This window comes from Saliphagus sp. GCM10025334, from assembly GCF_042663485.1.
Classification (GTDB): domain Archaea; phylum Halobacteriota; class Halobacteria; order Halobacteriales; family Natrialbaceae; genus Natronosalvus.
In genome coordinates this window covers 665,446-719,516 of the sequence record NZ_JBHTAF010000003.1, presented here as the reverse complement: position 1 = coordinate 719,516, position 54,071 = coordinate 665,446, and the positions used below count along the sequence as shown (strand labels likewise).

Below are 54,071 nucleotides of genomic sequence, written 5' to 3'. Positions count from 1 at the left end.
ACCAATTTGGCGAAGAACGAGGGCCCAGACCGTTCGTCGAACGCGCCGCCGAGGTCGGCCTCGAGGGCTTCGTCGTCCCCGACCTGCCCGCCGAGGAGGCCGACCCGCTGCGCGACGCGTGCGACGAGTTCGGTCTCGACCTGATCTTCATCGTCGCGCCCACCACCCGCGGCGAGCGCCTCGAGCGCATGCGCGAGCGCGTTTCGGGGTACGTCTACGTTCAGGCGCGACTCGGGACGACCGGCGCGCGAGAGGACGTTTCCGATCAAACCAACGCGAGCCTCGAGCGACTGGCCGACTGGGACGTCCCGAAGGCGGTCGGCTTCGGTATCAAGACCGGCGAGCATGCTGAACGCATCGTCGCCTCGGGGGCCGACGGGGTCATCGTCGGGAGCGCCCTGGTCGACATCGTCGCCGAGGGCCACGAGAACGACGAACCGACCGCCGAGACCGCGGCCCGCCTCGAGGCGAAGGCGCGCGAACTCGCCAAGGGCGCCACCCGCGGCGCGAACCCGGAAAACGTACCGCAACCAGAACAGCCATAACCACCAGTTTGCTACACATTCGCAATATGACTTCGACAGCCGGACTCGACGCACGACTCGACCGTATCGGAACAGACGGGCGGTACGTCATTGTTCCGATGGACCACGGGATCACCCTCGGCCCCGTCACGGGCCTGAAAGACATCGAATCGACCATCGACGCGGTTACGCGGGGCGGCGCCGACGCCGTCTTGACCCAGCGCGGTATCGCCCCGCGCGTTCACTCGAGCAAGAACGACGCGGGCTACGTCGTCCACCTCAACGCATCGACGACCATCGGACCGGACGAAAACGACAAGCGCCTCACGGGGACCGTCGAGGACGCGATCAGGGCCGGTGCCGACGCCGTCTCCTTTCACATCAACGTCGGTTCGACCCACGAACCCGGCCAGCTCGAGGACCTCTCGAAACTGACCAGCGCGGCCGATCGCTTCGGCATCCCGGTCCTCGCGATGGCCTACGCGCGCGGTCCCGACGTCGCGGGCGACGACCCCGAGGCGCTCGGTCATGCCGTCCGTCTCGCCGAGGAAGTCGGCGCCGACGTCGTGAAAACCGGCTACAGCGGCGACGCCGACAGTTTCGAACACGTCGTCGAGGCCACCCGGCTCCCGGTCGTCATCGCCGGCGGCTCCCGCGGCACCGACCGCCAGACCCTCGAGATGGTCCGCGGAGCCGTGGACGCCGGCGGTGCGGGCGTCTCGATGGGCCGGTCGATCTTCCAGCACGAGGACCCCGAGGGAATCGCCCGTGCCGTCGCCGCCGTCGTCCACGACGACCGGGGCGTCGACGAGGCGCTCGAGGTCGGCGGACTGGCGCTCGAGGTCTGAGTAGACGACGAGGCGCTCGGGGTCTGGGCGGCCCGTACGGGTCGCGGCGAACGTATTCGGGTCGTATCGCCTCTTCGACCGATGGGATTAAAGGCTCCTTCTTCGAATTTCCACGCGAATGGTTCGGGATCCGCTCACCTCAGACGCTGCCCCCTCGGCCGAGGACGTCTGTGCCGCCCTGGACGATCCCGATAGCCGTGAAATCATCCGCCACCTCGACGAACCCATGACAGCCGCAGAACTCAACGCCCGCTGTGACATCCCACAGTCGACGCTGTATCGAAAACTCGAGTCGCTGACTGAGGCGACCTTGCTCGAAGAGTCGACCGAGATTCGACGCGACGGCCACCACGCGAGCAAGTACGGGGTCGCATTCTCCGAAATCACGCTCGCACTCGAGGACGACAACACCCTGAGCGCCAGAATCGAGCGCCCGCCGCGGACGGCCGACGAACGTCTGGCCGACCTCTGGTCGGAAGTCCGCGAGGAACTCTAGTAATGAGTCCGCACGCACCCGGCGACGTGACCGTGATGATCGCACTGACGATCGTCAAGACGCTGATCCTGGTCGTCGGCGGGACGATCACGTTCCTGACGCTCAAGGCCTACCGGCGAACCAGACGGCGGGAACTCGGTCTGCTCGCGGTCGGGTTCGGCGTCGTAACGCTCGGGTTCGTCCTCGCTGGCGTGCTCTTCGAGGTACTCGAGGTGGCGCTGGCCGTGGGCGTTTTGATCGAGAGTCTGCTCGTGCTCGGGGGCTTTCTGGTGATCGCGTACTCGTTGTACGTTGATTGAGCGGGCGGCGCTGTCGTCGATAGAGGGCGGAGCTTACGCCGGTTGAGCGGGGGACGCTGTACATCGGTTGAGCGGGCGGCACTGGGTGGAGAGCAGCGGGGTGGCGACCGTTGGCTCACACGCAGCGCCGCCGGGTGAAACGCGGATTTCACCTTGGGCCAATTATATGGGATCGCTAACACATTCTCGGTCCATGCATCGACGAACGATGATCGCTGCGCTCGGCACGGCAGTCACGATCGCCGGCTGTCTCGACGAGTCGCCGGCGGGCAGTAGTGACGGGGATATCGACGATTCGACGGAGAACGGCACCGATACGGGCGACGAAAACGAGACCGATCCGAGTTCCGGCTCCGACCCCGGTCAGAACTCCCGAACGATCGACGCGAAATCCGTCGCCGCCGCCTTCGACGGTCAGGTGGAACGGCCGGAGTGTACGAGGGAATCGGAGACCGTCGAACTCGAGCGCGGCGACGAGACGCGCGAGTACGAAACCGCGGCCACGATTCCGTATCCCGGACCGCCAGAGTCGTTCGACGACGATGCAATTTTCGAGTACGTCGCGGACTTCGAAGAAGCCTACATCACGCACGACGTGCTGTGCGATTCAAGCTCGGGATATATCTTCGACGTCGCCACCAGCGTGCGGGAACAGCACCTCCTCGGGTGGGACGATGAGATTACGGTGATGTTTTGCCAGCGGACCGCGGGTGCTACCCACGGTGCTGACGAGGACGGCGGCGAGTGGCAGGCTGATATAGGGTACAGTGGAGCCGCCTACGCCGTCGACGAAACGGGTGCGGCCAGGGTTCGCGCTGAGACCCACGACGTCGAGACGTACGAGGCCGATGGGTCCAGTCCGCTCGAGGAAGGGGATTTGGTCGCCGTCTTCGAGTGACGACGCGGCGGCTCCCACTTCCTGGATACACTTCAAAAACTATAGTATAGGTGCTTCGCACGTCTCGAGCATAGCGGACGCTCGGGCCGTCGGTCGATCCTCGGAAGCAACGTATCGGAGAAGAGATGGTGAGAACGGATACCAAAACGACTCGAGTCCTATCGACTATCGGCCGCCGGCGTAGAGAATTGGGCCGACCAGCACCAACACGACGCCGATCAGGCGGAAGACGACCATGTTGTCGGTCAGGCTCGTCGGTACCAGCAGGAACAGCGCACCCAGTGCGGCGAGGTTAATGCCCATGATCTTCATCGACTTCAGCGGGAGCGTCCCGAGGATCGCGAGCACGAGCAACCCGATGAGGGCGTGGCCCATGTGGATGGGGCGCAGCAGGTTGTCGATCGTCTGGAGAGGTACCTCGATCATTCGTACACGTATCTCCCCACGATTCGGCCTTTAATACTTCGATTGTGTCCCCAGGGCTGCCTCGAGGCACTCGATGGGCGTCTGTGGTCGGGCGTGGTCCCGTCCACGGCCTGCCAGCTGGGTGCGACAGGAGGCACCGGGGGCGACGACCCGCTCACCCGGGCTCTCCTCGACCTGGTCGTACAGAATCTGCCCGATGGCCGTACTCATCGAGGCGTGCTCGGCCTCGTAGCCGAAACTGCCGGCCATCCCGCAACAGCCCGAATCGAGCGGGTCGACGCGGTAGCCCGCCCGCCGGAGGACCCCGACGGCGTGGTGGTCCTTCCGGGTTGCCTTCTGGTGGCAGTGGCCGTGGTAGGTCAGCGTCTCGTCTCCCGGCGCAAACGAGAGGGCCTCGTCCAGGTCGAACGCGTCGAGGTACTCACAGACCCCGTAGGTCGCCTGCGAGAGCGGACGGGCGTCCTCGCCGAGGAGGTCGAGGTAATCCGACTGGAACATGACGGCATCGGAAGGCTCGAGGACGACCACGTCCCAGCCGTCCTCGATCGCTGGTTCGAGCGTCTCCACGTTCTCTCGGGCGGTCGCTCTCGCCTGCTCGAGGAAGCCCTTCGAGAACGCGGGACGGCCCGTATCGCCGAGGTCGTCCGGCACCGTGACGTGGACGCCGGCGGCCTCGAGGACGCGCACGGCGGCTTTCCCCGCCTGGGGGTTGTTGTAGTTGGTGAACGTGTCCGGGTAGACGATCGCCTTCCGCGTCGCTCCCGACAGCGGCCGCAGGGTGCCGCCACGGTCCTGGAACCAGTTGGTGAACGTTCGCCGGTGGAACCGGGGCAGGGGTTTGTCGGCGTTGATGCCGGCGACGGCCTCCATTACCCGCCGTGCACCCGGTATCTTCGGTCCGAGGTTCGACAGCGGAGCCAGCCGGGAACCCCACCGGGAGAGGGCGTGAACGTTCGCGAACAGGCGATCGCGCAGGCTCGCGCCGTGTCGCTGGTGGTGCTCGTGGGTCACCTCGGCTTTGAGCTTGGCCATGTCGACCTCGCTGGGACAGTCAATCGCACAGCCCTTGCAGCCGATACAGAGGTCCAGCACCTCGTCGAGGAACTCGTCGGTGAAGGCCTCGCCGGGCTCGAGGTCGCCGGTCATCGCCTGTCGGAGGGCGTTCGCCCGCCCGCGCGTGCTCGTAATTTCCTCGCGGCTGGCCCGGTAGGTCGGACACATCACGCCGCCGGTCGTCGACTGGTCGCCCCGACAGCCGCCACAGCCGTGACAGAGTTCGACCATGCCCTGGAAGCCGTTGTCGACGTCCCACTCAAGTTCGGGGTCGAAGTCGGCGTCGAAGGCGTAGTCGGGGCCGAAACGGTGGTGCTCGGTCATCGCCGTGGGGTCGTCCTCGCGGAAGACGACCTGGCCGGGGTTCAGGAGCCAGTCGGGGTCGAACGCCGTCTTCAGCCGTTGGAAGGTTTCCCAGAGTTCGTCGCCGTACAGTTTGTGGTTCCACTGCGTGCGTGCGCGCCCGTCGCCGTGCTCGCCCGAGACCGACCCGTCGTACTCGACGACAAGTTCCGTCGCGGCATCGGCGATCGATTCCATATTCTCGAGCCCCGATTCCGTCTTGGTGTTCACGAGCGGCCGGATGTGGAGGACGCCGGGGCCGGCGTGGGCGTAGAAACTCGCGTAGGTGTCGTGGGCTTCCAGCACCTCCTGGAAGTCGGCGACGAACGCGGCGAGGTGCTCGGGCGGGATGGCGGTGTCCTCGATGAACGCGACGTGCTTCTCGTCGGTCGTTCGCGAGAGCAAGATTGGGAGGCCGGACTTGCGGAGTTTCCAGACCTTCGCCCGGGTGACCTCGTCGTAGGCCTCGAGGGCGTCGAACGCGCGAACGTCGGCTTCCAGGACGGGCCGTTCGTCGGCGGGGTCGGCGTCGACGGCCGTCGCGACGGTCGGACAGCGATCGGCGAGGAGGTTCGCTACCTTCCGTTTCCCGTCGGTAGCGTCCTCGGCGTAAAACTCCACGAGGAGGACCGCCCCGGTCCCCTCCGGAAGCATCTCGGTCACCTCGACGAACTCCGCGGTCCCGCGCGCGAGGTCGATCAGCACGTCGTCGACCAGTTCGACCGCGGCGGGGTCGTGTTCGACGATGGGTGCCACGTCCGCCACCGCCTCGAGCACACTGTCGTAGGCCAGCAGGGCCATGCTCTTGGTCTCGGGAATCGGCTCGAGGGCGACGGTCGCCTCGGTGACGATGGCGAGCGTTCCCTCGCTGCCACAGAGGAGTTTCGCGAGGTTGATCGTGCCGCCGTCGGCGTCGGCTTCGCCGGCCTCTCGAATCGCTCCGTGGGCGTCCTCGAGCAGCCAGTCCAGGTTGTACCCCGAGACGTTTCGTTTGAGATCGGGGTACCGATCCGCGATCAAATCTCCCTCGTCCTCGAGAATCCGCTCGACTTCGGCGTAGATTCGCGACTCGAGGTCGTCGCCGTCGGCGAGGTCGGGGAGGTCCGCGAGGGCGACCTCGCCGAAGCGGGTGACGGTGCCGTCGGCGAGGACGACTTCCACCTCCTCGACGTAGGCGTCGGTCTTGCCGTACTGCAGGGAGTGTGCCCCCGTCGAGTTGTTGCCGATGGCGCCCCCGAGGGCACTCTTGTCGCCCCAGGCGGGGTCGGGCGCGAACTTCAGGTCGTGCGGGGCGACGGCCTCGTTGAGGCGCCCGAGGGTAATTCCGGGCTGGGCCGTCGCGCGCCGGGCGTCGGGGTCGATCTCGAGGAGGGCGTCCATGTCGGTCGTGAAGTCGAGGACGACGGCCTCGTTGACGCTCTGGCCGGCGAGGCTGGTGCCGCCGCCGCGCGGGAGGACGGGAATCTCGCGGCGAGCGCAGTAGTCCATCACGCCGGCGACGTCGGCCGTTGAGGTCGGGAAGACGACGGCGATTGGCGTCATCTCGTAGATGCTCGCGTCGGTCGCGTAGAGGGAACGGGAGTACGAGTCGGCGCGAACGTCGCCCTCGACGACCCGCGCGATGTCCTCGACAAGCGCGGGGCGGTCGACGTCGTCGCTCCGGTAGTCGTAGGTCGCTCGAGAGTCGGCGGCGGGGTCGACGCCGCGCTCGGTAGCCATACCCCTCTGTTGGCCGTCGATCGTATAAAGCGTCGGGCATGCGGCGAGTTGTTGTGTCGTTGTCGCCGCAGCGGCTGCTCCACCTCCGCCGAACCACCGTCAACTCGCATCGTTCAGAGCACGCCCGTCTCGAGTCGGAGCGTTTCTATACCGCTCTCGTCCACATCGAGTATGCAAGACGTCTGCATCGTCGGCGGCGGCGTCGCCGGCCTCTCGGCGGCCATCTACACCGCCCGCAACGGACTGGACACCCTCGTGATCGACGGGGGCGAATCGATCCTGGCGCGCAACGCCAGCCTCGAGAACTACCCTGGGTTCCCCGACGGCGTCGACGCCCGCCGGTACCTCGCGCTCGTTCGCGAACATGCCGGAAACGCTGGCGCCGAGTTCGAACTCGGGTACGTCACGAGTGTCGAGCAACGCGATTCCCAGACACCTGAAGCGGGATTCGTCCTCGAGACCGAGGGCGGCGAACCGCTCGAGGCGCGCCGGGTAATCGCCGCCTCCTGGCCCGAGAGCGAGTACCTCACGCCCCTCGACGTCGGTCGCGAACAGCGTGGCAGCAAGCACGTGGTCAGCGTCGACGAGGCGGGTCGGACGGCCGTCGACGGCGTCTACGCGGCCGGACGGCTCGCGGGCGAACCCCACCAGGCGATCGTCGCCGCCGGCCACGGCGCGAAGGTCGCCCTCGCGGCGATCCACGACTCCGGAGTTCCCTTCTACCACGACTGGGTCGCCCCCGAGGGCTACTTCACGGGCCGCGACCGGGACGTGCCGCCGGCCTGCGAGGAGATCGACGAGGCGGAGCGACGCGAACGAGACGAACGGGCGAGAGAACGGATGCTCGAGGCGTTCGCGGAGCCACTCGAGGCCGAGCCGACGATGCACCCGAGCGTCGCTCGCGACTGAGTCGTCCGCGCACCGTAACGACCGTCGGCCCTCGTCGGCGCCCGACGACGATCCATACGCATTTTACACCTCCCGCCGAAGTCCAACCGAGAATGCTCGAGGGAGTCAACGTCGCGCTCGGGGTGTCGGGGTCGATCGCGGCCGTCAAGACGGTCGAACTCGCCCACGAGTTGCGCCGGCAGGGGGCGAGCGTCCGCGCGGTGATGACCGACAGCGCCCGGGGGATCGTCCACCCGTGGGCGCTCGAATTCGCGACCGACCGCGAGGTCGTCACCGAAATCACGGGCGGGGTCGAACACGTCGAACTCTGTGGGAACGACGGCTGGGCGGACGTCCTCTTGCTCGCGCCGGCGACGGCCAACACCGTGGGCAAGATCGCCGGTGCCGTCGACGACACCCCGGTCACGACCTGCGCAACGACGGCCCTCGGCGCCGGCATCCCCGTCGTCGTCGCCCCGGCCATGCACGAACCGATGTACGATCACCCCGGCGTCCTCGAGGCCATCGAGCGCGTCGAGTCCTGGGGCGTCGACTTCGTCGACCCGCGCCTCGAGGAGGGGAAGGCCAAGATCGCCACCGAAGAAGCCATCGTCTGTGCGGTGGCCCGCGCGACCGGCGACGATCCGCTCGAGGGCCGCCGGGTCGTCGTCACCAGCGGCGCGACCAGCGAACCGATCGACCCCGTTCGCGTGCTGACGAACCGCTCCTCGGGGAAGATGGGCCGGGCGGTCGCCCGCGCGTGTTACGCCCTCGGAGCCGACGTGACGCTGATCCACGACGGCGACGACGTCCCCTACGCCGACGTCCGGGCCGTCGAGAGCGCCGCGGAGATGCTCGAGGCGACGCTCGAGGCCTGCGATAAGGCGGACGCCCTCGTCTCGGCTGCTGCCGTCGGCGACTACACCGTCGAGGCCAGCGACGTGAAACTCCGCTCCGGCCAGGAACTGACCCTCGACCTCGAGGCGACGCCGAAACTCATCGATCGGGTACGCGAGACACGTCCCGACCTGCCTATCGTCGCGTTCAAGGCCGAGACGAGCGGCGAGGACGAGGCGATGATCGACGCCGCGCGGGAGGTACTAGAGCGCGTCGACGCGGCCTTCGTCGTCGCCAACGACGCGAGCGTCATGGGTGGCGACCGGACTCGAGCGCTTCTCGTTCACGCCGAGGACGTCGCGCAGTTTTCGGGTGTGAAGAGTGATCTGGCGGACGAAATCGCTCGATCGCTGGCCGTCGTCGTCGGCTGAGAGATGGGACCATTTCGGACAGTGCCATCTTCCGCCGTTCTACTGATATTTTCAACCGAAAAACCTGTCGTCGAAAGCGACCGTCACGAGAATTATATACGTGGCGTTCATGCCGTCAATCGATGACGATCTCTCCCCCCAAGGCTGGTGTCGCGAGGTGACGATGAAGATGGACCGACCCGGCCGGCCGAGCCCGCTCTCGAAGGGCGAAATTTTCGAAGTCCTCCGCAACCAGCGACGGCGCTACGTCCTTCAGTTTTTGAAACAGGACGACCGACCAGTCGAACTCGGCGACCTCGCCCAGCAGGTCGCCGCCTGGGAGTACGAGACGACCCTCGAGGGCGTCACCCCAGAGCAACGAAAGCGCGTCTACACGACGCTCCAGCAGACGCACCTCCCAAAGATGGATACCGCCGGCATCCTTCGATTCGACTCCGACGACGGGGTCATCGAGCCGACCGATCGAACCAGCGATCTCAACGTCTACCTCGAGATCGTCCCCGGCAGCGAGTTCGCCTGGCGCGAACTGTACCTCTCGCTGGGCGCGATTGGCTGTGCGCTCGTGGCTGCGCTCTGGCTCGGAATCTACCCGCTCACCCTGTTCTCGGAACTCGCCTGGGCGGGGCTCCTCTCGGTGACGATCACCGCTACGGCGGCCGCTCACATCTACTACGAACGGAACATGCGCGTCGGCCACGGCGACGAGCCCCCGGAGCTGAGTTACGGACGGTAGCGGAGGAATCGGCGGTCTGTGGCTGTCCCGGGTACGATGTCCGTTTCGAGGGTGACTCGAGCCGCGGCGCGTATCGTCACCTTTTACTCGATATCTCCCTCATCCACGACATGGATCAGTTGAAACGGTCGCTCCTCGAGGCCCCCATCATCGAGAAGAACGGCTACCACTACTTCGTCCACCCCATCAGCGACGGTGTCCCCAAACTCGAGCCCTCCCTCCTCCGCGAAATCGTCATCCGCATCACGCGCAAGGCCGACCTCGAGGACGTCGATCGGATCGTCACCCCGGCAGCGATGGGCATCCACATCTCGACGGCCGTCTCGCTCATGACCGACATCCCGCTGACGGTCATCCGAAAGCGCGAATACGGCCTCGAAGGCGAGGTCTCGATCTCCCAGAAGACCGGCTACTCGGAAAACGAGATGTTCATCAACGACGTCTACGAGGGCGAGCGCGTACTCGTCCTGGACGACGTCCTCTCGACCGGTGGCACCCTCGCCGCGGTTCTGGGTGCGCTCGACGAAATCGGGGCCGAGGTCGTCGACACCGTCGCCGTCATCAAGAAAGAAGGCGGCGAGAACAAGGTCGCGGACGCGGGTTACGACGTGAAGACGCTGATCAACGTCGACGTCGTCGACGGCGAGGTCGTCATCGTGGACGAAGACGGCGACGACTGAGGCCGAACTCGAGTGCCGAGTTGAGGTAACGAGTAACGAATACCTGAACCGACCACCAGCCGTCGCGGCCGCTCACATCGTCTGCCGCGCCCCAATCACTTCTCGATTCAACGTCGAACGTACGCCCGTCCCGACCTTGAGCAAGAGCCGATTTCACGTTTCTCACGACTCACATTGCCGACATCTCGATTCGCATCACTCGAGAAACCGGTTGAAAGACTGTTGGATAACCGTTGGAAAACTATTGGAAACACGCTGGTAACCGCCGGGAAATCGCTAGAAAATCCGTTCCGAACCGGCGTCAGTCGCTCGAGCGAGCCGGCGTTTCGACGGCGGTTTCCGTCTCCGCGAGGTGGCAGGCTGCCCGGTGGTCGGACGCGACGTGAACCTCTGCCGGCGTCTCCTGGCGACAGACGGTCTCGAACTCCTCGCGAAGGAGTGACGCTGCATCCTCGAGGTTCCCATCGTAGACCGACTGTACTGATCGGTCGAAGACGTCTTCGGCCCGCTCGTCGGGGAGCGGGACCGGAATCGAGAACTCCGAACGAAGTCTCGATTCGAACGGCTCGAACGGGACTTCGGTCGGCTCGTCGTAGGTTTCATCTTCCGTGACGACGCTCTCGCGGATCGATTCGGCGTCGAGCGACCCGTCCTGGACGCGATACTTGTAGTCCATGACGTGTCGCCAGGTCTCCTGTTCGAAGTCGTAGCCGTCGGGCTGGATCACTTCGGGACAGCGGGTGTGGAACCGGCATCCCTTCGGTGGGTTCGACGGACTCGGGACGTCTCCTGACAGCGAGACCTCGTCGCGGCTCAGGTGCGGATCGGGGACCGGAATCGAGGAGATCAACGCCCGCGTGTAGGGGTGCTGTGGATCGTTGAAGATCTCCTCGGTCGGCCCCTCCTCGACGATCTGGCCGAGGTACATCACGCCGACGCGATCACAGATCTCCCGGATGACGCCGAGGTTGTGGCTGATGATCAGGATTCCCAGACCGAACTCCGTCTGAAGTTCTTCCATGATAGAGAGGATCTCCGCCTGGATCGAGACGTCCAGCGCCGACACCGGCTCGTCGGCGACAAGGAGGTCGGGATTGACCGACAGCGCCCGAGCGAGCGCGATTCGCTGCTTCTGCCCACCGCTGAACTCGTGGGGGTATCGATCCGCGTCCGACGCCTGTAGCCCGACCCTGACGAGGAGCTGTTCGACGATCCGTCGTCGCCGCTGTCGGTCGTCCATCCCGTTGACGAGCAACGGTTCGGCCACCGATTCGCCGATCGACATCCGTGGATCGAAACTCGAGTCCGGATCCTGGAAGATCATCTGGGCACGCCGACGGAAGCGCTTCATGCCGCTCTTTCCGAACTCGGTGACGTCTTCTCCGTCGAAGAGGATCTGTCCGCCTGTCGCCTCCTCGAGCTGGAGGATGGTGGTCGCGGCCGTCGACTTGCCACACCCGGACTCGCCGACCAGACCGACCGTCTGTCCGCGCTCGACGGTGATGTCGATTCCGTCGACGGCGCGGACGCGCCCGACCTCGCGCTTGAGAATCCCCTTCGTGATCGGGTAGTGTTTCTCGAGGTCGCGTACCTCGAGGAGCGGGTTCGGTCCTGGAGTGTTCATCGAAGATCACCCCCGGTGCCCGAAACCGGCCGTGAACGCGTCGCGTTTGTATCGTTCTGGGGCCGCTCTTCGAGGACGACAGACTCGTCGTAGCCGTCGTGATAGTAGAGACAGGAGACGGTGTGCTCACCCGTCGTCGCGGGAACGAGGTCCGGCTGATCCCCGACGGTACAGTCGTCGATCGCGTAGGGGCATCGATCGGCGAACCGACAGCCGTCAGGCGGGTTCAAGACGCTCGGAAGCGTCCCGCCGATCGGTTCGATCGTCCCGCTGCTGCCCGGGAGGCACTTGAGCAGGGCCCGCGTGTAGGGGTGGGCCGGGTTGTCGAAGAGATCGTAGACGTCGGCCCGTTCCATGACTTTCCCGGCGTACATGACGATGACGCGGTCGGCGACCTCGGCGACGACGCCGAGGTCGTGCGTGACGAAGATGATCGACATGCCGAACTCCTCCTGGAGGTCCATCAGCAAGTCGAGAATCTGCGATTCGATGGTGACGTCGAGCGCCGTCGTCGGCTCGTCGGCGATCAGGAGGTCAGGTTCGCACGCGAGTGCCATCGCGATGATCACACGTTGTTTCATCCCCCCACTGAACTCGTGGGGATAGTCGTCGATGCGGGAGGCTGCTTCCGGAATGCCGACCTCGTCGAGCAGTTCGATCGACCGTTCGCGAGCGGCTGCCTTCGAGAGGTCCTGGTGAGTGTTGATCGCCTCGCGTATTTGGGCGCCAACGGTGTACACTGGATTGAGTGCACTCTGTGGGTTCTGGAAGATGTGGCTGATCCGCCCGCCTCGAATCTGGCGAATCTCTTTGTCCGACATCGCCGTCACGTCCTGGCCGTCGAAGACGATCTCCCCGCTGGCGATCTCTCCTGGCGGCATCTTGAGGATTCGAGTGATCGATTCGGTGGTCACGGACTTGCCGCTCCCGCTTTCACCGACGATACAGACTGTTTCGCCGCGTTCGACGTCGAAGCTGACGCCGTCGACGGCGTGAACTGTGCCTTCGTCCGTGTGAAACACCGTGTGCAGGTCGCGAACGGAGAGTAGTGGGTCGTCAGTCATTGTTCTGTCTCGTGTCGTGGGTCGAGTGCGTCTCGAAGCGCGTCACCGAGGAAGTTGAACGACAGCACGGTGAAGAACAGGAAAATCCCTGGAATCGTCGCGATCCACCACGCGTCGCCGAGGTTCCCTCGGCCTGCGGCGATGATCCGACCCCACGACCAGACGTCTGGATCGCCGAACCCGAGGAACGCGATGACCGCCTCGGTCAGGATCATGCCGGGGATCAGCAGTGTCGCGGCCGTGATGATCGTGTTCGAGACGTTCGGGAGGATGTGTCGCCGGATGATGTACGCCCGGCTCGCGCCAGCCGCCTCCGCCGCGCTGATGTACTCCTCCTCGCTTCGCTGGAGCGCCTCGCTCCTGATCAGCCGGGCCGTCCCGCCCCAGCCGGTAAACGCGAGGATGATGATGAGCAAGAACAGGCTCCCGCCGTAGATGTAGATCAGCAGGATGATCAGGAAGAACGTCGGAAACGTCATCAGCAGGTCGACGAATCGCATCAGCAAGGCGTCGGCCCAGCCACCCATAAAGGCCGCCGTGGCACCGACAATGGCCGCCAGCACGACGCTGAAAAGCGTCGCGATGAGTCCAACCTGGAAGCTCACCTCGGCCCCGGCGACGACGATCTCGAGGATGTCCTCGCCGGTCCGGTGGGTGCCGAAGGGGTGGGCCCAGGTGCCCCCGAAGAACACCGGGGGCGCGAGCAGGTTCCCCCAGTCGGGCTCGGGTTGACCGATGATACGCGGACCGAGGGCGCCGACGAGGAAGATGCCCGTGAGGAAGTACAGACTCAAGACGGCGGCCGTATTCTGCCTGAATTTCTTCCAGTAGTACATCGTCATCCGCTTGTTCTCCCACAGCGGTGCCCCGACGAACCAGAACACGGCGACGAGCGTCATCAGAAACAGCCAGTCGACGTTGTTCGGGTTGAGCGAGAGATCGAACAGCCCCAGGTCTGCGTCGACGATCGGGAGCCGTTCCGGGATGAATACGTAATCGTACAGCCAGAGGAGTCCGACCAGCAGGAGCGATCCGTACGTTCCAATCGTTCGACGGTCCAGCTTGAACCGCCCTTGGTCGTACTCCTCCCAGTCGATGGACGTGACCTCGAGTGCGTCGGATGTGGTCGTATCAGTTGCCATCAGTTTCTCGCCTCGTAGCTAATTCGTGGATCGAGCACGGTGTACAGGATGTCCTGGAGCAGGTTCGCGAGAATCGCCAGGATCACCGGAACCAGCGTCGTCGCCAGGACCAGCGGCGTATCCATTCGAATCAAGGCGTTGTAGCTGACCAGCCCCAATCCGGGGATGCCGAAGATCACCTCGACGATGTACGCCGTCGAGAAGATGATCCCGACGAAGTCGGCCACCAGGATGGTGATCAACACCGGCGTGGCCGGACGGAAGATGTGGTGGTACATGATCCGCCACTCGCTGACCCCCTTCGCCCGCGCGCTCTTGACCCACTCGGCGTTGACGTACTCGAGCGTCTCCGCCCGCGCGTATCGCATCTCGGAGGCGACCGCCGCCGTCGTGAGGACGAAGATGGGCATGATGAGATACTTCACGTGATCGAGCGACCAGAACGCCACACTGCTGTCGTAGCTGGTTGGCAACCACTGTAACATCACTCCGACGACGAGGATGAGCATGATCGACAGCCAGAAGTTCGGGACGCTGATGCCGAAGAACGCGAAGAACGTTGCGGCGTAGTCCGACTTGGTGTACTGGTGCGTCGAGGAGTAGATCCCGACGGTGAAACCGACTACGACGGCGATGATCGTCGAGGGGACAACGACGAGCGCCGAGTACACCCAGGAGTTGCCAATGACCTCCATGACGTCCGTGTCGTAGGTGTAAGAATCACCCCAGTCGAGCGTGTACATCGAGACCATGAAATCGACGTACTGTTCACTCAGCGGTCGATCCTCCCCCCGCGTTTGTTCGTAGGTTTCGATCGCGTCCTCCGGATTGTCTCCCTCCTGGGCGGCTTCCCAGGCGACCGTACTCGTCGCCGGGTTCGGCGAGGCCGTGAGAAAGCCGAACGTGACGCTCATGATTATAAACGACGCCAGAAGCGCCCAGGCCAGTCGACGACCGATGTACCACGTCATACTCATCTCGACCACCCCCCCGAGCGGTATCCGAGCGTGCCGCGGCGATTGTTTGCTCTAACGTACATGATCGATATTTGCATTAATTGAATGGTGTGATATGTGTCCTTCGATGTGTATGTTCACGATCAAAAAAGGATAGCCGATGCGCAGAAACCCCGCCCGGCGGCAAACCGGGCGAACGGTATCGATACCGTCGATGGTGAAGTGAGTGGCTATCCGTTAGTGGTCCCGCAGCTCAGTTGTGCGGGTCGTCGGTCATCCACCAGGAGTTACTCTTGTACCCCCAGGACGGGGACGGATCCTCGGTGAAGACGACCTCGTCCTGGTAGCCGTAGATGTCGTCCTGGAAGTGCATGAAGTTGACCGGGAGGTCGCGGCTCAGGATGCCGAACACTTCGGCGAAGATCTCCTGTTGTTCGGCCTCGTCGGTTGCCGTCGCTCCTTCCTGGATCATCGACCCAAGGTCCTCCTCGGGGACGTAGCCGTAGAAGTTGGTTCCGGAGCTGGCCGTCCAGAAGGCGGCGATCGATCCCGGAGACCGTGGGTACGTGTTGAACCCGATTCCCCACATCAGATCCCACTCTCGGGCGCTCGACAGTGCCTGCGGATCCTCCGCCTCGGGGTCGTTGAAGATCCCCTGTGGCTCGCCATCCTCGGCGACCATCGCGTACTGCTCGAGCATCGTGTTGAACGGCACGCCGTTCGAGTCGACGTCGATGCCGAGGCCTCCGAGCGCGTCCGCGATGTATCGCGCGGAGTCCTCGGTAAGCGGCGACCCGTTCGTGTAGACGAACGACAGGACGACCTGATTGCCGTCGGGGTCGAGGAGCGCGTCGCCATCGTAGCTGTATCCGTCGCTCAGGTTCTCCTCGAGCAGCGACCGGGCCTCGTCCACGTCGTAGGTATCGCCGGCGCCGACGGGGTCCACCTGGCTGTCGTCGTAGAAGTCGGAGTACTCCGGTTGGAACGTCTGTGCAGGAATCGCGAATCCGCGGTAGATGTCGTTAGCGACCGTCTCTTTGTCGATGGCCATCGAGAGGGCGCGTCGAACTTCGCGCTTTCGCAGTTCCTCCCAGCCGTTTGCGCGCTGGTTGAACGCGAGGATACTACAGTACGGCGTCGCGGATTCCACGAGGGTGTAGTCGTCCTGGCCCTGGTAGTTCTCGACCTGGTCGGCTGGAATGCCGACCGTCGAGAGGCCGCCCGTCTCGAACTCCGCGAGTCGCGTGCTCTCCTCTTCGAGGATGTTGATCGTGTATTGCTCGAAGTACGGCGCGTCCTCCCAGTCCTCGTCGTCGCCGCGTTTGTAGTAGTCCTCGTTACGGACGGCGACGAAACGGTCCTCGACGGCTCGTTCTTCGAACGTGTACGGACCGAGGTTCCCCGTGTACGTCAGCTGCTGGACGGCATCGGAACCGTTGAGTTCCTCGCCGGCCTCCTCGTTTCCGTCCTGGTAGTCCTGGAAGTACGGTTCGACGAGCCCCTTCGGCAGGATGTACGTTCCCCAGAACGTCGGCTGCCGAACGAACAGCGGATCCGCCGCCGCAATCTCGACTTCGAGGGTCGTGTCGTCGACCGCGGTGACGCTCTCGACGTCGTCCCAGTTCGACTGGTTGACGTGGGCGGCCCAGTTGTCCTCGTGCTGGGCCACGTTCTCGATGTGGAATACCCAGTCCTCGGTCGTCATCTGGCCGTAGTCGTCGCCCCACTCGAGGTTGTCGCGGAGGTGGAACGTCCACGTCTTGTTGTCCTCGGTTTCGTAGTCTTCGAACCAGTAGCCGTAGAACTCGTCGTTTTCGTCGAGGCCGTAGGGGCCGTCGAGCAGCGGCGCGAGTCGAGCCGACGACGTCGTGTCGTTGATTCGAAGCGGGTTCAGATCCTGAGCTTCGGAGGCTGAGGCCGTGATCCAGTCGGGCTGGATCTCCCGTTCGCTCACGTCGGCCTGGTCGCTGATGTCGTCGCTGACGTCGTCATCGTCGCCGTTGCCGTTGCCGTTGCCGTTCCCGCTAGTGTTCCCGTTGCCGTTACCATTATCGTCACCGCTCATACAGCCTGCAAGTCCAGCAGCACCAGCAGCACCTGCGAGCAGTAGCACCTCCCGGCGATGGGCGCCGGGTGCCTTCAAGTCTTTATGAGGCATAGTAAGAGTACAGATACTAATTACATAAATAGATTCCGACTGTTTTCTTCATTGACTATTTCTCTATCATGGACGCAGCAATTTCCCAAATAATTGGGTGAACGTCCATTCCTCATGAATATTGCTTTTGATACATGTTGGAAACTGACGTGGTACTGGGTTTCAATCAACCGGCGAACGTTGCCCGTTTGCGAGTTCTGGATCGCACCGATGAATCGATTTCTGCTTCTCCAGGCTCGGGGTCGCTGTCCGCCGTATTGTCGTCCCCAGATCCTCTATATCTGCACGGCTACCGGCTCAGGCCACGACGGTTTCGCCCGGAATTGGGGCACTCGAGGTCGCTATTTGAACGAAGCGGGACGTAGACGACGCGAAAGATTGCTCGCACCGCTCTCGCGGTCATCGCTCGTTCGCTTACTCGTTACTGTCATTCACGAACAGTATCGCGTCGAAGTAGCAGGAGGTAGATTCGAACCACGGTCACGGCAAAGCCGCTCTCTGCCTCAAATCCACTCGTCGTCTTTTCAGGGACACGGCCACCTCGCTACGCTCGTCGGGTTGTGTCCCTGAAAAGTAGCGGGAGGTAGATTTGAACTACCGATCTGCGGGTTATGAGCCCGCCGGAATCTCCTGGCTATCCCATCCCGCTGGCTCATGATAACCCGGTACGGTAGTTAAGGGTTGTGATTCGGGTGCCGTGTGTGGGTTTCTATCGCTCGACTCGAGCCGAAGAGTCTACTCCGATCTTTCGAGGTCGCCGCGGCTTCGGGGTCACAATGGTATACCATTACGCGCGGATGAATGAGAACTCGTCAGATCGATAGCGAAACTCACGGCGTGTATCTGTGGCCACACAAGCGAAGCGGTGACGGAGTGGGTGCATCTCTATCGCTGTCACTCGAGCTCAACTGCTCAGACGAACAGGTCACCCTTCGGCTCGAGAACTGTAATCTCGCTCGCGTCCGCGCGGACGACCTCGAGCCAGTGGGGGGTGAAGTTGCGGCGCTGGAAGTCTTCGTACTCGCCTTCCTCGCCCACAGTGCACCAGAGCTGGACCCGGTCGGGTCCGTGCCACTCGCCGTTACGACTGATGCCGAAACATACCAGTTCCTCCCCGTCGTGCTCGACGACCGCGCCCTTTCGAATGCCGGGGTCCCCGTGGATGATGAGCCGCTTCATGCCCGGCGGTTCGCACGATGGGGAATTAAGCGCTTCGAAGCACCCCCTGTCTCTTATCCCGTCTCGGACGGTGTCGGTTCGCCACGAGACGAACGCGGAGTCGACGGCGAACCAAACGGGTTTTAAACGGGGCTCTCTTAGCCCACTCCAAGTGAGTTAACATGCAGATGCCACGCCGTTTCAATACGTACTGCCCGTACTGCAAATCCCACCATCAGCACGAGGTCGAGAAGGTCCGAACCGGCCGTCAGACCGGCATGAAGCAGGTGGCCGACCGACAGCGTGCCCGTCAGCTCTCGACCATCGGGAACTCCGGGAAGTTCTCGAAGGTGCCCAGCGGTGACAAGCCGACGAAGAAGACCGACCTCAAGTACCGATGCAGCGAGTGCGGCAAGGCCCACCTCCGCGAGGGATGGCGTGCCGGCCGACTCGAGTTCCAGGAGTGATTTCGATGGCAGGAAGCTACTACCGCGTCCGTTGCAGTGACTGTGAGAACGAACAGATCGTCTTCGGCAAGGCGTCCTCGGAGGTCGCCTGCGCCGTCTGTGGGACCACGCTCGCCGTCCCCACTGGCGGGAAGGCCGAAATCGATCACGAAGTCCTCGAGACCGTCGAGTCACGATGAAGTACAGCGGCTGGCCCGAACCGGGCGAACTCGTCGTCGGCAAGATCGACGAGATCGAGGACTTCGGCGTCTTCGTCGACCTCGAGGAGTACCAGGACAAGCGCGGCCTGATCCACATCTCGGAGGTCGCCAGCGGCTGGATCAAGAACGTCCGCGATCACGTTCGCGAGGGCCAGATCGCCGTCTGCAAGGTCCTCGACGTCGACGAGTCCCACGAGCAAATCGACCTCTCGCTCAAGGACGTCAACGACCACCAGCGCTCCGATAAGATCCAGGAGTGGAAGAACGAGCAGAAGGCCGACAACTGGATGGAGATCGCCTTCGGCGAGGACATCGCCGACGAGGAGTATATCTCCATCGCCAACGAACTCCTGGGCGCGTACGGCACGCTCTACGACGGGTTCAAGCAGGCGGCTATCCACGGCGACGAGGCCCTCGAGGACACCGATCTCGACGACGACGAACGCGACGCCATCGTGGAGACGGCCCGCGAGAACGTCTCGGTGCCGTACGTCAACGTCACGGGCTACGTCGACCTCGAGAATCCCTCACCGAGCGGCGTCGACGGGATTCGGTCCGCACTCGAGGCCGCCGAGGGGAACGGCGAGATTCCCGAGGGCGTCGAACTCGACGTGACCTACGTCGGAGCGCCCGAGTACCGAATCAAGGTTCGTGCGCCGAACTACAAGACCGCCGAGAGCGTCCTCGAGGCCAGCGCGGAGCGGGCGATCGGCGCGATCGAAACCGAGGGTGGCGAAGGCGAGTACCACCGCGAGCGCCGAACCGACGACGAGTAACCGTTCGCGTTTCCGTTTCCACTTCAGCTTCAATTTCCGCTTCCGCTTTTCAACGATGAAATCCGACATCCACATCTGTTCGGCGTGGGAAGACGTTCACGACCGGCCGGTCTACACCCTCTCAGATTCCTGCCCCGAGTGCGGTGCCGACGCCGTCAACAGCGCCCCGGCGCCGTTCGATCCCGAGGACCGACACGGCGAGTACCGACGTGCTCTTAAACGTCGCGTCCGCTGATACGGTATGGACGAACTCGATATCGAGGCGGTCGCCGAGGCATCACTCGACGAACCGGTGTTGATCGAGGGACTTCCCGGCGTCGGCCACGTCGGGAAACTCGTCGCCGACCATCTGCTCGAGGAACTCGAGGCCGAGAGCACCCTCGTCCGCCGGATCTACTCTCAGGAGTTCCCGCCACAGGTGACGGTCGAAGACGGCGTCACCAGTCTGACCTGCGCGGAGGTCCACGCGGTTACGCCCGAGGAAGGCCAGGACGTGCTCGTCCTGACGGGCGACCACCAGGCCCAGACCAACGCGGGCCACTACGTCCTCACGGACGCGTTTCTCGACGTCGCCGAGGAGTTCGACGCCACGGAATTGTACGCCCTCGGCGGCGTGCCGACGGGCGAACTCATCGACGAGTACGCCGTCCTCGGTGCGGTCACCGACGAGTCGCTGATCGAACCGCTCGAGGACGTCGGCGTCGAGTTCCGCGAGGACGAACCGGCGGGCGGCATCGTCGGCGTCTCCGGGCTGTTACTCGGCCTCGGGGAACGCCGCGGATTCGAGGCAATCTGTCTCATGGGCGAGACCAGCGGCTACCTCGTCGACCCCAAGAGCGCTCGTGCCGTCCTCGAGGTGCTCGAGGCGCGACTCGGGTTCGACGTCGACTACGACCCCCTGGACGAGCGCGCCGACGAGATGGAGGAGGTCATCGGCAAGATCCAGGAGATGGAACAGCAACAGCAGGCGATGGACGTCCCGAACGACGACGACCTGCGGTACTTCGGCTGAGGCCCTGTGGCCTGGTCTCTCTCCGTCGGCCCCGGCCTGGCGACGGAGTCGTCCCCGTCACGTCTGATTCGGTGACGCCGCCCGCTTCCGCCACACGCGAGCGAGCGGTTCTTTATCCTCCGGCGACTACGGTTGCCCGTGCCAACGAGCGTCCTCGAGGTGATCCCCCCGGCGGTTCTGTGGGGGCTCGTCCTCGGCGGGATTTTCACCGGGGTCGCCGCGACGCTCTTCGTCGTCGGCGAGCGACTGTTCCCGAGTCGCGTCGCCACCAGCGAGAACACGTACTCGAGCGAGCGACGACGCCGCGGCGAGATTCGGACGTATCTGCAGGCGATCGACGAACGCTACCTCGAGGAGTGGGAACTCGAGGACGCAGCGGAGACGGTGGCGTTCTATTTGCCCGACCGTGACGTCGCCGTCACCTTCGACGCGGAGGCGTTCGTTCGACTCCAGGCGCACACCGACACGCACCTCATCCTGGCCGAACACGAGATGCCTGGCGTCCACCTGGCTGATCGACTCCCGTTCGAGGTGCCGTCCCTCGAGCACGAGCGCGAGTACGGGACGATGACCGTTGAGGACCGCCTGAAGCGGGCCTACGAGGCCCTCGGCGTCTCGACGACGGCGGACGCGGAGGCGATCCGCGAGGCCTACCGCGAGCGAGTCAAGGCCGTCCACCCCGACCACGGTGGTGACGAAGAATCGTTCCAGCAAGTACAGGAGGCGTACGCGACAGTGCGAGAACACGCCGATTAGCGTCCGGCTCCGGTTTCGGTTTCGGCGCCACTGACGACTTTCATCACCCCTCGAGCACTTCGTAGGTCACGTCGCCGTCTCTGAGCACGTCGGTGACGCGGCCCACGGCGTCGGTGGTGGCGACCACGGCGGTGTCGAGGCCGTGTTCGGCCGCGTCGGCGGCGACGGCCCCGACGGCGAATGTGGTCGCCGGTTCGACATCGGCCTCATGGAGGGCGACGATGGCCTCGACCCCCGTCGCCAGTACCAGATCAGCGTCGCCACAGCCGTCCGCGATGGCCTCGAGGTTCGCCGACTGGCTGCCGCCCGCGCGGACCGGCGGGACCTGCCAGACCGTCACAGAACCGGGCTCGAGGTCGATGACGCCCTCGAAACTCGTGACGCCGACGTCCGATCCGGCTGCGGCGTCAGTGGTGGCGACGCCGGTAGCGGGACCGGCGTCGCCGGGGGCCGCGTGGAGGAGGCCATCTTCGACGGTGAGCGAGACGGGGTCGCCAGCCTCGAGGTCGGCACTCGCGATGGCGGCGTCCTCGCCCATGGCGCCGAGGACGTCCTCGGTGACGTGGTCGGCGAATCGGCGGACGTCGCCGGCGGCCTGGAAGACCCAGTCGACGCCCTCGTTCGTGACGCGGTAGCGAGAGCGTCCCTCTTTCTCGACGAAGCCGTCCTCGACGAGGTCGCGGATGTACTCGCTGACGGCCTGGCTGGTGACGCCGACCTCCGCGGCGATCTCGCCTTGGCTGACAGCCGGTTGCCGTTCGGCGATCTCGACGAGGATTCGAAACCGCGTCGCGGCGCGTTTGTTGTCGAGAACGTCGACCATGTGCTTGCGTTCTCACGACACGGTCAAAAATGGCGCGGTCCCACGAGCCGTTTCGACTGACTGGCCTGGAATCCAGGCACCGCGGTTGTGTCCGAGCGGCACACAGCGTCAGGTTGATAGCGCTCGAGTCCGTCAATTCGCGTGACAATGTCCTCCCCGCCCGTAACGGTCCTGCCAGCGGCCGTGGGATCGTTCAGCGCCACCGACGCGCTGGCGTGGATCGCGATCGGCGCCTTCGTTCTCGCACTGGCCCTCCAGTGGCGGGCCCACGAGGACGCCGCCCGCTACCTGGCCGCCGGCGCCTGGGTCGTCTTCGGCGTCTTCTGGCTGACGATGGTCCCGTACTACTACGGCGAGGCCCGGAGCCCGATCCAGACCATGTTGAGCCTCGCCGCCCTCCCGCTGTGTACGTACACGGGGTATCTCCTCTATCGGGGCCGAAAGTCCCTGCTCGTGCTCACGAAGGCGGTCGCCTTCATGGGGATCATCTACCTCCCCGTCGAGACAATTCCGTTCGCCAGGACCTGGCTCATCGAGACGACGGCTGCCCAGACCCACTACGGCATGGAACTGCTCGGCCACAGCCCGGGCCTCAACGAGGGTGCGAACGGCTACAAGAGTCGCTTCGACTTCGATCCCGACGAGACGGTAACGGGGCGAACGACCTACATCGTCCTCGCGTGTACCGGCATCGGCAGTATGGCGATCTTCGGCGGGTTGATCGCCGCCGTGAAGGGGTCACTCCGGCGAAAGGCCACCGCGTTTGCGCTCGCCATCGGCGTCATCTGGTTCCTGAACCTGATCCGGAACGTCTTCATCGGTCTCGCCTCGCCCTTCGGCTGGTTTCAGTACGACCCGCTGATCTACATTACGACGACGTACATGGGATCGCCCGCCGACCGGACGTCGTTCCTCGTCGCCCACAACTTCGTCGCCCAGTCGCTGTCGATCGTCGCTCTCGTCGGAATCACGTACCTCGTGATCCGCATCCTTCCGGAGGTCATGGAACCGCTCGAGGAGGCGCTATTCGTACTCACCGGGACCGAGTACGACCTCGCCGGCGCCCTCGGCAACCCTGACCCTGTGGACGACCAGCTCACGCCCTCGAGCGACGATTGAGGCGATGGCCGGCACTTTTTCCGACTCCGCTCGAGTGGACGCCCCCGTCGAGTTCCTCGAGCGTGCCGTCTTCGTCCCGGGAGCTAACGCGCTCGTCCTCTCGGACCTCCACGTCGGTAAGGCGGCGGCTTCCCGGGTCGAGGCACCGATCGACGACGGCGGCGACGTGATCGATCGCCTCGAGCGCCTGCTCGGTCGCGTCGACGCCGAAACGGTGGTCGTCGCCGGCGACCTCTTGCACTCGTTTTCGGCTGTGCCTCGTGGGGCCGACTGGACCGTCACCTGCCTCGAGCGAGTCGTTGCCGAGGCCGGTGGCGAACTGGTGGTCACCCCCGGAAATCACGACAAAATGCTCGAGGCGGTCTACGACGGACGCGCTCCCGACGCCTGCGTGCTGGCCGACGGCAAGACGCTGGTATGCCATGGGCACGAACGGCCGGATCTCGAGCGAGTGGATGCGGAAATCGAGACGGAATCCGAGAACCGCAAGGACTCGAGCCTCGAGCGAGTCGTCGTCGGCCACGACCACCCGGCGCTCTCGGTCGGCGGACGGAAGCTTCCCTGTTTTCTCTACGCACGCGACGCCTGGCGCGGACTCGACGTCTTGATGCTCCCGGCGTTCACCCGGAGCGCGTCGGGAGTGACGATCAACCGGACTCGAGGAATCGACCTGCAGTCGCCCGTGATTCGCTCGCTCGACCCGTTCCACCCGGTGATTCGCGACGAGGGCGCCGACGAAACGCGCTGGTTTCCGCCGCTCGAGACGTGTCGGCACCTGCTGTAGCGAGTCGACAGGTGTTCTACGTTCAAGACTCGACGTCCATCAGCTCTCGAGCGGTCGGCGGATCCGTTGTGATGGCCACCGCGTCGGCCTCGAGGATTAATCCGCCGCCGTGACTTGCGGTCTCGAGCGTGCAGGTAACCTCGTCGTCTCCAGTATCGACCTCCATCACGGTGACGGTCGAAGCCGGTCGAGTCGATCGCTGCGTGGCCACTGCGAGTCTCGACCGGTGCAGCGAGAAACGCTCGCCACGTCGCCATCGAGATCGTCTCGAACCAGTCACGGAGCACGGTGTAATGAGGTTCCGAGTCAACCCGATTTCCTCGAGCACACCGGGCATCTCGTTCAGCAAATCACACGTCACGCGGTAGGATTTACCCAACTCGATCCGCAGCACATGGAGCGTCAGCATCGCCCACTCGGCGAACCCGCCACCGCGGACGGGGTCGGCAGGGGCATCCGGATTAGCGACAACGTGTTTGCCTTTGGTGACCGACTTCCGGGTGAAGCGGCGGATTTCAGCACTCACAACACTCTGCCGCTTCGCTTTCTACGGAGATAACCCAGTCGTCACCTTCCAGTCTAGCGGTCCGACAGAGCACTCTATTCATCACGGAACACCTATTGGTTTCTGAGGATTTTAATAAACCCCATCAGTCGCAACCGGATGACCAGAATGGCTGGTTCCGACCGACTACCTGCGACGAAGAGGCAGTGACGTTCAACGCCTCTAAAAAGAATCCACGTCGATGCGACGGGCCGATCAGATCCGCGGCTCGAGCAACTCGTCTTCGTCCTCTATCTGTCGGTTGTGCAGCGCCCGTCCGCTCGAGCGATCGAACAGGTGGATCGCCGACTCCGGAAGCCGCGCCGCGTACTGCTCGCCGTCGCGCACAAGGCGCATCCCCTCGGTGATCGCGTTGATCGACAGGTCGGTCCCCGCGAACGTCGCCAGCAGGTTGTTCTCGTTGCCCATCGGCTCGACGACGTCGACCTCGACCGGGAAGTCGTGAACGCTGCCGCCCGACTCGAGCAACTCGACGTCTTCCGGGCGAATTCCGAGGACGAGGTCGGTCGCGTCGCCGAGGTCTTCACGGACCGACGAGGAGAGTGGGTACTCGAGGGAGGTCCCCTCCAGCAGGAGCCGATCCTCCTCGAGCGTCACGTCGAAGAAGTTCATCGCCGGCTCCCCGATGAAGCCCGCCACGAAGCGGTTTTTCGGGCGATGGTAGCACTCGAGGGGTGTCGCGACCTGCTGGAGTTTCCCATCGTCGAGGATGGCGATCCGATCGCCCATCGTCATCGCCTCGGTCTGGTCGTGAGTGACGTAGACGGTCGTCACGTCCAGGTCGTTCTGCAGGCGCTGGAGTTCCATGCGCATCCCCGACCGAAGTTTGGCGTCGAGGTTCGAGAGCGGTTCGTCCATCAGGAAGACGGCGGGATCGCGAACGATCGCTCGGCCCAGCGCGACGCGCTGTTGCTGCCCGCCGGAGAGTTCCCCCGGTTTGCGATCGAGCAACTCGGCGATTTCGAGCAGTTCCGCGGTCTCCTCGACGGCGGCGTTCATCGCCGCCTTGTCGAGGTCGGTGGACTCCTCGAGGCCGAAGCGCATGTTCTCCTTGACGGTCATGTGCGGGTACAGCGCGTAGCTCTGGAACACCATCGCGATGTCTCGCTGCTGGGCCGGGACGTCGTTGATCCGTTCGCCGTCGATCGAAATCGCGCCGTCGGAGACGGTCTCGAGGCCGGCGATCATCCGAAGCGTGGTGGATTTTCCGCATCCCGATGGGCCGACGAGGACGAGGAACTCGCCGTCGTCGATGTCGATCGAGACGTCGTCGACCGCGACGATCACGTCGTCGCCGTCGTCGAAGCGTTTCGTTACGGTGTCGAGTGTGAGGTTGGCCATTGGTGGTGTGGTAGGCTAGGTGTGCCAGGTATGGTCGGTTACGATGCCCCCGTGATTCCCTGCGCGAACTGGCGGCCGAAGATCACGTAGACGAGGATCGTCGGCAACGCGGCGATGAATGCGCCGGCCATCTGGATGTTGTACTCCTGGGCCAGCGATCCCTGCAGTTCGTTTAGCGATTGCGTGACGACGTAGTTCGAACGCGCGGTGATGAGCACGAGCGCGAACAGCAGGTCGTTCCAGATCTGGGTGAACTGGTAGATCAGCGTCACCGCGAACATCGGCAGTGACAGCGGGAAGACGATCCGCTTGTAGATACTGAAAGCGTTCGCCCCGTCGATCTTCGCCGCCTCGATCATCTCGTCGTCCATCCCCTTGTAGTAGGATCGAAACAGGATGGTACAGATCGGAATCCCGTAAGCGGTGTGGGTGATCGTCAGTTCGATCAGGTCTGCTCGCTCGGCGAGGAAGGGCGCGAACGAGAGCAAGTCGGCGAGGCCGACCATGGACCAGAACTGGCGGAGCGGCACCAGCACGGATTGGTAGGGGAGGAAGACGCCCGCGAGGAAGATCACGAGGACGCCGACCTGGCCGCGCCAGGAGAGTTTCGTCAGGCCGTACGCCGCGAGGCTGCCGAACAGTGCCGACAGAACCGTCGCCGGAACGACGAACGTGACGCTGTTGAGGAGCCCGCCCTGCAATCGGCCGAACGCCTCCTGCCACGGCGCGAGGGTGAACCACTCGGGCGTCGGCGGAATCAGCGGCGTCGTCTGGACGAACCCGGCGTCGGTCTTGAACGCGGTCGTCACCCCGCCCCACAGCGGCGAGAGGTAGAACGCGATCAAGCCGACCAGGACCACGTAGAGCGCGATCCGCTGGGTGTCGAGTTCTTCGAGCGTCCGTGCGAGCGATCCGTCGGCCGAATCGGCGTCAGCGTGTGCCATCAGAGATCACCTCGTCTGTACTGCAGGTACAGGTACGGCCCGACGACGGCGAGCGCCAGCAAGAAGAGCACGGTCGCGACCGCGGCCCCGTACGCCCACTGGCTCCGGGAGAAAGCTACCCGGAACATCATGACCGCGAGGATGTCCGCCGATCGGCCCGGGTTGTTCCCGAACATGACGAAGATGAAGTCGAACGCCTTCAGCGCGAATACCATCAACACGACCGCCGCGGACGTCGTCGCCGCGCTCAACTGAGGGACGATGACGCGCCAGTACATGCGGAACGTGCTCGCCCCGTCGACTTTCGCCGCCTCGTAGTGAGCGTCCGGTATCGCCCGAAGCCCGGCCAGGTAGACGACCATCGCGTAGCCGCTGAACTGCCAGGTCAGCGCGAAGATGATCGCCGCGAGCCTGGTGTCCGGGTTACCGATCCAGTTTCTCGTGAGGAAGTCGAGTCCGAGTCCCCGGAGGACGACGTTGATCGTCCCCGTGGTCGGGTTGTACATCCACGCCCAGAAGATGGCCGTCACGACGAACGACAGCGCCATCGGCAGCAGGTAAATCGTCCGGAACGTGTTCTCGAAGCGGACGTTCTGGTCGACGAGTATCGCCAGGACGAGTCCGATCGCGAGTGACACGCCCGTAAACGCGACCAGCAGGACGATCGTGTTCCGGAACGCCGCCACGAACGACGGATCGTCCGGCATCTGGCGGTACATATCGAGCGACAGGTTCGTGTAATCGGGGCCCAACAGACCGCTCCAGTCGGTCAGTGAGATGAGCAGGTTCCAGCTGATCGCACCGTACACGAACAGCCCCATCAGTAGCGCCGGCGGGAGCCAGAACGGAATCGCCTGGACCGCCTCGCTGTGACGGAGTCGGGTCCAGCGACTGGTGCGCCCGCTTGTGCTTGCACTCGCACTCGCGCTCGAGGCACCGCCGTCGGTCCGGACGGGTCGGTCATCGGTTCGGTTCTCGTCGGAACCCGCCGCTCGACGACGCCCGCGGGAAAGACGGGTCAGTGTTCGTCGTATGTCAAAATCCATAACACGTGGGTTCTGAGTTCCCTCAGAAGATGTTGATGAGTTCCTGGGTGGTCTCGTCCGGGTCCCAGTTGTCGGTGAAGACCGCGAACGCCTCTTGAACCTCGCTCGCCTGGGCCGGCTGGAGCCCGCTCCCGTGAGCGATCGACGTGATCTGTTCGTCGGAATCCTCGAAGTCGGACATCTGGTCCTGCAGGAACGGCGGGAACTCGTCGGTCGGCACGTCGGTTCGCGGCGGGATCGACCCCTTCGCCGGGTTGAACCGCTCCTGGGCGTCGACCGTCGAACAGTACTCGATCCACGCTTCGGTCGCGTCCGGCGTGGGGTTGTTCGTCGGCATGACGAACGAGTCCATCACGAGCGTGTAGACGCCTTCGGTGCCGGGGAAGGCGGCGTAGTCCCATCCCTCGCCGTACTCGAAGTCCTCGGCGGTCTGGTACTCGCCGGCCGCCCAGTCGCCGTTGTGGTGGAACGCGGCGTCGCCGGTGATCACGGCGTTGTTGGCCTCGTCCCAGGAGACCGTGGAGGCGTCCTCGTTGAAGTACTCGCTGTAGTCAGCGACCAGCGACAGCGACTCGTTGATCTCGCTCTCGAGGTCGGCCGCATTACCGTCGAGGAACTGCTGGAACGTGTCGACGCCGTGCTGGCCGGTGAAGACGACCTCCCACAGCTGGAGGGTGCCCCACGGCTCCGCAGTCTGCTGGGCCATGCCAACGTAGCCCGCGCCGTCGACCGTCTCGAACGCCTCGAGCAGCCCCTCGGGGCCGTCGATGCTCTCGACGTCGACGCCGGCGTCGTCGAGCACCTCGACGTTGTAGAAGATGTTGTTCAGTCGATGAATGTTGATCGGGACCGAGACGACGTCGCCGTCGATGGTGGCCGCCTCCACGACGCTGTCGAGGTAGGCGTCCTGGGCGCCGTCCTCGTAGAAGTCGCCGACCGGCTCGAGCGCGTCGGCGTCCGTGTAGGTCCGGAGCGCCTCGCCCGGCCAGATCTGGAACGTTCCTGGCGGCTCCTCGTCGATCACGCGCGTCTGGATCGCAGCGTCGATCGACGAACCGGCGCCACCGGGTGCCGGGTTGGGGCCGGCAGTGAAGTCCGTGTTCTCCTCGTATCCGTCCACGAGCGCGTTGAACGCCTCCTCCTCGCCACCCGCGGTCCACCAGTGGACGATCTCGAGGTCGCCGTCGCCGCCTCCGTCTCCGTCCCCGTTGCCAGTGGCGTTCCCGTTTCCATTACCCTCCTCGTCGTCCGCACAACCGGCGAGGGCAGCGGTACCGATCGCCCCAGTCGTCACCAGATACCGTCGACGGGTAACTCCGTTCTGGTTTCCCATATCGACTGAAAATGGGTTCGTCATTATAATAAATGTGTGCATATTTCACTCGGTAACGAGTTTATTTCGAGACAGGTGGCTCGAGTCGGGTACGCGGCCCGAATCGTCTCGTGGCAACCCCGGTCTCGCAAGAGGTAAACCTCGGCGAACTCGACTCACGGGTATGGACGACGCCCTCGCGTATCCGCTCCGGGGCGACTACGCCGAGACGTCCCTGATCGCCGCCTGGCTCTGCGTCCTCGTCCACGTGCTGGTCGTCCCCGTTCTCCCGCTGGTGGCGCTCCTCGGGTACGTCGTTTCGGTGCTCGTCCTCGGTGCCGAACGCGACCCGCCGCCGTTTCTCGAGCGCACCGTTCTTCGCCAGTCGCTGGGCGCCGCCGGAATTGCGATCGCTTACGGGACGGTTCCCCTCGTCATCGCGCTCTCGACGGTTCGATTGCTCACCGAGTCAGGCGAGGTGCCGACCGGTGGGGGGACGTTCGCCGTCCTCGTGGGCTCGACGACGGTGCTCCTCGTGCTCGGTATCGCCGCCTACCTCCTGCCGATTGCCCTCGCGAACTACGGACGGGCCGGATCGATCCGCGCCGCGTTCGCGGATATCGTCTCGGTCGCCGGTCACGGAGCGTACTTCGTCGGCTGGGCCTCGGGAATCACGCTCTTGCTCGTCGGACTCGCGCTCTCGAGCGCGCTGGTCTCCCGCGGCGGGATCGCCCTCGTCGTCGGCACCCTGATCGGCGCCTACGCGGTGCTCGTCTCGAGCCGGCGGATCGGCCGCGGCTACGCTGCGGGTCGACGGTAGTCGAGGGCCTAACTGGTACCGAACGCCGGTGGCTCAGCCTCGAGCGCCCGCATCGCGAGCCAGCAGTTCGTCAGCGGGTGGTAGCCCGGTTCGACCGCAGGTCCGTGGTTCGGACCATCGCGCTCGTGGGCGCGCGTGAGTCGGGCATACCAGTTGCCGTACTTCGGATTGATCAGGTGCTCGCGCGAGTACGCCCAGAGCCGATCGTACCACTCGGCGTACGCGTCGTCGAACCGGCTCAGCAACGCGCTCGCGCCGATAGCCTCCGTGTGCACCCAGCCGTACTTGTCCGCGACGATCGGCTCGCCGTCGTCCTCGACCGTGTAGTAGAGCCCACCGTGCTCGTCGTCCCAGCCGAGATCAACCGCGGCGTCGAACAGATCTCTGGCGCGCTCGGGGAGCCAGCCCTCCGATCGATGTTCGGCGAGCAGCGCGAGTAACTTCGCCCACTCGGCGTGGTGCCCTGGCTGGTAGCCGGGGGGCCGGAACTGGTGGGTCGGCTGGTCCTCGTTATACGCGAGGTCCGGTTCCCACTCTTCCGTGTAGTGCTCCCAGAGCAGGCCGTCGGTCGCACTCGTCACCTCCCTGGTGAACCGATCGGCGACGGTGTACGCCCGCTCGAGGTACCGCTCTTCGTCGGTGGCCTCGTAGGCCGCGAGCAGCGCTTCACAGGCGTGCATGTTCGCGTTCTGGCCGCGGTAGGGCGACAGCGAGTCCCAGGCGGGCGTCGCTCGGTCAGCGTACAACCCGTGCTCGGGCTCGTAGAACCGCTCCTCGAGCACGTCGAGCGCGCGCTCGAGTTCCGCTCGGCCGCCGGGGATGCCGGCTTGGTGAGCCCGCGCCCCGGCGAGCAGGACGAACGCGTGTCCGTAACAGTAGCGAGTGCGGTCGGTCGGTTCGCGTCCGTCGAGCATCCAGTCGTATCCCCCGTGCTCGTCGTCCCAGTGGACCGTTGACAGAAACTGGAGGCCGTGTTCGGCGGCGTAGCGACACCAGTCGGGTCCGTCCTCGAGGACGCCGAGACTGAAGTTGTGGACGCCGCGAGCCGTGGCGACGAGGTGTCTCGTCCGCGCGTCGTAGACGTAGCCGTCCCGCTCGTCGACCTGAGCGGCGTAGCCGCCCACCGCGGTGTCGATCATCGCGGGGTAGTAGAACTGCAAGACGTCCCGGAACTGGTGGAACAGGCCGGCTCGAGTGCGATAGATATTCATAGCGATGCCTACCGGGTACGGCGACATAGTGATTCGGTCCAACGACTTATTCTCGAACGACCATCGTCTCGGCCATCATATCCCCGAGACGCTGGTTGTCTTCTGACGAGACAATGAGGAGGAGAGCAACGATGACCGCCAAAAGCGTCCCTGAGCCGAGGAGCTTCGTGATATTCCGTATGACGGCATCCCCAGTTGAACACTGCTCGCCGTGCCGATTGACCACTCGCAGACCGAGAACCATCTTTCCGCCCGTTGCACCCCACCTGGCTTCGGTTCCCACATAGTACACGGCACTTCCGACTATCCCGACGAACCCTCCCAACGCTTCAGCCGATTCCGGGGATTTGGGTTGGAGGAGGAATATCAGTGGGAGTAAGACTGCAAGGAGAAGCACGAATGTGATGATACCATCGAGGAGCAACGCAAGACCGCGCTCGAGAACCCCAGCATAATTATGGCGTTTTCGATTCATGGGTGAATGTCAAAATAGTTCTGTAAATACCTGTTGTATTTCCTGGAGATGTTTGGATGAGGATTGAGAGGAGAGGCAGAGCGTTCTCTGCGTGCCTGTGTCGGAAACGCTAGTCTCACCGAATCGATAGTCATCTCGAGGTGGCTTTTGAGGAACGAGAAGCGACACCAGAGTTACTGATGGAACTCGGTATTCAACTCCATCTCGCCAGATTCTCGCATTTGAATACGATCACTATATATTCTAACCGTATCCGTGCCCCTCCCTCTCGTCGCCGCATCCGCTGGTTTTTTGCGCCTCCTCGGCGGCGATTCGCGTATGGAATTCGGCGTGCTGTCGACGGCCGGAATCGCCCAGAAGGCACTGCTACCGGCGATCGACTCGAGTGAGCACCGCGTCGGCGCCATCGCCTCCCGTGACGCCGGGCAGGCCGAGTCGGTTGCCGAGGAGTACGGCATCCCGCGGTCGTACGGCTCGTACGACGACCTGCTCGCCGATCCGGAGCTGGACGCGGTCTACGTCCCTCTGCCCAACGCGCTCCACGGCGAGTGGACGAAACGGGCCGCCGACGCGGGGCTCCACGTCCTGTGTGAGAAACCGCTCGCCGTCGACGCCGACGAAGCGCGCGAGGTCGTCGCCCACTGCGACGACCAGGGCGTCGTCCTGATGGAGGCGTTCATGTACCGCTACCACCCGCGAACCGAGCGGGCGATCGAACTCGCGCGGGAGGCGCTCGAGGATGTGCGCTCGGTCACCGCGTCGTTCACCTTCTCCCTGCGCGGCGACCCCGACGACGTCCGGCTGAATCCGGAGCTCGCCGGCGGGTCGCTCATGGACGTCGGCTGTTACCCAGTCTCCGCCGTCCGGCAGTTCCTCGGCGAACCCGACCGCGTTTACGCTCACGCTCACGCTCACGACTCGCGAGAGACGGGCATCGACACCGCTTTCACCGGCGTTCTCGAGTACGACGATGGCTCGACGGCTCGAATCGCGTCCGGGTTCGACACGCCGAAACACCAGCGCTACCGCGTCGAGGCGGAAAACGGCTGGCTCGAGGTCGACGACGCCTTCGACGTGCCCGACGGCGTACTCGAACTCGAGTACGAGATCGACGGCGAGCACAGCGTCGAGACGTTCGATCCCGTCGATCAATACCGGCTCGAGGTCGAGCACTTCGCCCGGTGTGTCGAGACGGGGACCCGGCCGCGAACCGACGGCGACGAAGCGGTCGCGAACATGCTCGTGATCGACGCGCTGTACGAGAGCGCTGAGCGCGGAGAGCCGGTGTCCGTGGAGTGAGTCAGGGACTGAGAAACGAAAACCGACGACAGGTCTGCCTCGAAACACCCCTGAAAGGAACACCGGATCGAAGCAAAACGTCAGTCAGACCGCGTACCCTTCGTTTCGCAGCGCGAGCTCGACCGCTTCGTTGAACTCCTTTCGCAGCTCGTCTGCGAACCCCTCGATCCGTTTGTCGGATTTGGCCTGCTCGAGGCGGCGTTCGTCACCGCCCTCATCGACGTCGACGAGGCGGTACGATTGGGTGAATTTTCGGCTGTCGTTCCCATACGCGGTCACGGTCACGAGTTGCTCGTCCGACCGTCCGCCGTCCCGATCCGCCGTGCGGGGTTCCCCAACGTTTACTCGTTCGAAATCGGTGAGGTTCGTGGAGAGACTGCCGATCGCGAGTTTCTGTTCGAGCGATTCGCGATCCCATTCGCGTCGCTCGTCCGTCTCTCGATCCGTCCCGATGACCGTCTCCGGTCCGATCGTATCTACCGTCCATTTTCTAAGGGAGTCGGATGCGAGTTCTTCTTCCGTTCGCGAGCGGGCGTCTCCTTCCTGAATCACGTCGCCCTCCTCGACGCGGATGTAGCGCGGATTCGCGGCTGGTACGTCGATAAAAACCTCGCCGGATTCCGTGCTAACCAGTGCTTCCACTCCCTCGATGGTACGCGATGCCAGATTTCGTTCGCTGACGTTAGACATGGTTTATGGTCACACACGTAATTGGCTTCAGATCTATCTAAGACTGCCGCCAAATTCATAATAAAATCGGAATAAAGACCGCTAATTGCGCATTTATTTCGGTTTATACCGCATATTTACCGACTGTGTGCGGACTTCGAAGCGATCGACGGTGGACGAGCGAAGCCGCGGCGGGCGATCGGTTTCGGGCCGCATGCGGAAACCGCCGTCCCGAACGCCGCTGGGGGAGGGGGAACGATCCGCTCGAGTCAGCAAACAGGCTTTACTACAGAAAGTATAGTTTAGGGTGGACGTTCGTCATTGCCGTACGGCCACTGCGTCGAAGGCCACAGTAGTGGCCTCTCCGGCTACTTGTCGGCTGCGTCGTCCACGATGGTGCGAACGACCTCGAGTTCGTCCTCGATGATCGTGTGGCCCATCCCCTCGTAAATTCGTTCGGTGACGTCTGCTCCGAGTCCCTCGTAGACCTCGACGGACTCGTGCACCCGCTCGAGCGGGATGTGGGGGTCCTGGTCGCTACACCCGAAGAACGCTGGCGTGCCCTCGAGCGAGCCGTCATACTCTCGGGGGGTTCCCTCGGGACCGATCAGCCCGCCGGAGAAGGCGACGACGCCGCCGTACTCGCGGGCATTTCGGGCGGCGAACTCGCTGGCGAGACAGCCCCCCTGTGAGAAGCCGGCCAGGATCGTCCGCTCGGCCGGGATCGACTCGTTTACGGTCTCGAGCGTCGACTCGAGCAGGGCGAGCGCCGAGGTCAGGTGCGGCTCGTTGGCCTCGGTCGGGGCGAGAAACGACTGCGGGTACCAGGTTCCGCGGGCGGCCTGGGGCGCGAGGTAGGCCACGTCGTCGCGGTCGAACTGGGAGGCCATCTCGAGCATGCCCGAGGCGCGGGCGCCGCGACCGTGGACGAGGATCATTACGGCGCTGGCGTCCTCGAGGTCGGCCCCGGCACGTTCGACGGGTTGGTCGCCGTGCGGGTCGTCGCCGGCGTTCGGGGTCGGCGTTCCACTCATAGGTGAACGAACGGCCTCGAGCGTGAAAGGCGTTCTCGAGGCGGCGAACTGGGGCGCATTCGAGCGCACCTCTGGACGGGTGGCGTCGCGGTCTGGACGCACCGTGAGACGGAGCCAGCGCGTCGCGAGACGACCCCCGTCGATCAGAATCAGAACAACGACAACTCGCCCGTCACCCGGTCGACCAGGTCCTCGTCGCCGGGGCCAACCGCCAGCGTCGTCACCGTTCCGGGCTCGAGCTGGGTGTGGCCCGCGTCGCGGACGATCGCGTTCGGCAGTCCCTCCTGGTCGGCGATCGCCGCGAGTTCGTGGAGTTCGCGCTCGCTCGAGCCCTTCAGCACGATCTTCTTCTGGCCGCCGTTCTTCCAGCGCCGACGCGACCGATCGTCGGCCTTCTCGTAGGCCGACAGCGAGGCGTGTGCCACCTGCGCGGCGAGTTTTCCCGTTCCCATGCCGATGTCCGTTCGGGCGACGATCGCCTGTTTCATGCGGATCACGAGGTGGACGACCGGTAAAACGCCCGCGGTTACGCTCGAGTTACAGACTGGCGACTGCGACACCTATTTGCGCACGGACTCGATACGATGGACCATGAACGTGACGCGACGACGCTTCGCCGCGCTCGCCGCCGGATCGGCGCTCGCCGGTGCTGGCTGTCTCGGTGGCGGTGATGCGGAGAGCGACGGGAACGGAAACGGCGAGGAAAACGGCAATGGCGGCGGTAACGGTGGCGGAAACGGCAACGGATCCGACGTCAACGAGGACGACCTGCTCGAGATACCCGTCATCGGCGACCCGGACGCGGACGTCACGGTCACCGTCTTCGAGGATTTCGGCTGCGGGCACTGCGCCCTCTATCACACGGAGATATTCCCGGACATCAAGGAAGCGTACGTCGACGCAGAGCAGATTCGCTACGAACACCGGGACTTTCCCATCCCCGTCCAGGAGGAGTGGTCCTACGCCGTCGCGAGCGCGGCCCGCTCGGTCCAGGACCAGGAGGGTGACGAGGCATTCTTCGAGTTCACCGGTGAAATCTTCACCCACTGGGATGACGGGTACTCCTACGACCTCATCGAACAGGTCGCGAGCGACCTCGGCTTCGACGCCGAGCAGGTTCGAGCGGACGCTGAGGATGTGACCTACCGGGACGGCCTCGAGGCCGAGCGCGCCCACGGGATGGAGCTAGGCATCGAGGGAACACCCTGGATCGTCGTCGACGGCGAGCGAGTGGAGCCCGACACGGCGGCGATCGTCGGGGCAATCGACGAAGCGCTCGCGAACGACTGAAGCTCGACCGCGGCAGAGACGCAGCTCCAGCTATCATCGCCACCGCGCCACCACCAGCACGGCCACGAAAGCGCCCGTGGATCCGAACCAGACCGCCAGCGGATCCGAACCATTTACCACGCCGCACGCGAGTTCCCGCACATGATCCTCTCGGACGCAGACATCCTCGACCGACTCGAGGCGGGCGACCTCGTGGTCGAGCCGATCGACGACTACGACCTGCAGATCCAGCCGGCGAGCGTCGACCTCCGGCTGGGGAGCCGATTCCTCGAGTTCCAGCGCACGAACATCCCTTGCATCCACCCGAACGAGGAGCGCGAGGTCGACGACTACGTCACCGAGACCGTCGTCGAGGACGGCGAGGACTTCATCCTCCACCCCGGCGACTTCGTGCTGGGGACGACCCACGAGCGCGTCGAGATTCCGGCGGACCTGATCGCTCACGTCGAGGGGCGCTCCTCGCTGGGGCGACTTGCCGTGGTTGTCCACGCGACCGCGGGCCTGTGTGACCCCGGGTATCGAGGCCAGATCACCCTCGAGCTGTCGAACCTCGGCAGTGCGCCGGTCGCCCTCTCGCCGGGGATGCGGATCTCTCAGCTCACCTTCACCGAGCTGAAGACGCCGGCGGATCGGCCCTACGGGAGCGAACGCGGCTCGAAGTACCAGGACCAGGACGGCCCGCAGGCCTCCCGGATCCAGCGCGACGACGAGTTCGGCGGCGATCAGCTCGACCGCCACGAGGAGTAGCTCGAGACGTGCCCTCGACTCGAGCGACGGGAGGATATCGAGACGCGCACCTCGAGCGACGGGAAGCGCACTCGAAACGATCCCCACAGTTATTGCACCCCGGCACCTAGGCCCGGGCAGATGAAATTCGTCGAAGAGATCGTCGTCGAGGAGTTCCTGCCGACGATCCGCTCACAGCTCGCGGGGGAGCTCCGCGAGCGGGGATTGACCCAGAGCGAGGTCGCCGAGGTGCTCGGCATCAGCCAGAGCGCCGTCTCGAAGTACGCCCACGGCGACGTTGCCACGAACGACCGCATCGCCGACGACGACCGCGTCCAGGAACTCGTGACGCGACTCGGTGAGGGACTCTCGAGCGGCGATATGTCGCCGGTCCAGGCGCTTGTCGAGATCGAGGTGCTCGTGCGCGACCTCGAGAGTCCTGGCGACCTGCTGGCGACGCTCCACGAGGAATCCGTCCCGCAGCTGGCCGAACACGACGCGAGCTTTCGCGTTCACGACCCCGAGAGTGCTGTCCGCTCGAGCGAGCGGGTTCGGTCCTCGCTCCGGCGCGGGCTACGGATCCTCGAGAACGCGAGCGGCTTCGCCGGTCTGATCCCGGCGGTGGGGTCGAACCTCGTCGCCTGCGTCCCCGACGCCGAGGATGTCGACGACGTGGCGGGCGTGCCCGGGCGCATTTTCGACGTCAAGGGGCGAGCGACGGTCCCCGGAGAGCCCGAGTTCGGCGTCTCCGAGCACGTGGCCACGGTCCTCCTCGCCGCGCGACGCCACGGCAGCGACGCGACGGCCGCGGTGAACGTCCGATACGATCCCGCGCTCCTCGACGAGTTGGCCGAGCACGGCCACGACCTCGCGGAGTTCGACGAATCAGGCGACGTCGCCTCGAGCGTCGGGGCGGCCATCGAGGAGACGCCGGAGGCGACCGTCCTCTACCAGACCGGCGGCGAGGGCATCGAACCCCTCACCTACGTGTTGGGCCCGGACGCGGAGGCGGTCGCGAGGACGATCCGCGAGCTGGTCTGAATGGCAGACGAGGATGCACAGGCGTTCTACGGCCGCTGGGCGCATCTGTACGACCTGCTGGCCACGCGAACGCCCGGCATCGTCACCCTCAGGCGCCAGGCAGCCCTCGCCTGCCGACTCGAGCCGGGCGACACCGTGGTCGAGATGGGCTGTGGCACGGGCGCCAACCTGCCGTACCTGCGCGAGCAGGTCGGCTCCGAGGGCACCGTTATCGGACTCGACTTCACCCGGGGCGTGCTCGAACGAGCGCGCGTGGCGACGGCCGAGTACGACAACGTCCACGTCGTCCGGGCGGACGCGACGCAGCCGCCGATCCCCGACGAAGACGGGGTCGACGCGATCCTCGCCACCTTCGTCGTCGGCATGCTCGACGAGCCGGCTCGAGCGGTCGACCAGTGGTGTGACGCGCTCGCGCCCGGGGGCCACCTCGTCCTCGTCAACGCCGGTCGGAGCGAGCGCTGGTACGCGCCGCCCGTCAACGCGCTCTTCGGGATCGTCGTCGCCCTGTCAACGCCACCGACGACGCGGCTTCGCTACGACCGGGACCTCTCGGGACAGCTCGATCGAAAGGTGCGAGACGCCCACGATCGGCTTCGGGCGCGAGCGAGCGCGGTCGCCCACGAGACGTACGCCGGCGGCGTCGTGCGGTTGACTGGCGGGCGAATCGACTGATCTGACTCTCGTCGGGTATCGTCGAGTCGAGCGTCCCTCGAGCGAGCCGTCAGTCCTCGAGCCCCTCGTACTCGACGATTCGCTGGCGCATCGAGTCCGGTATCGGGATCGACGATCGGGTTTCGGGGTCGACGCACACGAGCGTCGTCTCCGCGGTCGCCGCACGAGCCCCGTCGGCGTAGATTTCGTAGCTCATCGTCCAGCTCGAGGTGCCCAGTTCCGTGGTCCCCGTCGCGACGACGACGTCCTGGCCCATCGTGATCGATCGCTCGTAGTCGATCTCGAGGTTCGCGACGACGAACCCGTAGTCCTCGACGGCGAGGTCGGCGACGGCCTCGAGGTACGCGGCCCGGGCCGACTCGAGGTAGGTGACGTAGACGGCGTTGTTGACGTGGCTGAAGGTGTCGAGGTCGCGATAGCGGATCGGAACGTCGACGGTGAACGGGAGGTCGGTCGGGAGATCGGTCATTGGCGGTGACTCGTGCGCCGGCGATTTGTGCGCGTCGATTAGCGCACGAACCCCACGAACTTCCGTTAGAGTCAAACCGACCGGCGGAAAAGGAACGGGCATGAGCGAACAGGAATCGCGATCGATCCGGTGTCTCGTGGCGAAGGTCGGCCTCGACGGCCACGACCGCGGGGCCCACGTCATCGCTCGAGCGTTCCGCGACGCCGGCTTCGAGGTCATCTACTCCGGACTGCACAAGGCGCCCGCCGAAATCGTCCAGGCGGCCGTCCAGGAGGACGTCGACGTCCTCGGCATTTCGATCCTTTCGGGGGCCCACAAGACGCTGGTCCCGAAGATCATGGACGGCCTCGAGGAGTACGACGCCGCCGAGGACACCCTCGTCCTGGTCGGTGGCGTGATCCCCGAGGAAGACAAGGCAGCCCTGCGAGATGAGGGCGTCGCCGCCGTCTTCGGACCCGGCACGTCGATCGAGGAGACCGTCGAGTTCGTCCGCGAGAACGCCCCCGAGCGATGAGCGGCGACGACGACCTACTCGAGGACCTCCTCGATGGAAAACACCGGGCGCTCGCACGCGTCATCTCGAAAATCGAAAACCGTGCGTCGGGCTACCGTGAGCTGGTCTCCGACCTGTACGCCCACACCGGCAACGCCGAAATCGTCGGCATCACGGGCAGTCCGGGCGCGGGCAAGTCCACACTGGTCGACAAACTGGCCGAGACGTACCGCGAGCGGGGTGAGACCGTCGGCGTGATCGCTATCGATCCCTCCTCGCCTTTCACCGGCGGGGCCGTGCTGGGCGACCGCATTCGCATGGCCTCGACGGTCGGTGACATGGACGTCTTCGTGCGTTCGATGAGCGCCAGGGGAACCCTCGGCGGACTCTCGACGGCGACCGCCGACGCCGTCAAGGCGATGGACGCCTTCGGCAAGGACCGCATCATCATCGAGACCGTAGGCGCCGGACAGAACGAGATCGACATCGTTCGAACCGCGGACACGGTCGCGGTGCTCGTCCCGCCAGGCTCCGGCGACTCCATCCAGACGCTCAAGGCCGGCATCCTCGAGATCGCCGACGTCTTCGTGGTGAACAAGGCCGACCGACCCGGCGCCGACCGGACGGTCCAGGAACTCCTCGAGATGATCGAACTGGGCGACGGGAGCAGCGGCTTCTCGAGTTCGGGAGGCGGCCACCACGGTGTGGACGCGATGGCCGAGGGTGCCTCGAGTCACCACTCGAGCGAGGACGGTGGGGAGGGGGAACCAGACGAACCAGCCGAACAAGCCGAATTAGACGAAGCAGACGAACCCAAGACCTGGGTCCCACCCGTCGTCGAAACCGTCGCCACCGACGGAACCGGCGTCGACGACCTGATCGAGGATCTGGAACACCACCGCCATTACCTCGAGCGCTCCGGAACCCTCGCCGAGCGCACCCGTAGACGCTACGGCGAGGAGATCCGAACGCTGCTCCGGGAGGACGTCCACGACTTGCTCCAGGGCGAACTCGAGCGCGCCGGCGGCGTCGACGCGCTCGCGGAGGCGGTCCGGACGGGCGAGACCGACCCGTACACGATCGCCGACGAGGCGCTCGCCCCGCTCGAGCGGTGTCTCGAGGAGTTGGAAGACGAGCACCTCGAGTCGGTTTCGCGGTAGGTCGTCGACTCGCCTTCGATTTTGAACGCGCGTGGAAGGATTCTAGTAGATGGCTCTCCGAGCGGAGCATATGACCGCGGACGACGGTGACACCGACGACGAGCTGTCGACTGACGCCGAGCGAAACGCCGACGGCGAGCAAAACGCCGACGCCGAACACATGGACGGCCTCGAGGTGACGGGCTGTACACGCTGTGGCGACCTGGTCGAGTCGCGGAGTCAGATCGTCAACGGAGCCGGACCCGAGGACGCCGACCTCCTGTTCGTCGGGGAGGGACCCGGTGCGACTGAGGACCGCGAAGGGGAACCCTTCGTCGGCAGGAGCGGATCGGTTCTCGACGACCACCTCCGGGACGTGGGACTCCACCGGGAGGACGTCCGCATCACGAACTGCGTGCGCTGTCGGCCACCCGAGAACCGGGACCCGACGAAGGCGGAGCTCGCGAACTGCCGGGGCTACCTCGAGACCGAAATCGCCCGACTCGACCCAGAGGTGATCGTCACGCTCGGCAAGGTGCCGAGTGAACACCTGCTCGACCGGTCGGTCGCGGTGACGAAAGAAGCTGGAACTGTCGAGGACGCCCGCATCGGCGGCACCGCGAGACGCGTCCTGATCTGTCTCCACCCGGCCGCGACGCTGTACGACCGGAGCCAGACCGATACGTTCGCCGAGACGCTCGAAACGGCGGCTGAGTTGGCAGGACTCGAGGGGAGCGGACAGGCGCGACTCGACGGGTTCGAATAGCCGTATCGAACGGTGGACGCTGACGATCACTCTCACTCGAGGCTCGACCGGTAAGTCACGAATACGTGAAAATATCGTATCTCGCTCGGGCGAACAACACAGAAAACCGAAGGAATTTTTCGATAGTCGTTTGTTTAATAATAGTCTATATGAGCCAAAATAGTGGATAAACTCGCCGGGTTTGTGTACAAAGCGCGTCCCAATCGGGATACCGATGAATGGGTATGTAGATGACATAGAAACGCCTAAATGGTGGCGTTCATAGTGTCATCCATGTCCGATAAGACGCGGTGGACAAACAAGCGGCGAACGTTCCTCAAAGGTGCAGGTGTGACGGCGACGGCGGGGCTGGCGGGTTGTCTGGGAGATCTGACTGGTGGTGGGAGTGACGACGACGAGAACACCGTCCGGTTCGTGCTCAACCCGGCCGAGGCTGACGTCTCTATCGAAGATCAGTACCAGCCGATGTTCGATTACCTCGAGTCGGAGACGGACGCGACCATCGAACCCGTCACGACCCAGTCGTACTCAGAGACGCTGACCGCGATTCGCGACGATCAGGCCGACGTCGCCGACACGTCGCCCTCCGCAGCCGTCGCCGGAAAAGACGTGGCCGACGTCATCGGGATCCGCGTCGCCTACGGTGCGGCCCAGTACTTCTCGACGATCACGACGACCCCGGACAGCGGCATCGACGAGCTGGCGGACCTCGAGGGAGAGGTCGTCAACGCGGCCTCCCCCCTCTCCGTGAGCGGAACCCTCGTTCCCCTTACGATGCTCAAGGAGGCGGGTCTCGACACCGGCACTGCGCCCGACGGCGATCCGGTCGACTTCGAAATTGGGTACGACGATCACGCGACGGCCCGCAACCAGCTAATCAACCGGGACGAGGTCAAGGCGGCCCTCAGCGGAGCGTTCGTGTCCGCACCGCTGGTCCCCCAGGAGCAGTTCGACGAGTACCCAGAATTCGCCGAAATTTCCGCTGAGTACGACGGGGCTGGCGAAGACATCGGCAACGAGGATGCCGATCCCAACGCCGAACTCAAGCTGCTGGCGGTCTCCGATCCCCTTCCGCGTGCGCCCCTGATGGTTCGCTCCGAGTGGGAATCCGACGTCCGCTCCGACATCGAGGAAGCGATCCTCAACGTCTCCGAGGAGGACCTCCAGCACGACGAGGATTACGACGGCGAACCGCTCTGGTTCACCGGCGTCCAGGAGGGATCGATCGACGACTACGAACCGATCCAGACCGTCCTCGACGAGCTCGGCCTCGAGTTCGAAGACCTTGAATAGTCCCGTCTGAAACACTCTTTAGAATCGTGCATGAGTGAGATAACAGTCGACGGGCTGACCAAAGTATTCGGCGAGACGGTAGCGCTAGACGACGTCTCGTTCGAGATCGCCGACGGTGAGTTCGTCATCGTACTCGGCGTCTCCGGCTCGGGTAAATCGACGCTTCTACGCTGTATGAACGGGCTGACGACGCCGACCGAAGGGTCCGTCGCCATCGACGGGGAGGAGGTGACCGAACCACGGCAGGACGTGGCCATGATCTTCCAGCAACACAACATCATCGGCCAAATGACCGCGTACTCGAACGCCCTCACCGGGGCGCTGAACCGGTCGAACTACCTCGAGAGCCTGTTGCAGCTTCACGATAGGGAAGAAAAGATCCAAACGCTCGAAGCGCTCGATACAGTCGGCCTGCTGGACCACTCCCAGAAACGAGCCCGCCAGATGAGCGGCGGACAGCAACAGCGCGTCGGCATCGCTCGTGCGCTCGTGCAGAACCCGAAGACGATGCTCGCCGACGAGCCCGTCGCAAGTCTCGATCCTGGGAGTTCACAACAGGTCATGGGGTACCTTCGCCGAGCCGCCAAAGAGCGCGGACTGACGGCGCTGATTAGTCTCCACCAGGTCAACCTCGCCCGGAAGTTCGGCGAGCGCTTCATCGGCCTGCGAAACGGCCAGCTGGTCTTCGACGGCTACCGCGAGGACTTCACGATGGACGTCATCGACGAAATCTACGGCGGCATCGACACCGAAGGGATGTTCGAGGCCTCCGAGTCGGCGAGCGCTAGGGGCGACGGCCCGGGCGGCGAGACCGATGGGGCGACGTCGCCGACCTCGGGTGAGTACGTATGAGTACGGATACCGGTACGGGAACGAAGACGGGCGCCGAAACGGATTCCCGCGTCGTCGAGCGCTTCGAGGCCATCAAGCGACGGCGCCGCGTCCGGTGGATCGGCTACGGGGTCCTCGTCGGCGTCCTCGGATACCTGTTCCTGAGTGCACTCACCTCGGTCGAGTGGTTCACCACTAACAAGCAGTACGGCACCTTCGCCCGACGGGCGACGGACTTCTTCCCGTTCTTGCTGACCGAACCACCATTTTTCGACCCGAGCGGGTTCCTCGAGTACACGTCCTACATTCACGAGCGGAACCTCCTGTACGACAAGGAGTTACTGGGCCAGTACCCGAGCCCGCTCGGTGACCCGCTCGGCTTCCTACTCTCGATCCCGAGCCTCCTGCTCGCGATTTTCGTTTCCGAGGGCGGTCCGCTCCCCTTCTTCGGAGAAGCCGGGACCACGCTGTCGATGGCCGTCGCCGGAACGGTCATGGGATTCCCCTTCGCTCTGCTGTTCGGCATTCTCGGGAGCGAACGCGTCACGCCATTCCCGTTCAACTTCATCTTCCGCGGGACGATGAGCACTATCCGGGCGATTCCCGCGCTCGTCTGGATCCTGATCTTCATCCCACTGGCTGGGATCGGTCCGGTCACCGCGACCATCGCTATCGCCGTCGACACCATCGGGAACCTCGGACGACTGTTCGTCGACGAACTCGAAGAGATCGAGGATGGGCCCATCGAGGCGATGAAGACCACAGGCGCGAGTCGCCGGCAGACGATCACCTTCGGGATGTTGAGTCAGGTCCACACGCCGTTCATCGCGTGGACGCTCTACATCTTCGAGATCAACGTCCGCATCGCCGTCTCGCTCGGCATCGTCGGCGGTGGCGGACTCGGTCAGGTGCTTGAGGTCCAGATGGGGCTGTTCGCCTACACGAACGCGATGGCGACCATCCTCGTCATCCTCGTCATGATCATCTCCGTCGAGATGTTCAGTCAGCGGATCCGTGCCCGACTCCGTGCCGACGACACCGAGCCGATGGGACTGTGGGAACTACTGAAGGGCTTCCCGAAGCGGATGGCCCGGTCGCTCGCGAAGTAATCGACTTCACGCTTCCTCCGCGGCCGTTCTTTCTCGAAGGGCAACGCACTTGCTCGCTCGTCGCCGACCCGTACGTATGACCAAGAGCACGCTGTCGTCTCCACTCGAGAGCGAGGAGACGCTCGCCGACGTCGCCATCGTCGACTACGGGCTGGGCAACCTCCGGAGCGTCACCCGCGGCCTCGAGCGCGCGGGCGCCGCCGTCGAAATCACCGACGACCCGACCGACTTCGAGGACGCCGACGGCATCGTCCTGCCCGGTGTCGGTGCGTTCCGCGAGGGCGTCGAGAACGCCGACCCGCTCCGGGACGACCTGCTGGCGGTCGCCGAGCGCGGCCAGCCGCTCTTCGGGATCTGTCTCGGCATGCAGATGCTCCTGACCTCGAGCGAGGAGGGCGAAACCGACGGCGAGTCCGCCGTCAGTGGCCTGGACCTGATCCCGGGAACCAACGTCCGCTTCGCCGAAGGGCAAAAGATCCCCCACATGGGCTGGAACGAACTCGCCGTCGAACGAGATCACCCGCTCGTCGAGGGCGTCGACGGGCGCTACGCCTACTTCGTCCACTCCTACTACGCCGTCCCCGACGACGAATCGGCGACGGTCGCGACCACCGACTACGAACGGCGGTTCCCCTCGATCGTCGCGAACGAGGCGGGCAACGTCTTCGGGACCCAGTTTCACCCGGAGAAGAGCGGCGAGACCGGGCTCCAGATCCTGCGGAACTTCGTCGGGATCTGTGCGGATCGCGGGTGAGGACTCGAGGACGAGGTCAGCGAAGCCGAGAGCGGTAACTGACCGATCCCAGGTGCTACGTCTCGTCGTCCTGGCCCACGGATTTCTGATATTCGACGCAGGCCTCCCGAGCACGAGCGATCCGCTCGCCGGCCTCACCTGACGTCTCCGACTCGAGGCCGTCGAGCGTTTCGATGAGTTCGGCGATCCGGTCGGTCTTCGGTCCGGGCTCGTCCTGCGTTCGTCGGCCCTCGAGTTCCTCGTCTAGCCCCTCCTGGATCGAATCGGCCTGCTCCTGTACGGGTCGGTCCGCGACGTCACTCGCGCGTCGAAGGTGCTCGCGAGCACGCTCGAGATGTGTCGTTTCGGCGGCCATAGCTTCGGTGACGGGCGCCTGATTCAACTATCGTGGGCCGGCGAGTGACGGCACCGAGCGTGGATTGGTATGCCGGGCTAAGATTCACTTGCGTCGACGCTGTAGCTCCCGGTCCAATGGTCGACACAGGAGACGGCGGGAATCAGACGGGCGATCTGACCGAACGAGCGCTCGAGTCGGACGCGTCGCTCGAAGGCGGGTCGACAATAGATCGGGCGCTGTCGCTGGCCAGACGCGGCGCGAGTGACGGGTCGCTCGCGATGGCGACCGGCGCCGTGGTCCTCTGGCGAGGCCTTCAATCGATTCGACGGGGTCGAGTGCGCGGCGTCATCCCGGCCGCCATCGGCATGGCAGCCGTCGGGGCCGGCGTCAAGCGACGCCGCGCGAGCACCGGAGAATCCGACAAGTCCACGTCAGACGAGGCTCACGCGGCAGCACAGCGGGAAGACCAAGGTCGCGAAACCGGGCTCGATGCCTCGAGCGACGAGTTCGACTGGCAAGACGACGAGACGTCCTCGCTCGAGCCGGCCGTCGACGACGAATCAGCCGAGGAGACGTCGGCAGAGGGCGATCCGCGGCTGGACGATAACGACGCCGAGGAGGCAGACCTCTCCGATACCGCCATCGCGGACGAAGCGAGCGAGGCGACCGGCCCGTCGGCCGAACAGGCACAACCGACGATGTCGATCGATAGCGAGGTCGACCCCGAAACGGGCGGGCCGAGACCCGGTGCCCTGGACGGCGACGACTCGAGCAGAGCCGACACGGACGAAGACACCGAGGACGAAGCCGACACAGACGACGCGATGCGTCAGGACGAGACCGACCCGGACGCGCCGCAGGCGGGCGACGACGAGAACGACGTCGATGGCGGCGATGCGGATGACGACGTCGAGCGAGAGGAGTGACGTCTCGATCACTCTATCCCCAACTCTCGAGCAGGGCGCACGTTTGGCTCAGGCGACGGCGAGCGAACGGCGAGTCGATCCGCTCGAGACGCCGTGCTCGGGCTCCGCTGTCAAGACGCTCTGTCGAGCTCCGCCGGAATCAACACTCGTGGTTACTCCCTCGAGCGAGAATCGAGACGCTCGGGAAGCGGCCAGGCCGCGGCGAGGTCCCCGTCGCGAACGAGCACGACGAGTCGATCGCGTTCCTCGACGGTCGGGAGGCGATCACGGGGAACGACGAGCTGATCGACGGTTCGCCCGCCTTCCTCGAGCAGGATGACGACGTGTTCGCCGTCGACGATTCGGTCGACGGTCGCGACGAACGTTTCGAACGGGAGTCCCGAGCTCGAGGCGGGAGCCGTTGGCTGGGTGCGCGATGCCGGAGCGTCGGCGGGCCCGTCCTGTGAGGGGGCTCCGTCGCCGCTCCCGCTAACGATTCCCGCAGTAGCGCCCGTGGCGAGGCCGGCAATCGTTCCGAGTACGGTACGGCGAGTTCGAGTGGGCTGTCGAGCCATGGACGGTCTGGCCGCCCGATCGTATATAAACTCGAGGCGCACGACGGAGGCGCGAAACCGACTCGAGGGACGGCCGACCACTTGCCGCTTCCCCGACACTCGAGTACTCGGCACTCGTCCGGTTCCGTATGAGCGAGACACCCGTCCCACAACCCGGCTTCGGAACGTCTGGTCACGAGGGAGAGACCTGCACCGAGAGCGTCGTACGAGCGCTCGAGGCCGGCTACCGCCACGTCGACACCGCCCAGATGTACGACAACGAGGCTGCAGTCGGGGCCGCGCTCGAGCGAAGCGACGTCGACCGCGAGGACGTGTTCCTGGCGACGAAGGTCCACCCCTCGAACCTCGCACACGACGACGTCCTGGAGACGACGGAGGAGAGCCTCGATCGACTCGGTGTCGATACGGTCGACCTGCTGTACGTTCACTGGCCGACAGATACCTACGACCCCGAGGAGACGCTGCCCGCGATGGACGAGGTCCGCGATCGGGGGTGGACGCGGAACGTCGGCGTGAGCAACTTCACGATCGAGTTGCTTGAGGAGGCCCACGAGATCCTCGAGTCGCCAATCCTGGCCAATCAGGTCGAACTGCACCCGTTCCTCCAGCAGGACGACCTGGTCGAGTACGGACGCGAACACGACGTGACGACCGTGACCTACTGCCCGATCGCGAAGGGCGATGTCGCCGGGAACGACGCACTCGAAACGATCGCCGATGCGCACGACGCCACGCCCGTCCAGGTGACGCTCGCGTGGCACTACGCACGCGAGGGCGTGGTCCCTATCCCGAAGGCGACCGGCGACCACGTCGAGGAGAACTACGCGGCGCTCGACCTCGAGTTGAGCGACGACGAACTGGATCGAATCGCCGGACTCGACCGTGGCGAGCGACTGGTCGATCCGGACGCGGCCGCGTGGAATCGCTGATCTACGACTGTTCGGAGAATTGACGTTGGTGACTGCTCGAGTCAATGGACGTCGGTGACCGCTCGAAGGATTCGCGACACGACTCGAGACGCTGTTATCGTTCTCAATCCAGGACTCGGCGGAACTCGGCGAGAGCGAGAAGCACCACGAGCAGGGAGACGGCCGTGAATCCGGGCACCGAATCGGCGTCGTCCGCTTCGCGAGGCTCATCGTTGCCCGATTCGTCCGCCGATCCCGAGGCGTTCTCGTCCGCGTAATCGGAGTCGCTCGAGTCCGGGTCGTCCCCAGTGTCGGCGGTGTCGTTTGCTTCGGCCGAATCGTTTGCCATTGCCTCGAGTACGTCGCGATCCTGTGGATCGGGGTGGTCGAATGGATCGTGTGGTTCCTCCCCGCCGTCGATCGAAATCGTCACCTCCCGGTCGTGAACCGCGAGGGGGAACTCGCGCTCGAGGTAGACCTCGGAGTTGCCGAACGAGAGCGTCGTCTGTGCTGCCGGTGCGTCTTCCGCGACCTCGAGAGTGATCGTGGCGACGCGAGCCTGCCCCGTCGCCCCGCCGGCCGCCGGATCGCGCCGCTGTTCGAGGATCGCCGTTCCGGCCTCGTTGGCGATCACCCGTTCCTCGCGGATCTCGGTTTCCTCGCCCTGTTCGAGCCAGTCGCCGGCCTCGACGTCTGTGACCTCAAGGTAGTTGGGGTGGTACTGGCCGATTAGCTCGTAGGAGGCGACGCCCTCGCCGTGGGCGCCCTGGCTGCGCATGACGACGTCGATCTCGATCTCCTCGCCGGGCTGGGCCTCGACCTCGTAGGGCGTCGGGGAAATGGTGGCGACGGCGTCACCGGCGGCGACGGTTCCGACCCCGAAACTGGCCAGTGCGACGCCGGACGTCACCAGTACCAGCGCGAGCACCGCGACGAGGAACCGTCGCCCGGTCATAGCGAGATCACTGTCGACATAGACGGCATCTCGAGCAAGGCCGTTTCGTAGCCCCGATGTCTCGAGACCTGCGGTGGCGTTCGCACCTCGAGTTCGAGGGTGGCCTCGTTCGAATCGGTCGCCAGCGCCGTCCCGTAGTGGAGGCCGAGTTCGTGGTCGAGGGTTTCGGTCAGTCGCCTGGAGTCGCCGTCGACGGTCACCTCGAGGCCCATCAGCGGGAGGACGCAGTGGTTGTATGGCGTCCGCGGGGAGACGGCGAGGTACCGATCGTCGACGCCCGCCTCGGGATCGGCGTCGACGAACCTGGAACCTGGCTCGAAGGTTGTGAGCTCGAAGACGGCGTCGCCGCTCTCGAGCGAGTCCTGAAGGGTCCCGGGAAGGTCCGTTGCTGGCGGTGCGCTCGAGTATGGAATACTGTGGCCGTCGTGAGCGGATCCGTGGTCGTCGCGATCGCTGTCGCCGTCTCCACCTTCGCGTTCGGCATCGTTGCTCCCGCCGCCGCCCTCGCCGTCTCCGTGCCCCATCGGCTCGAGTGCCCCGCGCTCGCCCCACTCGTCCTCGGGGAAGTACTCGACCTCGGTCGCGAGCCGGCGAAGGTCGTCGTCGAAGTCGAACGCGAACTCGAACGAGACCGCCTCCTCGAGTCGATCCGCGAACGCGCCAGTTTTGCGGATCGAGACCGGGCTCAATCGGCCCTCGACGTGATAGGTACCGTCGCCTTCGAGGGAGAGGTTGTCCCCGAAGTGAAAGCCCATCTGCTGGGAGAGCATGAGCCACGGGCGAACCTCGCGGACGAACTCGCCGTCTCGGGAGAGCTCGAGGACGGGACTCGAGTCGACGGGAACCACCTGTCCGGTCTCGCGGTCCCAGGCTGTGACCATCAGGTGGACGTCGTCGCGGTCGGGTTCGACCGTCTCGACGTCGCTCCCGTCGACGAGCCAGAACGGGTGTGGGTAGGTGACCATCCCGGCGACGCGGTAGTCGCCAGCGTCGACGGGCTCGAGCATCCGCATTCGCTCGCGGTGGGTCGGGCGGTACACCGCGTCCGGTGGGTTCTCGATTTCGGGAAACGCGAGCAGGTCGTCGGAGTCGTCGCCGTCGTCTGATCCGTTCAGCTCGTCGTCCTCGGTCGATTCCGGGGTGTCGTCCTCACCGCGCTCGAGGCAGCCGACGAGAGCGAGCGTTCCGACGCCGACGGTCGCTCGCTGGAGGAGGTGTCGTCGCGTGAACGGGGACGTTCCGCGCATCTGTAGGGGACTTAGGCGGTGAGCGATTTACGGTTTGTCCTTCAGGTCCGGTCGACTTCCTCGTCGTTCGCGCCGCGTACGCGGGAGTAGATGTAAGTTCCACCCGCTCCGCCGGCGAGGGCGGCGAACGGGCCGAATCCGGGCATACCGTCCTCTTCGTTGCTCTCGTCGGTATCCTCGTCGACGACGTCGTCGTTCTCCTGCTCGTCGTTTTGGTCCTCGTCGTCGTCTTGATCCCCGTTCTGCCCCTCACCGTCTTGATCGTCGTCGTCCTGACCGTCCGTACCCTCGCTTGTCTCGAGCACGGCCGCCGCGTCGACGCTCGACTTCAATTTGAAGTAGTCGTAGCCACTCGAGGTGGGCAACTCGAAGCCGTAGCCCCAGTACTCCTCGTCCGGATCGTAGCCGCCGAAGATCCGCAGGACGGGGCTCTCGACGCTCGACGCGAGTTCACACAGCGCCTCGGCATCGAAGGCTACCTCGACGGTTTCGCCGTCCTCGACGACGGACTCGGCCGCGAGGTCGTCACCGGTGCGGATCACCGCCCGGAAGGAGTCCTCGACGACGGCGGTGCCGCCCTCCGGGAAGGGAACGGTGATCGTGATCTCGCCGTCTTTGCGTGCGACTGACCCCGCGCCGACGTCCTCGTCGACCCGGATCATCCGATTCTCGCGTTCGGGAGCCACGGTACCCCACTCTTCGAGGACGTCGAGGACGTAGGGTCCCTGGAACTGGCCCGACTCGAGGACGGTCTCGGCCTCGCTCAGAATCTCGTCGTTGCCGACGACGTAGTCGTTGTTCGCCAGGTAGTAGGTCTCCTCGGGGTCGACCGGCTCCCCGCCGACGAACACGTTGTCGATCCACGTCTCGTCGTCGTGGCCCCACCACTCGTAGGAGACGCCCGAGACCTGGATCGCCGGCTGCGTGCCGTAGTCTTCGCTCGGGTGCGGGCGAACCTCGCTCTCCAGGTAGTCGACGAGTTGCTGGCCGGTGACCTCGACGACCTCGATCTCGTTCGGGAACGGGAGGGTCTCCATGACCTGCGCCCCGGTGATCGGCCCGGCCTCGTAGTAGCCCCCGCGGATGCCGCCACCGTTCTGGACGGCGACGTCGACCTCGATGTCCGCAGTCTCACCGATGGTCGCCATCGCGTCGGTGATGAGGTTACCGAAGCCGGTTTCGATCGCGTAGTTGTCGAACGTGCCGTTGAGGTCCGTCTCGCTCTCGAAGAACGGCTGGCCGAGGCGCTCGTCGAGTTCCCCCTGCCACCGCTCGGAGATGTCGGTGAGGGTGGGATCTTCCTCGATGTCGGTCGTTTCGCGCGCCGTGATCTGCTCGTACTCGTCGACCGCGTCGGTCGGACTCCAGTTCTCGGGGATCAGGTCGACCCTGCGCCAGTCGACGAGGTCGCCGTTGGCGTCGAGCGTGATCGACCCGACGTGGGCGAACTCGTCGCCGAACTCGCTGACGACCGTCCCATCGACGACCGCGGGTTCGTCGTACACGACGCCCGAGTGCGACCCGACGATGGCGTCCAGTCCGTCGACCTCCGCGGCCAGCGTGTCGTGGATCCCCGTGCTGACGTGGGAGGCGCAGACCACGATATCGGCCCCGTCCGCTCGCAGGGCATCGACGGCTTCCTGGGCGCCCTCGACGTAACCGAGCACCTGCCACTCCGCCGGGTAGTCCGTCAGCGAGTGGAAGTTCGTCGAGACAAGGCCGAAGACGCCGACGGTGAGCCCGCCCGCCTCGAGCGTGGTCCAGCGCTCGGTTCCTGGCACCGGATCGCCGGCATCGTCGAGCAGGTTCGCGACGAGCCACGGGAACTCGCTCTCCTCGAAGCGCGTCGTCGCGACGTCGGCCCCGAAGTCGTACTCGTGGTTGCCGACGCCAACCGCGTCGATGTCCATGTAGTTGAGCGCCTCGATCATGTGCTCGCCCTCGTACTCGAGGCCGAGCATCGAGGGGGCGATGTCGTCGCCGTTGCCCAGGAAGAGCGAGTTATCGGCGTCGTTCAGGACGTCCTCGACGACCGTGTAGTAGCGAGCGATGTTGAGGTCGTACTCCTGTGCGTTACGAAACCGCCCGTGGAAGTGCGTATCGTGGACGATCGTGACCGTCTCACCGCTCGCCGCGACGCTCGCACTGGCGGGGACGAGTGCGGCGAGTGAGGCGCCAGCCGTTGCGCCGAGAAAGCGACGGCGGCTTCGGTCGACTGGAGAATCGATTTCGGACGGCGAACAATTCTTTCGGCGTGAACGTTTCGTCATGGATGCAACCTTCGAAACAGGTAACTAATACCTTTCTAATTTTCGTCACGACGTCTCAATCGCCGTCGGGAGCGCTCCGGAGAACGACGGGCACGTACTGACGACTCGGACGCTAATCGTGCAGTATTACTATAAAAAGTGTAGTATTGACGTCCCGATTTTCGACAGAACGCCGCCCGTTAGTAGCGACAGCGAACCTACCTCTCGAGTTCGAGCGGGTCCCGTCTGATCGAGACGAAACCAGCGGTAGCTTCCCGGTCGGCCTGGGTCGGAAACGTTACTGAATTCACGAATGTTCCGTCGAGAGGGGCCATCGTGGCCATCTTGCAACCATCCGGTTTTTCCGTTTCGATACCCTACCCTCTCGTATGCTCCTCATACGCGGCCGTGCCGGCGGGACCGAACTCACCGGGACGCTGTACGAGCGGGGCGAGCAGGCCCCCTCGTTCCGCGGTGCGCCGGACGAAGGCGCCCCGTACGTCTGGATCTGCGACGAGTTCTACGAGGTCGATAGCGGCGGCACCCCCCAGCTCGTCGACGGTCGCGAGGTACACATCGCCTTCGAGTCGCCGATGCCGCGCGGGTTCGACACCCGCGAACAGGCGCTCGAGGCCGCGACCGAGCACATCCAGACCCAGTTCGCCCGCATCGGCGTCGACCGCGAGGCCGTCGATCTCGAGATCGAGAAAGACGAACTCGACGCCGCCGACGTGCTCGAGCGAGACGCGACCTAACCTCAGGCGAACTCCTCGCCCCACCGCTTGTCGTCGTAGGTTCGCCGTTCGACCGTCTCGAACTGCGTCTCGAGGGCTTCCCGGAGCGAACGCTTTTCGGACGCGTTGATCCTGGCGAGTTCGTCGGCCTTCTCGATGGTCTGTGGCGGCCCGCCCGCAATCGCGACGTCCTGCAGCAACTGCCGGGTGAGTCGGTCCCGGCGCTCCTCGTCGCGAACGACCCCGTACGGCGCTTCCACCCGGTAGACCAGGTCGTCCCGCGGGTCGTAGATCACGAAGAACGTCACCTCGTAGGCATCCAGGTCGAGGTCCCGGTCGACGCCGAGCGCGTCGCCCTCGGGTGAGAGGGGTCTGTCGACGCCGCCGCGCGAGCGAAACCAGCCGGTGTAGGTCAGACTCTCGGTGTCGCGCTCCCAGCGCTCGCCGTCGACGTCCGAGACGTACTCGCCGCGCTCGAGGATTCGGGTGAAGAACGTCCCGTCGTCGCCCCACGGTGCCTCGATGTCCTTCGACTGGACCGCGCGCGTGATCGCCCGCGTCGCCGGGTTCTTGACGAAGCCGACGAGCGGGACGTCCCGCTCGAGGAACGTCTCGACCAGTCGAACGTAGTTCTGGACGACCTGTTTCG

The 54,071-nt window shown here is 64.7% G+C and carries 59 protein-coding genes, 1 tRNA gene and 2 pseudogenes (2 of these 62 only partly in view); 34 read left to right on the top strand and 28 right to left on the bottom strand.

Annotated elements, in window-relative coordinates:
- The 5 genes from trpA to ACFQO4_RS15810 form a co-directional block, all read left to right on the top strand.
- Positions 1-545, top strand: the 3' portion of a protein-coding gene (gene trpA, locus ACFQO4_RS15830; protein WP_500261822.1) for a tryptophan synthase subunit alpha. It extends 298 nt beyond the left edge of the window; the window shows 545 of its 843 coding nt (coding positions 299-843); its start codon lies off the left edge, out of view; its stop codon occupies positions 543-545.
- A gap of 26 nt (positions 546-571) precedes the next feature.
- The gene (locus tag ACFQO4_RS15825) at positions 572-1,372 is read left to right on the top strand and encodes a 2-amino-3,7-dideoxy-D-threo-hept-6-ulosonate synthase (RefSeq protein ID WP_500261821.1); all 801 of its coding nucleotides are present in this window, start codon (positions 572-574) and stop codon (positions 1,370-1,372) included.
- A 118-nt stretch (positions 1,373-1,490) separates the two neighbouring features.
- Positions 1,491-1,868 (top strand): helix-turn-helix domain-containing protein, encoded by a 378-nt coding sequence (locus ACFQO4_RS15820; RefSeq protein WP_312909571.1) that lies wholly within the window; start codon positions 1,491-1,493, stop codon positions 1,866-1,868.
- A 2-nt stretch (positions 1,869-1,870) separates the two neighbouring features.
- A complete protein-coding gene (locus tag ACFQO4_RS15815; RefSeq protein ID WP_500261820.1) occupies positions 1,871-2,167 on the top strand; it encodes a DUF7521 family protein in 297 nt (98 codons plus the stop codon).
- Between the two features lie 193 nt (positions 2,168-2,360).
- Positions 2,361-3,065 (top strand): hypothetical protein, encoded by a 705-nt coding sequence (locus tag ACFQO4_RS15810; protein WP_500261819.1) that lies wholly within the window; start codon positions 2,361-2,363, stop codon positions 3,063-3,065.
- A 165-nt stretch (positions 3,066-3,230) separates the two neighbouring features.
- On the opposite strand, the gene ACFQO4_RS15805 is transcribed toward ACFQO4_RS15810, so the two are convergent.
- Complete coding sequence (locus ACFQO4_RS15805; protein ID WP_253429880.1) at positions 3,231-3,491, bottom strand: DUF8006 family protein; 261 nt, start codon at positions 3,489-3,491, stop codon at positions 3,231-3,233.
- Positions 3,492-3,521: 30 nt separating this feature from the next.
- Entirely contained in the window at positions 3,522-6,605 is a 3,084-nt protein-coding gene (locus ACFQO4_RS15800) for an FAD-binding and (Fe-S)-binding domain-containing protein (protein ID WP_500261818.1), read from the bottom strand.
- Positions 6,606-6,776: 171 nt separating this feature from the next.
- On the opposite strand from ACFQO4_RS15800, the gene ACFQO4_RS15795 reads away from it, so the two are divergent.
- The 4 genes from ACFQO4_RS15795 (at position 6,777) to hpt (ending at position 10,174) form a co-directional block, all read left to right on the top strand.
- On the top strand, positions 6,777-7,514 hold the full coding sequence (locus ACFQO4_RS15795) for an NAD(P)/FAD-dependent oxidoreductase (RefSeq protein WP_500261817.1): 738 nt from the start codon (positions 6,777-6,779) through the stop codon (positions 7,512-7,514).
- 92 nt (positions 7,515-7,606) lie between these two features.
- Complete coding sequence (coaBC, locus tag ACFQO4_RS15790; RefSeq protein ID WP_500261816.1) at positions 7,607-8,761, top strand: bifunctional phosphopantothenoylcysteine decarboxylase/phosphopantothenate--cysteine ligase CoaBC; 1,155 nt, start codon at positions 7,607-7,609, stop codon at positions 8,759-8,761.
- Between the two features lie 163 nt (positions 8,762-8,924).
- A complete protein-coding gene (locus ACFQO4_RS15785) occupies positions 8,925-9,494 on the top strand; it encodes a DUF7344 domain-containing protein (protein ID WP_500261850.1) in 570 nt (189 codons plus the stop codon).
- A 110-nt stretch (positions 9,495-9,604) separates the two neighbouring features.
- Positions 9,605-10,174: a hypoxanthine/guanine phosphoribosyltransferase gene (hpt, locus tag ACFQO4_RS15780; protein WP_312909557.1), complete on the top strand. Its 570-nt coding sequence runs from the start codon at positions 9,605-9,607 to the stop codon at positions 10,172-10,174.
- 301 nt (positions 10,175-10,475) lie between these two features.
- Here hpt and ACFQO4_RS15775 read toward each other — a convergent pair whose 3' ends face one another.
- The 7 genes from ACFQO4_RS15775 to ACFQO4_RS15745 form a co-directional block, all read right to left on the bottom strand.
- Complete coding sequence (locus ACFQO4_RS15775; protein WP_500261815.1) at positions 10,476-11,798, bottom strand: ABC transporter ATP-binding protein; 1,323 nt, start codon at positions 11,796-11,798, stop codon at positions 10,476-10,478.
- Positions 11,795-12,862: an ABC transporter ATP-binding protein gene (locus tag ACFQO4_RS15770; RefSeq protein ID WP_500261814.1), complete on the bottom strand. Its 1,068-nt coding sequence runs from the start codon at positions 12,860-12,862 to the stop codon at positions 11,795-11,797. Before ACFQO4_RS15770 ends, ACFQO4_RS15775 begins: the two co-directional genes overlap by 4 nt.
- Complete coding sequence (locus tag ACFQO4_RS15765; RefSeq protein WP_500261813.1) at positions 12,859-14,004, bottom strand: ABC transporter permease; 1,146 nt, start codon at positions 14,002-14,004, stop codon at positions 12,859-12,861. The genes ACFQO4_RS15770 and ACFQO4_RS15765 overlap by 4 nt, the downstream gene beginning before the upstream one ends.
- Entirely contained in the window at positions 14,004-14,975 is a 972-nt protein-coding gene (locus tag ACFQO4_RS15760; protein WP_500261812.1) for an ABC transporter permease, read from the bottom strand. The genes ACFQO4_RS15765 and ACFQO4_RS15760 overlap by 1 nt, the downstream gene beginning before the upstream one ends.
- A gap of 238 nt (positions 14,976-15,213) precedes the next feature.
- Entirely contained in the window at positions 15,214-17,118 is a 1,905-nt protein-coding gene (locus ACFQO4_RS15755) for an ABC transporter substrate-binding protein (RefSeq protein WP_500261811.1), read from the bottom strand.
- Between the two features lie 574 nt (positions 17,119-17,692).
- A tRNA-Met gene (locus tag ACFQO4_RS15750) sits at positions 17,693-17,767 on the bottom strand.
- Between the two features lie 263 nt (positions 17,768-18,030).
- On the bottom strand, positions 18,031-18,297 hold the full coding sequence (locus ACFQO4_RS15745; RefSeq protein WP_500261810.1) for an HAH_0734 family protein: 267 nt from the start codon (positions 18,295-18,297) through the stop codon (positions 18,031-18,033).
- Positions 18,298-18,458: 161 nt separating this feature from the next.
- Here ACFQO4_RS15745 and ACFQO4_RS15740 point away from each other — a divergent pair, with 161 nt between their 5' ends.
- The 6 genes from ACFQO4_RS15740 to ACFQO4_RS15715 all read left to right on the top strand — a co-directional run bounded on the left by ACFQO4_RS15740 (position 18,459) and on the right by ACFQO4_RS15715 (position 21,487).
- Positions 18,459-18,743, top strand: a complete 285-nt coding sequence (locus ACFQO4_RS15740) for a 50S ribosomal protein L44e (RefSeq protein ID WP_500261809.1) — start codon at positions 18,459-18,461, stop codon at positions 18,741-18,743.
- A gap of 5 nt (positions 18,744-18,748) precedes the next feature.
- The gene (locus ACFQO4_RS15735) at positions 18,749-18,922 is read left to right on the top strand and encodes a 30S ribosomal protein S27e (RefSeq protein WP_500261808.1); all 174 of its coding nucleotides are present in this window, start codon (positions 18,749-18,751) and stop codon (positions 18,920-18,922) included.
- Positions 18,919-19,719, top strand: coding sequence for a translation initiation factor IF-2 subunit alpha (locus ACFQO4_RS15730; protein ID WP_500261807.1), 801 nt, complete (start codon positions 18,919-18,921; stop codon positions 19,717-19,719). The genes ACFQO4_RS15735 and ACFQO4_RS15730 overlap by 4 nt, the downstream gene beginning before the upstream one ends.
- Positions 19,720-19,774: 55 nt before the next feature.
- Positions 19,775-19,954: an RNA-protein complex protein Nop10 gene (locus ACFQO4_RS15725; protein WP_500261806.1), complete on the top strand. Its 180-nt coding sequence runs from the start codon at positions 19,775-19,777 to the stop codon at positions 19,952-19,954.
- Between the two features lie 6 nt (positions 19,955-19,960).
- Positions 19,961-20,731: a proteasome assembly chaperone family protein gene (locus ACFQO4_RS15720; RefSeq protein ID WP_500261805.1), complete on the top strand. Its 771-nt coding sequence runs from the start codon at positions 19,961-19,963 to the stop codon at positions 20,729-20,731.
- 138 nt (positions 20,732-20,869) lie between these two features.
- Entirely contained in the window at positions 20,870-21,487 is a 618-nt protein-coding gene (locus tag ACFQO4_RS15715) for a J domain-containing protein (protein ID WP_500261804.1), read from the top strand.
- 43 nt (positions 21,488-21,530) lie between these two features.
- Here ACFQO4_RS15715 and ACFQO4_RS15710 read toward each other — a convergent pair whose 3' ends face one another.
- Complete coding sequence (locus ACFQO4_RS15710; RefSeq protein ID WP_500261803.1) at positions 21,531-22,310, bottom strand: DUF7839 domain-containing protein; 780 nt, start codon at positions 22,308-22,310, stop codon at positions 21,531-21,533.
- 147 nt (positions 22,311-22,457) lie between these two features.
- Between ACFQO4_RS15710 and artA the strand changes: the two genes are divergently transcribed.
- Together artA and ACFQO4_RS15700 are read left to right on the top strand one after the other, a co-directional pair.
- Positions 22,458-23,429 carry an archaeosortase A gene (gene artA, locus ACFQO4_RS15705; RefSeq protein ID WP_500261802.1) on the top strand — a complete coding sequence of 324 codons (972 nt, stop codon included), beginning with the start codon at positions 22,458-22,460 and terminating at the stop codon, positions 23,427-23,429.
- Between the two features lie 4 nt (positions 23,430-23,433).
- A complete protein-coding gene (locus tag ACFQO4_RS15700; protein ID WP_500261801.1) occupies positions 23,434-24,213 on the top strand; it encodes a metallophosphoesterase in 780 nt (259 codons plus the stop codon).
- Between the two features lie 22 nt (positions 24,214-24,235).
- On the opposite strand, the gene ACFQO4_RS15695 is transcribed toward ACFQO4_RS15700, so the two are convergent.
- From ACFQO4_RS15695 to ACFQO4_RS15670, 6 genes and pseudogenes are all read right to left on the bottom strand, one after another.
- A complete protein-coding gene (locus ACFQO4_RS15695; protein ID WP_500261851.1) occupies positions 24,236-24,424 on the bottom strand; it encodes a hypothetical protein in 189 nt (62 codons plus the stop codon).
- Positions 24,348-24,739 (bottom strand): annotated as a pseudogene (locus ACFQO4_RS15690) (IS5/IS1182 family transposase); the annotation flags it as partial. The pseudogene ACFQO4_RS15690 and the gene ACFQO4_RS15695, both read right to left, overlap by 77 nt.
- Before the next feature lie 234 nt (positions 24,740-24,973).
- Positions 24,974-26,119 carry an ABC transporter ATP-binding protein gene (locus ACFQO4_RS15685; RefSeq protein ID WP_500261800.1) on the bottom strand — a complete coding sequence of 382 codons (1,146 nt, stop codon included), beginning with the start codon at positions 26,117-26,119 and terminating at the stop codon, positions 24,974-24,976.
- 38 nt (positions 26,120-26,157) lie between these two features.
- Positions 26,158-27,063 (bottom strand): carbohydrate ABC transporter permease, encoded by a 906-nt coding sequence (locus tag ACFQO4_RS15680; protein WP_500261799.1) that lies wholly within the window; start codon positions 27,061-27,063, stop codon positions 26,158-26,160.
- A complete protein-coding gene (locus tag ACFQO4_RS15675) occupies positions 27,063-28,109 on the bottom strand; it encodes a carbohydrate ABC transporter permease (protein WP_500261798.1) in 1,047 nt (348 codons plus the stop codon). Before ACFQO4_RS15675 ends, ACFQO4_RS15680 begins: the two co-directional genes overlap by 1 nt.
- A 22-nt stretch (positions 28,110-28,131) precedes the next feature.
- A complete protein-coding gene (locus tag ACFQO4_RS15670; RefSeq protein ID WP_500261797.1) occupies positions 28,132-29,442 on the bottom strand; it encodes an ABC transporter substrate-binding protein in 1,311 nt (436 codons plus the stop codon).
- A 163-nt stretch (positions 29,443-29,605) separates the two neighbouring features.
- Between ACFQO4_RS15670 and ACFQO4_RS15665 the strand changes: the two genes are divergently transcribed.
- Positions 29,606-30,241, top strand: coding sequence for a DUF4013 domain-containing protein (locus tag ACFQO4_RS15665; RefSeq protein ID WP_500261796.1), 636 nt, complete (start codon positions 29,606-29,608; stop codon positions 30,239-30,241).
- A gap of 8 nt (positions 30,242-30,249) precedes the next feature.
- Here the strand turns inward: ACFQO4_RS15665 and ACFQO4_RS15660 are convergent, their stop codons facing one another.
- Positions 30,250-31,452: an AGE family epimerase/isomerase gene (locus ACFQO4_RS15660; protein WP_500261795.1), complete on the bottom strand. Its 1,203-nt coding sequence runs from the start codon at positions 31,450-31,452 to the stop codon at positions 30,250-30,252.
- Positions 31,453-31,498: 46 nt separating this feature from the next.
- A complete protein-coding gene (locus ACFQO4_RS15655; RefSeq protein WP_500261794.1) occupies positions 31,499-31,927 on the bottom strand; it encodes an RDD family protein in 429 nt (142 codons plus the stop codon).
- Positions 31,928-32,049: 122 nt separating this feature from the next.
- Between ACFQO4_RS15655 and ACFQO4_RS15650 the strand changes: the two are divergent.
- Positions 32,050-32,166 (top strand): annotated as a pseudogene (locus tag ACFQO4_RS15650) (IS6 family transposase); the annotation flags it as partial.
- 79 nt (positions 32,167-32,245) lie between these two features.
- On the top strand, positions 32,246-33,226 hold the full coding sequence (locus ACFQO4_RS15645) for a Gfo/Idh/MocA family protein (RefSeq protein ID WP_500261793.1): 981 nt from the start codon (positions 32,246-32,248) through the stop codon (positions 33,224-33,226).
- A gap of 84 nt (positions 33,227-33,310) precedes the next feature.
- On the opposite strand, the gene ACFQO4_RS15640 is transcribed toward ACFQO4_RS15645, so the two are convergent.
- The 3 genes from ACFQO4_RS15640 to pth2 all read right to left on the bottom strand — a co-directional run bounded on the left by ACFQO4_RS15640 (position 33,311) and on the right by pth2 (position 35,417).
- The gene (locus tag ACFQO4_RS15640; protein ID WP_500261792.1) at positions 33,311-33,916 is read right to left on the bottom strand and encodes a hypothetical protein; all 606 of its coding nucleotides are present in this window, start codon (positions 33,914-33,916) and stop codon (positions 33,311-33,313) included.
- Positions 33,917-34,263: 347 nt separating this feature from the next.
- On the bottom strand, positions 34,264-34,929 hold the full coding sequence (locus ACFQO4_RS15635; RefSeq protein WP_500261791.1) for an alpha/beta hydrolase: 666 nt from the start codon (positions 34,927-34,929) through the stop codon (positions 34,264-34,266).
- A 149-nt stretch (positions 34,930-35,078) separates the two neighbouring features.
- A complete protein-coding gene (gene pth2, locus ACFQO4_RS15630; protein WP_500261849.1) occupies positions 35,079-35,417 on the bottom strand; it encodes a peptidyl-tRNA hydrolase Pth2 in 339 nt (112 codons plus the stop codon).
- Positions 35,418-35,520: 103 nt separating this feature from the next.
- Here pth2 and ACFQO4_RS15625 point away from each other — a divergent pair, with 103 nt between their 5' ends.
- From ACFQO4_RS15625 to ACFQO4_RS15610, 4 genes are all read left to right on the top strand, one after another.
- Positions 35,521-36,219 carry a thioredoxin domain-containing protein gene (locus tag ACFQO4_RS15625; protein WP_253429744.1) on the top strand — a complete coding sequence of 233 codons (699 nt, stop codon included), beginning with the start codon at positions 35,521-35,523 and terminating at the stop codon, positions 36,217-36,219.
- A 141-nt stretch (positions 36,220-36,360) separates the two neighbouring features.
- A complete protein-coding gene (gene dcd / locus ACFQO4_RS15620; RefSeq protein WP_500261790.1) occupies positions 36,361-36,966 on the top strand; it encodes a dCTP deaminase in 606 nt (201 codons plus the stop codon).
- Positions 36,967-37,086: 120 nt separating this feature from the next.
- A complete protein-coding gene (locus ACFQO4_RS15615) occupies positions 37,087-37,986 on the top strand; it encodes a thiamine-phosphate synthase family protein (protein WP_500261789.1) in 900 nt (299 codons plus the stop codon).
- Positions 37,987-38,658 (top strand): class I SAM-dependent methyltransferase, encoded by a 672-nt coding sequence (locus ACFQO4_RS15610; RefSeq protein ID WP_500261788.1) that lies wholly within the window; start codon positions 37,987-37,989, stop codon positions 38,656-38,658.
- A gap of 49 nt (positions 38,659-38,707) precedes the next feature.
- Here ACFQO4_RS15610 and ACFQO4_RS15605 read toward each other — a convergent pair whose 3' ends face one another.
- Positions 38,708-39,127 (bottom strand): acyl-CoA thioesterase, encoded by a 420-nt coding sequence (locus ACFQO4_RS15605; RefSeq protein WP_500261787.1) that lies wholly within the window; start codon positions 39,125-39,127, stop codon positions 38,708-38,710.
- Between the two features lie 100 nt (positions 39,128-39,227).
- Here ACFQO4_RS15605 and ACFQO4_RS15600 point away from each other — a divergent pair, with 100 nt between their 5' ends.
- The 7 genes from ACFQO4_RS15600 to hisH all read left to right on the top strand — a co-directional run bounded on the left by ACFQO4_RS15600 (position 39,228) and on the right by hisH (position 45,512).
- Positions 39,228-39,641 carry a cobalamin B12-binding domain-containing protein gene (locus tag ACFQO4_RS15600; RefSeq protein ID WP_500261786.1) on the top strand — a complete coding sequence of 138 codons (414 nt, stop codon included), beginning with the start codon at positions 39,228-39,230 and terminating at the stop codon, positions 39,639-39,641.
- Positions 39,638-40,780: a methylmalonyl Co-A mutase-associated GTPase MeaB gene (gene meaB / locus ACFQO4_RS15595; RefSeq protein WP_500261785.1), complete on the top strand. Its 1,143-nt coding sequence runs from the start codon at positions 39,638-39,640 to the stop codon at positions 40,778-40,780. The genes ACFQO4_RS15600 and meaB overlap by 4 nt, the downstream gene beginning before the upstream one ends.
- Positions 40,781-40,940: 160 nt before the next feature.
- Positions 40,941-41,525, top strand: coding sequence for a uracil-DNA glycosylase (locus tag ACFQO4_RS15590; RefSeq protein WP_500261848.1), 585 nt, complete (start codon positions 40,941-40,943; stop codon positions 41,523-41,525).
- A gap of 273 nt (positions 41,526-41,798) precedes the next feature.
- Complete coding sequence (locus ACFQO4_RS15585; protein WP_500261784.1) at positions 41,799-42,818, top strand: substrate-binding domain-containing protein; 1,020 nt, start codon at positions 41,799-41,801, stop codon at positions 42,816-42,818.
- Between the two features lie 30 nt (positions 42,819-42,848).
- Positions 42,849-43,670 (top strand): phosphonate ABC transporter ATP-binding protein, encoded by an 822-nt coding sequence (phnC, locus tag ACFQO4_RS15580; protein ID WP_500261783.1) that lies wholly within the window; start codon positions 42,849-42,851, stop codon positions 43,668-43,670.
- Positions 43,667-44,758, top strand: a complete 1,092-nt coding sequence (gene phnE / locus ACFQO4_RS15575) for a phosphonate ABC transporter, permease protein PhnE (protein ID WP_500261782.1) — start codon at positions 43,667-43,669, stop codon at positions 44,756-44,758. Before phnC ends, phnE begins: the two co-directional genes overlap by 4 nt.
- Before the next feature lie 76 nt (positions 44,759-44,834).
- Entirely contained in the window at positions 44,835-45,512 is a 678-nt protein-coding gene (gene hisH / locus ACFQO4_RS15570; RefSeq protein ID WP_500261781.1) for an imidazole glycerol phosphate synthase subunit HisH, read from the top strand.
- Between the two features lie 55 nt (positions 45,513-45,567).
- On the opposite strand, the gene ACFQO4_RS15565 is transcribed toward hisH, so the two are convergent.
- On the bottom strand, positions 45,568-45,867 hold the full coding sequence (locus ACFQO4_RS15565; protein WP_500261780.1) for a DUF7553 family protein: 300 nt from the start codon (positions 45,865-45,867) through the stop codon (positions 45,568-45,570).
- Between the two features lie 116 nt (positions 45,868-45,983).
- Between ACFQO4_RS15565 and ACFQO4_RS15560 the strand changes: the two genes are divergently transcribed.
- The gene (locus ACFQO4_RS15560) at positions 45,984-46,775 is read left to right on the top strand and encodes a hypothetical protein (protein ID WP_500261779.1); all 792 of its coding nucleotides are present in this window, start codon (positions 45,984-45,986) and stop codon (positions 46,773-46,775) included.
- Between the two features lie 152 nt (positions 46,776-46,927).
- Here ACFQO4_RS15560 and ACFQO4_RS15555 read toward each other — a convergent pair whose 3' ends face one another.
- Complete coding sequence (locus ACFQO4_RS15555) at positions 46,928-47,329, bottom strand: hypothetical protein (RefSeq protein WP_500261778.1); 402 nt, start codon at positions 47,327-47,329, stop codon at positions 46,928-46,930.
- A gap of 128 nt (positions 47,330-47,457) precedes the next feature.
- On the opposite strand from ACFQO4_RS15555, the gene ACFQO4_RS15550 reads away from it, so the two are divergent.
- Positions 47,458-48,258, top strand: a complete 801-nt coding sequence (locus ACFQO4_RS15550; protein WP_500261777.1) for an aldo/keto reductase — start codon at positions 47,458-47,460, stop codon at positions 48,256-48,258.
- A 103-nt stretch (positions 48,259-48,361) separates the two neighbouring features.
- Here the strand turns inward: ACFQO4_RS15550 and ACFQO4_RS15545 are convergent, their stop codons facing one another.
- Genes ACFQO4_RS15545 through ACFQO4_RS15535 form a run of 3 tightly spaced genes read right to left on the bottom strand, consistent with a single transcriptional unit; the run spans position 48,362 to position 52,709 of the window.
- Complete coding sequence (locus tag ACFQO4_RS15545) at positions 48,362-49,192, bottom strand: cohesin domain-containing protein (RefSeq protein ID WP_500261776.1); 831 nt, start codon at positions 49,190-49,192, stop codon at positions 48,362-48,364.
- Entirely contained in the window at positions 49,189-50,439 is a 1,251-nt protein-coding gene (locus ACFQO4_RS15540; protein WP_500261775.1) for a DUF7350 domain-containing protein, read from the bottom strand. Before ACFQO4_RS15540 ends, ACFQO4_RS15545 begins: the two co-directional genes overlap by 4 nt.
- 41 nt (positions 50,440-50,480) lie before the next feature.
- On the bottom strand, positions 50,481-52,709 hold the full coding sequence (locus ACFQO4_RS15535; protein WP_500261774.1) for a bifunctional metallophosphatase/5'-nucleotidase: 2,229 nt from the start codon (positions 52,707-52,709) through the stop codon (positions 50,481-50,483).
- Positions 52,710-53,077: 368 nt separating this feature from the next.
- Here ACFQO4_RS15535 and ACFQO4_RS15530 point away from each other — a divergent pair, with 368 nt between their 5' ends.
- A complete protein-coding gene (locus tag ACFQO4_RS15530; RefSeq protein WP_500261773.1) occupies positions 53,078-53,443 on the top strand; it encodes a DUF7113 family protein in 366 nt (121 codons plus the stop codon).
- A 2-nt stretch (positions 53,444-53,445) separates the two neighbouring features.
- On the opposite strand, the gene ACFQO4_RS15525 is transcribed toward ACFQO4_RS15530, so the two are convergent.
- Positions 53,446-54,071, bottom strand: the 3' portion of a protein-coding gene (locus ACFQO4_RS15525; protein ID WP_500261772.1) for a DNA double-strand break repair nuclease NurA. Its footprint extends 649 nt past the window's final position; 626 of the gene's 1,275 nt are visible here — the last part of the coding sequence; the start codon falls outside the window, past its right edge; the stop codon is at positions 53,446-53,448.

Excerpts from the sequence above, each read along its gene's own strand:
- ACFQO4_RS15680 (WP_500261799.1), bottom strand. The coding sequence starts at position 27,063 with ATGGCACACGCTGACGCCGATTCGGCCGACGGATCGCTCGCACGGACG.
- pth2 (WP_500261849.1), bottom strand. The coding sequence starts at position 35,417 with ATGAAACAGGCGATCGTCGCCCGAACGGACATCGGCATGGGAACGGGA.
- ACFQO4_RS15655 (WP_500261794.1), bottom strand. The coding sequence starts at position 31,927 with ATGAATCGAAAACGCCATAATTATGCTGGGGTTCTCGAGCGCGGTCTT.
- ACFQO4_RS15805 (WP_253429880.1), bottom strand. The coding sequence starts at position 3,491 with ATGATCGAGGTACCTCTCCAGACGATCGACAACCTGCTGCGCCCCATC.
- phnE (WP_500261782.1), top strand. The coding sequence starts at position 43,667 with ATGAGTACGGATACCGGTACGGGAACGAAGACGGGCGCCGAAACGGAT.
- ACFQO4_RS15720 (WP_500261805.1), top strand. The coding sequence starts at position 19,961 with ATGGACGAACTCGATATCGAGGCGGTCGCCGAGGCATCACTCGACGAA.
- ACFQO4_RS15545 (WP_500261776.1), bottom strand. The coding sequence starts at position 49,192 with ATGACCGGGCGACGGTTCCTCGTCGCGGTGCTCGCGCTGGTACTGGTG.
- dcd (WP_500261790.1), top strand. The coding sequence starts at position 36,361 with ATGATCCTCTCGGACGCAGACATCCTCGACCGACTCGAGGCGGGCGAC.
- ACFQO4_RS15755 (WP_500261811.1), bottom strand. The coding sequence starts at position 17,118 with ATGCCTCATAAAGACTTGAAGGCACCCGGCGCCCATCGCCGGGAGGTG.
- ACFQO4_RS15605 (WP_500261787.1), bottom strand. The coding sequence starts at position 39,127 with ATGACCGATCTCCCGACCGACCTCCCGTTCACCGTCGACGTTCCGATC.
- hisH (WP_500261781.1), top strand. The coding sequence starts at position 44,835 with ATGACCAAGAGCACGCTGTCGTCTCCACTCGAGAGCGAGGAGACGCTC.
- ACFQO4_RS15740 (WP_500261809.1), top strand. The coding sequence starts at position 18,459 with ATGCAGATGCCACGCCGTTTCAATACGTACTGCCCGTACTGCAAATCC.
- ACFQO4_RS15540 (WP_500261775.1), bottom strand. The coding sequence starts at position 50,439 with ATGCGCGGAACGTCCCCGTTCACGCGACGACACCTCCTCCAGCGAGCG.
- artA (WP_500261802.1), top strand. The coding sequence starts at position 22,458 with ATGTCCTCCCCGCCCGTAACGGTCCTGCCAGCGGCCGTGGGATCGTTC.
- ACFQO4_RS15810 (WP_500261819.1), top strand. The coding sequence starts at position 2,361 with ATGCATCGACGAACGATGATCGCTGCGCTCGGCACGGCAGTCACGATC.
- ACFQO4_RS15560 (WP_500261779.1), top strand. The coding sequence starts at position 45,984 with ATGGTCGACACAGGAGACGGCGGGAATCAGACGGGCGATCTGACCGAA.
- coaBC (WP_500261816.1), top strand. The coding sequence starts at position 7,607 with ATGCTCGAGGGAGTCAACGTCGCGCTCGGGGTGTCGGGGTCGATCGCG.
- ACFQO4_RS15795 (WP_500261817.1), top strand. The coding sequence starts at position 6,777 with ATGCAAGACGTCTGCATCGTCGGCGGCGGCGTCGCCGGCCTCTCGGCG.
- meaB (WP_500261785.1), top strand. The coding sequence starts at position 39,638 with ATGAGCGGCGACGACGACCTACTCGAGGACCTCCTCGATGGAAAACAC.
- ACFQO4_RS15745 (WP_500261810.1), bottom strand. The coding sequence starts at position 18,297 with ATGAAGCGGCTCATCATCCACGGGGACCCCGGCATTCGAAAGGGCGCG.
- ACFQO4_RS15640 (WP_500261792.1), bottom strand. The coding sequence starts at position 33,916 with ATGTCTAACGTCAGCGAACGAAATCTGGCATCGCGTACCATCGAGGGA.
- ACFQO4_RS15645 (WP_500261793.1), top strand. The coding sequence starts at position 32,246 with ATGGAATTCGGCGTGCTGTCGACGGCCGGAATCGCCCAGAAGGCACTG.
- ACFQO4_RS15775 (WP_500261815.1), bottom strand. The coding sequence starts at position 11,798 with ATGAACACTCCAGGACCGAACCCGCTCCTCGAGGTACGCGACCTCGAG.
- ACFQO4_RS15770 (WP_500261814.1), bottom strand. The coding sequence starts at position 12,862 with ATGACTGACGACCCACTACTCTCCGTTCGCGACCTGCACACGGTGTTT.
- ACFQO4_RS15670 (WP_500261797.1), bottom strand. The coding sequence starts at position 29,442 with ATGGGAAACCAGAACGGAGTTACCCGTCGACGGTATCTGGTGACGACT.
- ACFQO4_RS15710 (WP_500261803.1), bottom strand. The coding sequence starts at position 22,310 with ATGGTCGACGTTCTCGACAACAAACGCGCCGCGACGCGGTTTCGAATC.
- ACFQO4_RS15600 (WP_500261786.1), top strand. The coding sequence starts at position 39,228 with ATGAGCGAACAGGAATCGCGATCGATCCGGTGTCTCGTGGCGAAGGTC.
- ACFQO4_RS15685 (WP_500261800.1), bottom strand. The coding sequence starts at position 26,119 with ATGGCCAACCTCACACTCGACACCGTAACGAAACGCTTCGACGACGGC.
- ACFQO4_RS15615 (WP_500261789.1), top strand. The coding sequence starts at position 37,087 with ATGAAATTCGTCGAAGAGATCGTCGTCGAGGAGTTCCTGCCGACGATC.
- ACFQO4_RS15800 (WP_500261818.1), bottom strand. The coding sequence starts at position 6,605 with ATGGCTACCGAGCGCGGCGTCGACCCCGCCGCCGACTCTCGAGCGACC.
- ACFQO4_RS15565 (WP_500261780.1), bottom strand. The coding sequence starts at position 45,867 with ATGGCCGCCGAAACGACACATCTCGAGCGTGCTCGCGAGCACCTTCGA.
- ACFQO4_RS15725 (WP_500261806.1), top strand. The coding sequence starts at position 19,775 with ATGAAATCCGACATCCACATCTGTTCGGCGTGGGAAGACGTTCACGAC.
- ACFQO4_RS15665 (WP_500261796.1), top strand. The coding sequence starts at position 29,606 with ATGGACGACGCCCTCGCGTATCCGCTCCGGGGCGACTACGCCGAGACG.
- ACFQO4_RS15735 (WP_500261808.1), top strand. The coding sequence starts at position 18,749 with ATGGCAGGAAGCTACTACCGCGTCCGTTGCAGTGACTGTGAGAACGAA.
- ACFQO4_RS15550 (WP_500261777.1), top strand. The coding sequence starts at position 47,458 with ATGAGCGAGACACCCGTCCCACAACCCGGCTTCGGAACGTCTGGTCAC.
- ACFQO4_RS15625 (WP_253429744.1), top strand. The coding sequence starts at position 35,521 with ATGAACGTGACGCGACGACGCTTCGCCGCGCTCGCCGCCGGATCGGCG.
- ACFQO4_RS15530 (WP_500261773.1), top strand. The coding sequence starts at position 53,078 with ATGCTCCTCATACGCGGCCGTGCCGGCGGGACCGAACTCACCGGGACG.
- ACFQO4_RS15610 (WP_500261788.1), top strand. The coding sequence starts at position 37,987 with ATGGCAGACGAGGATGCACAGGCGTTCTACGGCCGCTGGGCGCATCTG.
- ACFQO4_RS15700 (WP_500261801.1), top strand. The coding sequence starts at position 23,434 with ATGGCCGGCACTTTTTCCGACTCCGCTCGAGTGGACGCCCCCGTCGAG.
- ACFQO4_RS15555 (WP_500261778.1), bottom strand. The coding sequence starts at position 47,329 with ATGGCTCGACAGCCCACTCGAACTCGCCGTACCGTACTCGGAACGATT.
- ACFQO4_RS15815 (WP_500261820.1), top strand. The coding sequence starts at position 1,871 with ATGAGTCCGCACGCACCCGGCGACGTGACCGTGATGATCGCACTGACG.
- phnC (WP_500261783.1), top strand. The coding sequence starts at position 42,849 with ATGAGTGAGATAACAGTCGACGGGCTGACCAAAGTATTCGGCGAGACG.
- ACFQO4_RS15760 (WP_500261812.1), bottom strand. The coding sequence starts at position 14,975 with ATGACGTGGTACATCGGTCGTCGACTGGCCTGGGCGCTTCTGGCGTCG.
- ACFQO4_RS15785 (WP_500261850.1), top strand. The coding sequence starts at position 8,925 with ATGAAGATGGACCGACCCGGCCGGCCGAGCCCGCTCTCGAAGGGCGAA.
- ACFQO4_RS15820 (WP_312909571.1), top strand. The coding sequence starts at position 1,491 with ATGGTTCGGGATCCGCTCACCTCAGACGCTGCCCCCTCGGCCGAGGAC.
- ACFQO4_RS15825 (WP_500261821.1), top strand. The coding sequence starts at position 572 with ATGACTTCGACAGCCGGACTCGACGCACGACTCGACCGTATCGGAACA.
- ACFQO4_RS15590 (WP_500261848.1), top strand. The coding sequence starts at position 40,941 with ATGGACGGCCTCGAGGTGACGGGCTGTACACGCTGTGGCGACCTGGTC.
- hpt (WP_312909557.1), top strand. The coding sequence starts at position 9,605 with ATGGATCAGTTGAAACGGTCGCTCCTCGAGGCCCCCATCATCGAGAAG.
- ACFQO4_RS15765 (WP_500261813.1), bottom strand. The coding sequence starts at position 14,004 with ATGGCAACTGATACGACCACATCCGACGCACTCGAGGTCACGTCCATC.
- ACFQO4_RS15730 (WP_500261807.1), top strand. The coding sequence starts at position 18,919 with ATGAAGTACAGCGGCTGGCCCGAACCGGGCGAACTCGTCGTCGGCAAG.
- ACFQO4_RS15635 (WP_500261791.1), bottom strand. The coding sequence starts at position 34,929 with ATGAGTGGAACGCCGACCCCGAACGCCGGCGACGACCCGCACGGCGAC.
- ACFQO4_RS15535 (WP_500261774.1), bottom strand. The coding sequence starts at position 52,709 with ATGACGAAACGTTCACGCCGAAAGAATTGTTCGCCGTCCGAAATCGAT.
- ACFQO4_RS15585 (WP_500261784.1), top strand. The coding sequence starts at position 41,799 with ATGTCCGATAAGACGCGGTGGACAAACAAGCGGCGAACGTTCCTCAAA.
- ACFQO4_RS15660 (WP_500261795.1), bottom strand. The coding sequence starts at position 31,452 with ATGAATATCTATCGCACTCGAGCCGGCCTGTTCCACCAGTTCCGGGAC.
- ACFQO4_RS15675 (WP_500261798.1), bottom strand. The coding sequence starts at position 28,109 with ATGGATTTTGACATACGACGAACACTGACCCGTCTTTCCCGCGGGCGT.